53 protein-coding genes, 4 tRNA genes and 1 pseudogene (1 of these 58 running past the window's edge) are annotated in these 54,716 nt (G+C 71.9%); 19 read left to right on the plus strand and 39 right to left on the minus strand.

Going from position 1 to position 54,716, the window contains the following annotated elements:
• Positions 1–123 precede the first annotated feature (123 nt).
• The 3 genes from ACFQRI_RS23510 to ACFQRI_RS23520 all read right to left on the minus strand — a co-directional run bounded on the left by ACFQRI_RS23510 (position 124) and on the right by ACFQRI_RS23520 (position 3,399).
• Entirely contained in the window at positions 124–1,131 is a 1,008-nt protein-coding gene (locus ACFQRI_RS23510) for a LacI family DNA-binding transcriptional regulator (RefSeq protein WP_380672126.1), read from the minus strand.
• Positions 1,132–1,307: 176 nt separating this feature from the next.
• The gene (locus ACFQRI_RS23515; protein WP_380672128.1) at positions 1,308–2,090 is read right to left on the minus strand and encodes an adenylate/guanylate cyclase domain-containing protein; all 783 of its coding nucleotides are present in this window, start codon (positions 2,088–2,090) and stop codon (positions 1,308–1,310) included.
• A 97-nt stretch (positions 2,091–2,187) separates the two neighbouring features.
• Positions 2,188–3,399, minus strand: coding sequence for an MFS transporter (locus ACFQRI_RS23520; RefSeq protein WP_380672130.1), 1,212 nt, complete (start codon positions 3,397–3,399; stop codon positions 2,188–2,190).
• A gap of 72 nt (positions 3,400–3,471) precedes the next feature.
• Here ACFQRI_RS23520 and ACFQRI_RS23525 point away from each other — a divergent pair, with 72 nt between their 5' ends.
• Complete coding sequence (locus ACFQRI_RS23525) at positions 3,472–4,416, plus strand: LysR family transcriptional regulator (protein WP_380672132.1); 945 nt, start codon at positions 3,472–3,474, stop codon at positions 4,414–4,416.
• On the opposite strand, the pseudogene ACFQRI_RS23530 reads toward ACFQRI_RS23525, so the two are convergent.
• Positions 4,383–4,847 (minus strand): annotated as a pseudogene (locus ACFQRI_RS23530) (GNAT family N-acetyltransferase); the annotation flags it as partial. The gene ACFQRI_RS23525 and the pseudogene ACFQRI_RS23530 overlap by 34 nt on opposite strands.
• 306 nt (positions 4,848–5,153) lie before the next feature.
• Entirely contained in the window at positions 5,154–6,596 is a 1,443-nt protein-coding gene (locus ACFQRI_RS23535) for a M28 family metallopeptidase (RefSeq protein ID WP_380672134.1), read from the minus strand.
• Positions 6,597–6,681: 85 nt separating this feature from the next.
• Here ACFQRI_RS23535 and ACFQRI_RS23540 point away from each other — a divergent pair, with 85 nt between their 5' ends.
• Positions 6,682–7,761: a flavin-containing monooxygenase gene (locus ACFQRI_RS23540; protein WP_380672136.1), complete on the plus strand. Its 1,080-nt coding sequence runs from the start codon at positions 6,682–6,684 to the stop codon at positions 7,759–7,761.
• A 172-nt stretch (positions 7,762–7,933) separates the two neighbouring features.
• On the opposite strand, the gene ACFQRI_RS23545 is transcribed toward ACFQRI_RS23540, so the two are convergent.
• Positions 7,934–8,524: a TetR/AcrR family transcriptional regulator gene (locus tag ACFQRI_RS23545; protein ID WP_380672138.1), complete on the minus strand. Its 591-nt coding sequence runs from the start codon at positions 8,522–8,524 to the stop codon at positions 7,934–7,936.
• 150 nt (positions 8,525–8,674) lie between these two features.
• On the opposite strand from ACFQRI_RS23545, the gene ACFQRI_RS23550 reads away from it, so the two are divergent.
• The gene (locus ACFQRI_RS23550; protein ID WP_380672140.1) at positions 8,675–9,562 is read left to right on the plus strand and encodes a poly(ethylene terephthalate) hydrolase family protein; all 888 of its coding nucleotides are present in this window, start codon (positions 8,675–8,677) and stop codon (positions 9,560–9,562) included.
• A 96-nt stretch (positions 9,563–9,658) separates the two neighbouring features.
• Here ACFQRI_RS23550 and ACFQRI_RS23555 read toward each other — a convergent pair whose 3' ends face one another.
• The 4 genes from ACFQRI_RS23555 to ACFQRI_RS23570 form a co-directional block, all read right to left on the minus strand.
• Entirely contained in the window at positions 9,659–11,167 is a 1,509-nt protein-coding gene (locus ACFQRI_RS23555) for a sodium:solute symporter family protein (protein ID WP_380672142.1), read from the minus strand.
• Positions 11,164–11,439, minus strand: coding sequence for a hypothetical protein (locus ACFQRI_RS23560; RefSeq protein ID WP_380672143.1), 276 nt, complete (start codon positions 11,437–11,439; stop codon positions 11,164–11,166). Before ACFQRI_RS23560 ends, ACFQRI_RS23555 begins: the two co-directional genes overlap by 4 nt.
• Positions 11,440–11,542: 103 nt before the next feature.
• Positions 11,543–12,748 carry a CaiB/BaiF CoA transferase family protein gene (locus tag ACFQRI_RS23565; protein ID WP_380672145.1) on the minus strand — a complete coding sequence of 402 codons (1,206 nt, stop codon included), beginning with the start codon at positions 12,746–12,748 and terminating at the stop codon, positions 11,543–11,545.
• The gene (locus ACFQRI_RS23570; RefSeq protein ID WP_380672147.1) at positions 12,745–13,413 is read right to left on the minus strand and encodes a GntR family transcriptional regulator; all 669 of its coding nucleotides are present in this window, start codon (positions 13,411–13,413) and stop codon (positions 12,745–12,747) included. The genes ACFQRI_RS23565 and ACFQRI_RS23570 overlap by 4 nt, the downstream gene beginning before the upstream one ends.
• 130 nt (positions 13,414–13,543) lie before the next feature.
• Between ACFQRI_RS23570 and ACFQRI_RS23575 the strand changes: the two genes are divergently transcribed.
• A complete protein-coding gene (locus ACFQRI_RS23575) occupies positions 13,544–14,449 on the plus strand; it encodes a hydroxymethylglutaryl-CoA lyase (RefSeq protein WP_380672149.1) in 906 nt (301 codons plus the stop codon).
• Positions 14,450–14,524: 75 nt separating this feature from the next.
• On the opposite strand, the gene ACFQRI_RS23580 is transcribed toward ACFQRI_RS23575, so the two are convergent.
• Positions 14,525–15,820 (minus strand): MFS transporter, encoded by a 1,296-nt coding sequence (locus ACFQRI_RS23580; protein WP_380672151.1) that lies wholly within the window; start codon positions 15,818–15,820, stop codon positions 14,525–14,527.
• Positions 15,821–15,822: 2 nt separating this feature from the next.
• The gene (locus ACFQRI_RS23585; RefSeq protein WP_380672152.1) at positions 15,823–17,016 is read right to left on the minus strand and encodes a M20 metallopeptidase family protein; all 1,194 of its coding nucleotides are present in this window, start codon (positions 17,014–17,016) and stop codon (positions 15,823–15,825) included.
• Between the two features lie 125 nt (positions 17,017–17,141).
• Here ACFQRI_RS23585 and ACFQRI_RS23590 point away from each other — a divergent pair, with 125 nt between their 5' ends.
• Positions 17,142–18,164, plus strand: coding sequence for an Lrp/AsnC family transcriptional regulator (locus ACFQRI_RS23590; protein ID WP_380672154.1), 1,023 nt, complete (start codon positions 17,142–17,144; stop codon positions 18,162–18,164).
• 168 nt (positions 18,165–18,332) lie between these two features.
• Here ACFQRI_RS23590 and ACFQRI_RS23595 read toward each other — a convergent pair whose 3' ends face one another.
• Positions 18,333–19,073 (minus strand): VOC family protein, encoded by a 741-nt coding sequence (locus tag ACFQRI_RS23595; RefSeq protein ID WP_380672155.1) that lies wholly within the window; start codon positions 19,071–19,073, stop codon positions 18,333–18,335.
• Positions 19,074–19,227: 154 nt separating this feature from the next.
• Between ACFQRI_RS23595 and ACFQRI_RS23600 the strand changes: the two genes are divergently transcribed.
• Together ACFQRI_RS23600 and ACFQRI_RS23605 are read left to right on the plus strand one after the other, a co-directional pair.
• Positions 19,228–20,016, plus strand: a complete 789-nt coding sequence (locus tag ACFQRI_RS23600) for an ion transporter (protein WP_380672157.1) — start codon at positions 19,228–19,230, stop codon at positions 20,014–20,016.
• 282 nt (positions 20,017–20,298) lie between these two features.
• Positions 20,299–20,727 carry a hypothetical protein gene (locus tag ACFQRI_RS23605; protein WP_380672159.1) on the plus strand — a complete coding sequence of 143 codons (429 nt, stop codon included), beginning with the start codon at positions 20,299–20,301 and terminating at the stop codon, positions 20,725–20,727.
• Between the two features lie 98 nt (positions 20,728–20,825).
• Here the strand turns inward: ACFQRI_RS23605 and ACFQRI_RS23610 are convergent.
• The 4 genes from ACFQRI_RS23610 to ACFQRI_RS23625 form a co-directional block, all read right to left on the minus strand.
• A tRNA-Val gene (locus ACFQRI_RS23610) sits at positions 20,826–20,900 on the minus strand.
• 1 nt (position 20,901) lies between these two features.
• A tRNA-Cys gene (locus ACFQRI_RS23615) sits at positions 20,902–20,973 on the minus strand.
• Between the two features lie 36 nt (positions 20,974–21,009).
• A tRNA-Gly gene (locus tag ACFQRI_RS23620) sits at positions 21,010–21,081 on the minus strand.
• A gap of 135 nt (positions 21,082–21,216) precedes the next feature.
• Complete coding sequence (locus ACFQRI_RS23625) at positions 21,217–21,642, minus strand: SsgA family sporulation/cell division regulator (RefSeq protein ID WP_380672161.1); 426 nt, start codon at positions 21,640–21,642, stop codon at positions 21,217–21,219.
• A 776-nt stretch (positions 21,643–22,418) separates the two neighbouring features.
• Between ACFQRI_RS23625 and ACFQRI_RS23630 the strand changes: the two genes are divergently transcribed.
• From ACFQRI_RS23630 to ACFQRI_RS23640, 3 genes are all read left to right on the plus strand, one after another.
• Positions 22,419–22,934: a TIGR02611 family protein gene (locus tag ACFQRI_RS23630; protein WP_380672163.1), complete on the plus strand. Its 516-nt coding sequence runs from the start codon at positions 22,419–22,421 to the stop codon at positions 22,932–22,934.
• Between the two features lie 60 nt (positions 22,935–22,994).
• Positions 22,995–23,066, plus strand: a tRNA-Val gene (locus tag ACFQRI_RS23635).
• A 262-nt stretch (positions 23,067–23,328) separates the two neighbouring features.
• On the plus strand, positions 23,329–23,991 hold the full coding sequence (locus tag ACFQRI_RS23640; protein ID WP_380672324.1) for a YdcF family protein: 663 nt from the start codon (positions 23,329–23,331) through the stop codon (positions 23,989–23,991).
• A gap of 9 nt (positions 23,992–24,000) precedes the next feature.
• Here ACFQRI_RS23640 and ACFQRI_RS23645 read toward each other — a convergent pair whose 3' ends face one another.
• On the minus strand, positions 24,001–24,381 hold the full coding sequence (locus ACFQRI_RS23645; protein ID WP_380672165.1) for a VOC family protein: 381 nt from the start codon (positions 24,379–24,381) through the stop codon (positions 24,001–24,003).
• A 65-nt stretch (positions 24,382–24,446) separates the two neighbouring features.
• Between ACFQRI_RS23645 and ACFQRI_RS23650 the strand changes: the two genes are divergently transcribed.
• Positions 24,447–25,079 (plus strand): class I SAM-dependent methyltransferase, encoded by a 633-nt coding sequence (locus tag ACFQRI_RS23650; RefSeq protein ID WP_380672167.1) that lies wholly within the window; start codon positions 24,447–24,449, stop codon positions 25,077–25,079.
• A gap of 26 nt (positions 25,080–25,105) precedes the next feature.
• Here ACFQRI_RS23650 and pip read toward each other — a convergent pair whose 3' ends face one another.
• From pip to ACFQRI_RS23685, 7 genes are all read right to left on the minus strand, one after another.
• Positions 25,106–26,059 carry a prolyl aminopeptidase gene (gene pip / locus ACFQRI_RS23655; protein WP_380672169.1) on the minus strand — a complete coding sequence of 318 codons (954 nt, stop codon included), beginning with the start codon at positions 26,057–26,059 and terminating at the stop codon, positions 25,106–25,108.
• A gap of 28 nt (positions 26,060–26,087) precedes the next feature.
• Positions 26,088–26,456 carry a DUF742 domain-containing protein gene (locus ACFQRI_RS23660; protein ID WP_380672171.1) on the minus strand — a complete coding sequence of 123 codons (369 nt, stop codon included), beginning with the start codon at positions 26,454–26,456 and terminating at the stop codon, positions 26,088–26,090.
• A gap of 4 nt (positions 26,457–26,460) precedes the next feature.
• The gene (locus ACFQRI_RS23665; RefSeq protein ID WP_380672173.1) at positions 26,461–26,886 is read right to left on the minus strand and encodes a roadblock/LC7 domain-containing protein; all 426 of its coding nucleotides are present in this window, start codon (positions 26,884–26,886) and stop codon (positions 26,461–26,463) included.
• Positions 26,883–29,099, minus strand: coding sequence for a sensor histidine kinase (locus ACFQRI_RS23670; RefSeq protein ID WP_380672175.1), 2,217 nt, complete (start codon positions 29,097–29,099; stop codon positions 26,883–26,885). The genes ACFQRI_RS23665 and ACFQRI_RS23670 overlap by 4 nt, the downstream gene beginning before the upstream one ends.
• Positions 29,100–29,436: 337 nt before the next feature.
• Positions 29,437–30,135: an ESX secretion-associated protein EspG gene (locus tag ACFQRI_RS23675; RefSeq protein WP_380672177.1), complete on the minus strand. Its 699-nt coding sequence runs from the start codon at positions 30,133–30,135 to the stop codon at positions 29,437–29,439.
• A gap of 74 nt (positions 30,136–30,209) precedes the next feature.
• Positions 30,210–30,593, minus strand: a complete 384-nt coding sequence (locus ACFQRI_RS23680; protein ID WP_380672179.1) for a phage holin family protein — start codon at positions 30,591–30,593, stop codon at positions 30,210–30,212.
• 71 nt (positions 30,594–30,664) lie between these two features.
• A complete protein-coding gene (locus ACFQRI_RS23685; protein WP_380672181.1) occupies positions 30,665–31,630 on the minus strand; it encodes a Ppx/GppA phosphatase family protein in 966 nt (321 codons plus the stop codon).
• A gap of 215 nt (positions 31,631–31,845) precedes the next feature.
• On the opposite strand from ACFQRI_RS23685, the gene ACFQRI_RS23690 reads away from it, so the two are divergent.
• Positions 31,846–32,892: an LLM class F420-dependent oxidoreductase gene (locus tag ACFQRI_RS23690; protein ID WP_380672183.1), complete on the plus strand. Its 1,047-nt coding sequence runs from the start codon at positions 31,846–31,848 to the stop codon at positions 32,890–32,892.
• A gap of 99 nt (positions 32,893–32,991) precedes the next feature.
• Here the strand turns inward: ACFQRI_RS23690 and ACFQRI_RS23695 are convergent, their stop codons facing one another.
• Together ACFQRI_RS23695 and ACFQRI_RS23700 are read right to left on the minus strand one after the other, a co-directional pair.
• Complete coding sequence (locus tag ACFQRI_RS23695; protein ID WP_380672185.1) at positions 32,992–34,281, minus strand: MFS transporter; 1,290 nt, start codon at positions 34,279–34,281, stop codon at positions 32,992–32,994.
• Between the two features lie 153 nt (positions 34,282–34,434).
• Positions 34,435–35,391 (minus strand): D-2-hydroxyacid dehydrogenase family protein, encoded by a 957-nt coding sequence (locus ACFQRI_RS23700; RefSeq protein ID WP_380672186.1) that lies wholly within the window; start codon positions 35,389–35,391, stop codon positions 34,435–34,437.
• Positions 35,392–35,483: 92 nt separating this feature from the next.
• Between ACFQRI_RS23700 and ACFQRI_RS23705 the strand changes: the two genes are divergently transcribed.
• The gene (locus ACFQRI_RS23705; protein WP_380672188.1) at positions 35,484–36,263 is read left to right on the plus strand and encodes a cupin domain-containing protein; all 780 of its coding nucleotides are present in this window, start codon (positions 35,484–35,486) and stop codon (positions 36,261–36,263) included.
• On the opposite strand, the gene ACFQRI_RS23710 is transcribed toward ACFQRI_RS23705, so the two are convergent.
• Positions 36,211–36,546: a hypothetical protein gene (locus ACFQRI_RS23710; RefSeq protein ID WP_380672190.1), complete on the minus strand. Its 336-nt coding sequence runs from the start codon at positions 36,544–36,546 to the stop codon at positions 36,211–36,213. The two genes, ACFQRI_RS23705 and ACFQRI_RS23710, sit on opposite strands and share 53 nt — an antisense overlap.
• A 383-nt stretch (positions 36,547–36,929) precedes the next feature.
• Here ACFQRI_RS23710 and ACFQRI_RS23715 point away from each other — a divergent pair, with 383 nt between their 5' ends.
• Positions 36,930–37,313 carry a hypothetical protein gene (locus tag ACFQRI_RS23715; protein WP_380672192.1) on the plus strand — a complete coding sequence of 128 codons (384 nt, stop codon included), beginning with the start codon at positions 36,930–36,932 and terminating at the stop codon, positions 37,311–37,313.
• A gap of 64 nt (positions 37,314–37,377) precedes the next feature.
• Here the strand turns inward: ACFQRI_RS23715 and ACFQRI_RS23720 are convergent, their stop codons facing one another.
• Entirely contained in the window at positions 37,378–37,650 is a 273-nt protein-coding gene (locus tag ACFQRI_RS23720; protein ID WP_380672194.1) for a UBP-type zinc finger domain-containing protein, read from the minus strand.
• Positions 37,651–37,765: 115 nt separating this feature from the next.
• Between ACFQRI_RS23720 and ACFQRI_RS23725 the strand changes: the two genes are divergently transcribed.
• Positions 37,766–39,331 (plus strand): Na+/H+ antiporter, encoded by a 1,566-nt coding sequence (locus ACFQRI_RS23725; protein WP_380672196.1) that lies wholly within the window; start codon positions 37,766–37,768, stop codon positions 39,329–39,331.
• A gap of 13 nt (positions 39,332–39,344) precedes the next feature.
• Here ACFQRI_RS23725 and ACFQRI_RS23730 read toward each other — a convergent pair whose 3' ends face one another.
• The 5 genes from ACFQRI_RS23730 to ACFQRI_RS23750 all read right to left on the minus strand — a co-directional run bounded on the left by ACFQRI_RS23730 (position 39,345) and on the right by ACFQRI_RS23750 (position 44,955).
• Positions 39,345–40,088 carry an IclR family transcriptional regulator gene (locus ACFQRI_RS23730; protein ID WP_380672198.1) on the minus strand — a complete coding sequence of 248 codons (744 nt, stop codon included), beginning with the start codon at positions 40,086–40,088 and terminating at the stop codon, positions 39,345–39,347.
• Between the two features lie 82 nt (positions 40,089–40,170).
• Positions 40,171–40,785 carry a sarcosine oxidase subunit gamma gene (locus ACFQRI_RS23735; RefSeq protein ID WP_380672200.1) on the minus strand — a complete coding sequence of 205 codons (615 nt, stop codon included), beginning with the start codon at positions 40,783–40,785 and terminating at the stop codon, positions 40,171–40,173.
• Positions 40,769–43,441, minus strand: a complete 2,673-nt coding sequence (locus ACFQRI_RS23740; protein WP_380672202.1) for an FAD-dependent oxidoreductase — start codon at positions 43,439–43,441, stop codon at positions 40,769–40,771. Before ACFQRI_RS23740 ends, ACFQRI_RS23735 begins: the two co-directional genes overlap by 17 nt.
• Positions 43,441–43,689 (minus strand): sarcosine oxidase subunit delta, encoded by a 249-nt coding sequence (locus tag ACFQRI_RS23745; RefSeq protein ID WP_380672204.1) that lies wholly within the window; start codon positions 43,687–43,689, stop codon positions 43,441–43,443. The genes ACFQRI_RS23740 and ACFQRI_RS23745 overlap by 1 nt, the downstream gene beginning before the upstream one ends.
• Before the next feature lie 45 nt (positions 43,690–43,734).
• Positions 43,735–44,955: a sarcosine oxidase subunit beta family protein gene (locus tag ACFQRI_RS23750; RefSeq protein WP_380672206.1), complete on the minus strand. Its 1,221-nt coding sequence runs from the start codon at positions 44,953–44,955 to the stop codon at positions 43,735–43,737.
• A gap of 293 nt (positions 44,956–45,248) precedes the next feature.
• Here ACFQRI_RS23750 and ACFQRI_RS23755 point away from each other — a divergent pair, with 293 nt between their 5' ends.
• The 4 genes from ACFQRI_RS23755 to ACFQRI_RS23770 all read left to right on the plus strand — a co-directional run bounded on the left by ACFQRI_RS23755 (position 45,249) and on the right by ACFQRI_RS23770 (position 51,703).
• Positions 45,249–47,720: a GcvT family protein gene (locus tag ACFQRI_RS23755; RefSeq protein WP_380672208.1), complete on the plus strand. Its 2,472-nt coding sequence runs from the start codon at positions 45,249–45,251 to the stop codon at positions 47,718–47,720.
• A gap of 170 nt (positions 47,721–47,890) precedes the next feature.
• Complete coding sequence (locus tag ACFQRI_RS23760) at positions 47,891–49,084, plus strand: glycine cleavage T C-terminal barrel domain-containing protein (protein WP_380672210.1); 1,194 nt, start codon at positions 47,891–47,893, stop codon at positions 49,082–49,084.
• A 12-nt stretch (positions 49,085–49,096) separates the two neighbouring features.
• Entirely contained in the window at positions 49,097–49,960 is an 864-nt protein-coding gene (locus ACFQRI_RS23765; RefSeq protein ID WP_380672212.1) for a methylenetetrahydrofolate reductase, read from the plus strand.
• A 45-nt stretch (positions 49,961–50,005) separates the two neighbouring features.
• Entirely contained in the window at positions 50,006–51,703 is a 1,698-nt protein-coding gene (locus ACFQRI_RS23770; RefSeq protein WP_380672214.1) for a formate--tetrahydrofolate ligase, read from the plus strand.
• 99 nt (positions 51,704–51,802) lie between these two features.
• Here ACFQRI_RS23770 and ACFQRI_RS23775 read toward each other — a convergent pair whose 3' ends face one another.
• The 5 genes from ACFQRI_RS23775 to ACFQRI_RS23795 all read right to left on the minus strand — a co-directional run.
• Positions 51,803–52,138: a YnfA family protein gene (locus tag ACFQRI_RS23775; RefSeq protein ID WP_380672216.1), complete on the minus strand. Its 336-nt coding sequence runs from the start codon at positions 52,136–52,138 to the stop codon at positions 51,803–51,805.
• Positions 52,139–52,148: 10 nt separating this feature from the next.
• The gene (locus ACFQRI_RS23780) at positions 52,149–53,357 is read right to left on the minus strand and encodes an FAD-dependent oxidoreductase (protein WP_380672218.1); all 1,209 of its coding nucleotides are present in this window, start codon (positions 53,355–53,357) and stop codon (positions 52,149–52,151) included.
• An 11-nt stretch (positions 53,358–53,368) separates the two neighbouring features.
• Positions 53,369–53,971, minus strand: a complete 603-nt coding sequence (locus tag ACFQRI_RS23785) for a TetR/AcrR family transcriptional regulator (protein ID WP_380672220.1) — start codon at positions 53,969–53,971, stop codon at positions 53,369–53,371.
• Positions 53,972–54,113: 142 nt separating this feature from the next.
• A complete protein-coding gene (locus tag ACFQRI_RS23790; protein ID WP_380672222.1) occupies positions 54,114–54,527 on the minus strand; it encodes a universal stress protein in 414 nt (137 codons plus the stop codon).
• A 99-nt stretch (positions 54,528–54,626) separates the two neighbouring features.
• Positions 54,627–54,716: the end of a DinB family protein gene (locus ACFQRI_RS23795; protein WP_380672224.1), read on the minus strand. The gene runs 477 nt beyond the window's last position; 90 of the gene's 567 nt are visible here — the last part of the coding sequence; its start codon lies beyond the right edge, outside the window; it ends in the stop codon at positions 54,627–54,629.

Here is a 54,716-nt window from a genome sequence, read left to right on the forward strand (position 1 = left end):
GAACGCTGCTTCAACCAGCTCAAACAACACCGAGCCATCGCCACCCGCTACGACAAAACCGCCCAGTCCTACCAAGCCATGATCGACCTAGCCACACTCCTCATCTGGCTTTGAGGACACCCCCTAGGCGGAGGAGCGGAGGACGAGTTCGGTGGGGAGGGTGACCGCGGGTTCGATCTGCTCGCCGTCGACGGCCCGCAGCAGCTGACCGGCCATGGTGCGGCCGATCCCGGCGATGGGCTGGCGCACGGTGCTCATCGGCGGGTCGGCGTGGGCGCTGAGGGCGATGTCGTCGAAGCCGATCACCGCGACGTCCTCGGGCACCCGCACGCCCTCGCGCCGCAGCACGCGCAGCGCGCCGTCGGCCATCAGGTCCGAGGCGGCGAAAACCGCGTCCGCTCCCGATTCCTCGGCCAGCAGCCGCTGCATCGCCTCGGCCCCGGAGGTGCGGGTGAACTCCCCCGCGATCTCCACCCGGGGCAGGCCGGCGTCGTCGATCGCGTCCCGGTACCCCTGGAGCCGGTCGATCCCGGCGACCATGTCCGACGGCCCGGCGATGGTGGCGATGCGCCGTCGGCCCGCCGCGACGAGGTGCTCGACCGCGGCCCGCGCCCCGCCGTAGTTGTCCACGTCCACGTGCGGCACCACCACCGACCCCAGCGCCCGCTCGTTGCTGACCACCGGGATCTTCGAGCGCACCAGCGCCGCGGTCAGCGGATTGGCGCCGTGCACCGACGCGAGCATCACGCCGTCGACGTGCCGGGCCTGCGCGGAGCGCTCGATGCGCTGCGTGCTCTCGGCGGACCCGGCCAGCATCAGCACCAGCTGCCGGTCGGCCTCCTCCAGCTCCTGGCTGATGCCCTGGATGAGCTGCGGGAAGAACTGGTCCTCGGAGAACACCCTGGTCGACGATTCGGGCAGCACCAGCGCGATCAGGCCGGTGCGCCGGGTGACCAGGGTGCGCGCGGCCAGGTTCGGCACGTACCCGAGCTCGGCGATCGCCTCCTCGACGGCGCGACGGCTCTCCGGGGTCGAGGGCTGCCCGTTGACCACCCGGGAGACCGTCGCGCGGGACACCCCGGCGCGCTCGGCCACGGTCTCCAGCGTCGGTCGCCGGTGCCCCTGCACCATCGGGTTCCTCCTCGCGGAAGGGCGGATCGATGCGCGCAGGCTACCCGGTCGCGGGCGTTCGTCCGACCGCCTCCGCGAGTTCCGCTGCCGGCGACCGCGGCCTTCCCGCGGCGGAAACCCGTTGCGACGTGGCGAGAAGCGGACACCGGAACCTCCGCCGGCGCGGGGGTGGACGGCTACCGGCCCGCCGCATCCCCCGGTCCCCAGCGGGGTACGACGGCGTGGACCGCGAGGTCCTTGGGCGTGCCCTTGGCGCGGAACCTGCGCGGGCGCGTCGCGTAGCGCTCGCGGTGCGCGGCGGCGAGCACCTGCTCGGACACCAGGACCTCACCGCTGCCGGCGGCGTCGGCGATGCGCGCGGCGATGTTGACGTCCACGCCGAGGTAGTCCCGCCCGACCCGGCGGGGCTTGCCCCGGTGCAGGCCGACGCGCAGCTGCGGGCGGTAGCCGTCGACGTTGACCGCGCTGACCGCCGCACCCACCGCGGACGCTGCGCGGATCGCCTCGTCGGCATCGGTGAAGGCCACCATCACGCCGTCGCCGAGGGACTTCACCACCTTGCCGCCGCAGGAGCGGACCACCTCCTCGGTGACGTCGAAGACCTCGCGCAGCAGCCGGAGCACCTGGTCGTCACCCGCGTGCAGCGCCCAGGTGGAGAAGCCCACCAGGTCGGTGAACATGATCGTCACGGTGCCGTCGCCCGACCGGGAGAGCGCCTGCCACGCCTGCACGGCGGCCAGCCCGAACTCCTGCGCTGCGCTGGGGGCGTCCCCGGAGGCCTGCAGGATCAGCCGGGCCACCCGGTCGGGGCCCTTGGCCGGGAAGGCGGGTTCGACCGCGCCGGGCAGCATCCGGCGCAGACCGCGCGCGGCGCCGACGACTCCCGGGTTCCGGTTGACCCGCCGCACCGCGCTGGCGGCCTTCCCCCAGAACCGCTGCGGCCCCGATTCCCCGATCATGCACCATCCCCGCTGAGCTCCGGACCCGCTCGAACCGGGCGGGTCCGCGCCCAGCATACCCACTTTGCTACTGGGCAGTAGGTAGAGCGGTCGAGGATCACCACCGCAGCCGGAGCGCCTGCGCACCGGGAACTCCCACCTCGCTCGCCCGGCGCTCGACCAGCAGCAGCGCGACCCCCACCGGGATCAGCGCGACGGCCGCGAGCGCCGTCCAGGTCGTCGCGATCGGCAGCGGCCGACTCCAGGTCAGCAGGCCCACGACGATCGCCGGGAAGCCAGCGCCCGCGTAGAACGCCAGGTAGAGCGCTCCGGTGATGCCGCCGCGCTGCCCCTCGGGCGTGCGGTCGACGACCGCCGCCGACGCGCCTCCGTAGACCAACCCGTGCCCGAGGCCGGCGGCCACCGCCATCGGGAAGGTCACCAGCAGCGAGGCTCCCGCGGTCGCGGCCAGCAGGACCAGGCTCAGCAGCAGCGCGCCGAGCCCGAGCAGCTGCGCGCGACGCGCACCGAGGCGGCCCACCAACGGCTGCACCAGCACGGAGAAGATCAGCACGCTGCCGAGCACTCCCCCGGTGATGGCGGGTCCGGCGCCCAGCAGGCTCGGGATCAGCGAGAGGAACAAGCCGACCACGGCCCAGGCCAGGAACCCGTTGACCGCGGCCGCGGCGAACGACCTCCGCATCCCGGCCGGGATGCGGGGCCGAGAAGGCCGCCACCGCCCCGGTGCCTGCGCGGCGGGCAACCCGGAGACCTGGTGCCAAGCGATCCGCAGCAGCACCAGGTGCACCAGGTACGGCAGCAGCACCGGGTCGAACGAGCCGAGCACTCCCCCGGCGATCGGGCCGATCGCGGTGCCCGCGAGGAACGCGGTGCTGGCCACCAGCGACCCGCGCCCCGGTGCGCCGCGACCGATGAGCACCCCGGCGGCCCCGGTCGCCGCCCCCAGCGCGAGCCCCTGCAGCGCGCGTCCGGCCAGCAGCACCGCGGGGCCGGTGGCCAGGGCGAAGCACGCCGAGGCCGCCGCGGCGGCCAGCGTGCTCCAGCGCAGCACCGAGCGCGGCCCCAGCGCGTCGGAGGCCTGCCCGAACAGCACCAGCGCGGGTGCGCTGACCAGCGCGAAGGTCGCGTAGATCAGCGTCGTGGTGAGATCGCTGAACTCGAAGGCCCGCTGGTAGCCGGGGTAGAGCGGGCTGGGCAGGTAGGCCCCGGCGGTGAGCACGACCAGCAGCAGGGCGCCGGTGCGCAGCTCGCGGGAACGCTCGGCGGGGCCGGGGAGCGTGCGCGGGAAGGAGCGAGCGGAAGGAATCACACGTCCATCCTGCGGATCCCGACCCGTGAAGAGAATCAGATGGTTCCGCAGAGAACCGTGTAAAATTTTCGCATGCTCGATCCGAAGCTCAAGGTGCTGCAGCTGGTCGCGCACCACGGCACGGTCACGGCGGCCGCGGCGGCCTCGCACTACACGCCTTCGGCGGTGTCCTACCAGCTCAGGCAGCTGGCCGAGGAGCTCGGCGTGGAGCTGCTGGCGCAGTCCGGCCGGGGCGTGCAGCTGACCGCCGCGGCGCGAACGGTGCTGCGGCACGCCGACGCGCTGCAGGCGCGGGTCGAGCGCGCCTACGCCGAGCTGGCCGCCTCGGTCGACGAGCCGATCGGCTCGTGCACGCTGTGCGGGTTCTCCACCGCGGCCACGCGGCTGCTCCCGTCGACCGCCGCCGCGCTGCGCGAGCGGTTCCCGCAGGTGCAGGTCCGGATGATCGAGGCGGAACCGGCTCGCTGCTTCGACCTGCTGCTGGCGGGCGACGCCGACCTCGCGCTGGTGATCAACACTGCGGACACCCCGCCCGCCGCCGACGAGCGGTTCGCGCAGCGACCGCTGCTGGACGACCCGCTCGACCTGGTCGTGCCCGCCGACCACCCGCTGACCGGGCGGAACCGGGTGACGCTGGCCGATGCCGCCGACGAGCCCTGGATCCTCGGCAGGCCCGGCAGCACCTACCACCACCTGGTGCGCACCGCGTGCCTCACGGCCGGGTTCACCCCGAACATCGCGCACTACGCCGACGAGTGGGACACCGGGACCGCGCTGGTGGCCCACGGTTTCGGCATCATCCTGGTGCCGCGCCTGGCCCGGCTGCACGAGGACTGGCCCGTGGTGCGCATCCCGCTGCACGGCGAACCCGCCCCGGCCCGACGCGTGCTGGCCGCCACGCGCCGCGGCGCCGAGGAGCACCCGGTGACCGCCGCGGCCCTGGAGGCGATCAACCGCGCCGCGGAAGCCCTCGTGCCGGGCAGCTCGATCAGCACCGTGTCCCGCCAGAACCCGTGATGGCAGGCGATGCGCTCGCGCACGCCGACGGTGCGGAACCCGGCCGCGCGGTGCAGCGCGAGGCTCGCGCGGTTCTCCGGGAAGATCGAGGACTGCAGGGTCCACATCCCGTCGGCGTCGGCGGCGGCGACCTGCGCGCGCAGCAGGGCCCTGCCGACCCCGCACCCGCGGAACCCGTCGCCGACGTAGACCGAGGTCTCGCCGACCCCGGCGTAGCACTCGCGCGCGGACACCGGTGCGATCGCGGCCCAACCGGCCACGGATCCGCCGACCTCGGCGACCCAGCGGTGCTGCGGCAACCACTTGGCCTCCAGCACCTCGCGCGCGGGGACCTCGGTCTCGAAGGTGGCGTGACCGGTGGCGATCCCCTCGCCGTAGATGCGCCGCACCGCGGGCCAATCGCTCTCCCGCAGCGCGCGGACCAGCACCTCGCCGGGCCGATCGGCCTTCCGGGGATCGCCGGTCGAGCGCGCTTCAGCACTGTCGCTCATTCCCCACGATGACCACGCCGGACCCGGCGGAGCAATCCGCCCCGGTTCCCGAAACGCGGGTTTTTCCGGCGTTCACCGCGAGGAAAAGGAGGCCGGGAACGCCCTGGGGTCGTCCAGGAATGCGGCGTGGCCGCTGCGCTCCAGGCGGCACCGCGGCGGGTCGTGAGACGTCTTCCGGCGAGCACGCCGCGACTCACGCACCGGGCCCAGAAGGCGCCTCACCACCCGCACCGCGCACGACGGCTCCTACCGCTGCGGGAGGGGGAAGGCGACCGGGCTGCGGTGGCCGTCGGCGTCGACGGCGCGGACGCCGAAGAACACGTTGTCCTTCGACAGGTCGATCAGGGCAGAGGTGGTGTCGCCGACGTCGATGCCGTGGGTCCAGTCCGGCGCGGTGGTCTCCCGCCACACCACCTCGTACCCGGCGATGTCGGGCTCCGGACCGCGCTCCCAGACCAGTTCGGTGTCGTTGGTCAGCTCCTCGGTGCGCACCACCACCCCGGCCGGCGCGCCGGGCCCCTGCGCCAGCGACCACGTGGTGGCCAGGTTGACCCTGGCCACGCGCGCGATGTAGCCGAAGTCGCAGAACTCCGGCAGGTCGCCGTAGCGGGTGCCGTCCTCCTCGCGCACGTCCTGGTGCTGGTGCCGGTAGTCCTCGTGCGGCTCGGTGAACCGCGCCGCCGGGTAACCCCGCTCCAGGAACCTGATGTGGTCGCCACCGCGCAGGAACCGGTCGCGCCGGTAGATCACCCGCACCCGCATCCCGGTGGCGTCGTTGGTCGCCACGTCGGTGACGAACCGGGCCAGCTGGCGCGAGGCGGAGTCGTTCTCGCCGCCCACCGAGCGCCGGATCTCGGCCTGCTCCTCGGTTTCCGAGGTGGGCACGCCCTCGGCGAACAGCCGCACCGTGCGCGGGTCCGAGGTGCCGTCGTCGGCGCGGCTGGCCCCCACGATGTCGTCGGTGAACATCGCGCGCACGTCGGCGCCGGCCGCGGCGAACTGCTCGGCCATGTGACCCGCGCCGTAGAGCCCCTGCTCCTCAGCGGCCACCGCGGCCAGCACCACGGTCGACTCCAGCGGCTCCCGGGACAGCAGCCGGGCGAGTTCGAGCACCACGGCCACGCCGGAGGCGTCGTCGTCGGCACCGGGGGCGTCGCTCTCGGCGTCCATCACGTCCGAGGCGCGCGAGTCGTAGTGACCGCTGACCACGTGCACCCGCTCGGGGTTGGTGGTGCCGCGAATCGTGGCGACCACGTTGGTGATCCGCGTGGTGACCGGGATCCGATCGGCGGGCTCCTGGTCGTAGCCCTGCAGCTCGACGGTCATCCGCCCGCCGGATTCGGCGGCGTAGGACTGCATCTCGGCGTGCAGCCAGTCGCGCGCGGCCCCGATGCCGCGCTCGGGATCGTCCTGACTGGACAGCGTGTGCCGCGTTCCGAAGCCGGCCAGCTCGCGCACCGCGGCCTCGATGCGCCGCTCGTCGACCTGGGCGAGCAGCGCGCGCAGCTGCGCGTCCGGTCGCTGCGGAACGATCGGTTCACCGGGTGGCAGCGAACCACCCGCGGCGGGCCGCAGGTCGGCGGCCCGCGCGGTGCCCGAGAGCACCGCGGCACCGGTGATGCCGGCGGACGCGGACAGGAAGGCGCGCCTGCTGTGGCCTGCGCGCGAGCCAGAAGCTGAAGAACCCATGCACAACTGTCTACGTGTCCGGACGCCGTCGAAGAAGGAACCGATCGGCCCAGCCGGAGCGCCCGGAAAGCGCAATCATCCGGCGATGCCCGAGCTGTGCGCCCAGACTGGACCGGTGGAGCGCTTCGACACCGTGGTCATCGGCGGCGGGCAGGCGGGGCTGGCGATGGGCCACCGGCTCGGGCTGGCCGGCCGCCGCTACCTGGTCGTCGACGCGCACGAGCGCACCGGGGACTCCTGGCGGCACCGGTGGGACTCGCTGGAGCTGTTCACCCCGCGCCCGTTCTCCGGTCTGCCGGGCCTGGCCCTGCCGGAATCGGTCCCGCAGTACCCGCGCAAGGACGACGTGGCCGACTACTTGGAGCGCTACCGGCAGCACCACGAGCTGGCGGTGCGCACCGATTTCCCGGTGCGCCGCCTGAGCCGCGACGGGGACTTCGCGATCACCGGACCGGGTGGGGCGCTGCGAGCCCGCTCCGTGGTGGTGGCCACCGGCCCGTTCCGCACCCCGCGCGTGCCGGAGTGCGCGGCGAACCTCTCCCCCGCGGTCTGGCAGCGCCACTCGCACGACTACCGGCGCCCCTCCGAGGTCCCGCCGGGCGAGGTGCTGGTGGTCGGCGGCGGGAACTCGGCGGCGCAGCTGGCCGAGGAGCTCTCGGCCGGCCGCCACGTGACGCTGGCGTCGAGCGGGCCGCTGGTGATGGCGCCGAAGACGCTGCTCGGCGTGAGCTTGTTCCGCTACCTGGACCTGACCGGCTACCTGCGGCTGGACCGGGACTCCCGGATCGCCCGGCGCGCCCGCCCCTACGCCGACGTGATCATCGGACGGGGCGTCCGCGAACTGCTGCGAACCGGCCGGGTGACCGGGATTCCGCACGCGGTCACCGGTTGCTCCGGCGATCGGTTCACCTTCGCCGACGGCAGCACCCGCCGCTTCCGGAACGTCCTGTGGTGCACCGGGTACCGCTCCGACCACGACTGGATCGACGTCCCGGGCGCTCTCGACGAGCGGGGCCTGCCCCGGCAGGACCGCGGGATCTCACCGGTGCCGGGGCTGTACTGGATCGGCCTGACCTGGCAGATCCGGATCAACTCGGCGCTGCTGTGCGGGGTCGGCGCCGACGCCGCGGAACTGCTGGCCCGGATGCCGGACTGCCACCCCTGAACGACGTCGAGGGGTCGTTCAGGAATGCGGCGCAGCCGCTGCGCTCCAGGTGCGGGGCTCGGCGGGTTGTGAGACGTGCGCCGCGACACCGTTGGCATACGTCAGGAGCGGCGCACGGAGCCCAGGAGGCGTCTCACAACCGCCACCCGCACCGCCACTTCCGCACCAGCCCCTAGCCGCGCCACCTCGCCACGCGGTTCTCCAGCTCGGAGACGGCGTCCTCGAAGGCCGCGTGCACCCGCTGCTCGTCGCCGCAGGTGAGCAGGTCGACGAACAACCCGCGCAGGCAGGCCATCAACGAGGTGGCCACCGGCAGCGCCTCGGACTCCGGGCAGCCGTGCTCGACCAGCCCGGCGGCGATCAGCTCGGTGCGCTGCCGCATCGAGGCCGCCACGGCCTCGCCGATCGCCGCGTCCCCGTACATCGCCTGCCCGGTGATCGCGACGAACAGCCGCACGTGGCGCCGACCCGATTCGCCCGTCGCGCGCCGCCAGATCGCCCGCAGCGGGTCCGGCTCGTCGCGCGGCAGGTCGGGAACCGCCAGGGTCTCGGCCAGCACGCGCTCGACGATCTCGGCCACGAGCCGGTCCCGGGAGGCGAAGTGGTGCACCAGGGTCGCGTGGCTGACCCCGACCGACTGGGCGACCTTGCGCAGCGACAGGCCGTCGAGCCCCTGGTCGAGGGCGTGCTCCGTGGCGGCGGCTAGCACCTCACCGCGGCGGTGCTGGAAGCGCAGCTTCCGGCCGTCCACGCGTTCTTCCATGCGTCCAGATTAGTTCGCCGCCATTTTTGTTGACCGATTGGTAGAGCTACTTTAATCTCGATCACGTCCGGAACCAGGTTCACGCGAAATCCGACTCCACGAGGACACATCCGGCGCGCCCGACCCGGGCGCCTCCCGAAGGGCTTCTTCATGGACTCAACGCGCTCCACGAGACCCTCTTCCCGACTGCGCAGCGCTCTGGTCGTCACCGCATCGGTGCTCGGCCTGATCGCCGGCAGCGGCGCCTCGGCGCAGGCCGTCGAGCCCGCCGACGTGCACGGACCCGACCCCACCGAGGAGACCATCACCGCACCGCGCGGCCCGTTCGAGGTCGAGCAGGAGAGCGTGTCGCGCTACAGCGTCGACGGCTTCGGCGGCGGCACGATCTACTACCCCACCGACACCTCGGAGGGCACCTTCTCAGCGGTGTCCGTCGCCCCCGGCTACACCGGCACCCAGGAGTCCATGTCCTGGTACGGGCCGCGGCTGGCCTCGCACGGCTTCGTGGTGTTCACCATCGACACCAACACCATCTACGACCAGCCCGACCAGCGCGCCCAGCAGCTGCTGGCCTCGCTGGACTACCTCACCCGGGACAGCAGCGTGCGGGACATCATCGACCCGGAACGCCTCGGCGTGATGGGGCACTCGATGGGCGGCGGCGGTTCGCTGCGCGCCGGCCTGGACGACCCGGCCCTGCAGGCGATCATCCCGCTGACGCCCTGGCACACGACCAAGGACTTCTCCGGCGTGCAGACCCCGACGATGATCATCGGCGCGGAGAACGACACGGTCGCCCCGGTCGCCCAGCACTCCGAACCGTTCTACGAGAGCCTGCCCGACGACCCCGGCAAGGCCTACCTGGAGCTGGCCGGTGCGGGCCACCTCGCGCCCAACGAGGAGAACACCACGATCGCCAAGTTCAGCATCGCCTGGCTCAAGCGCTTCCTGGACGACGATCTGCGCTACGACAAGTTCCTGTGCCCGCCGCCGCAGGACCCGGCGTTCTCGGAGTACCGCGCCACCTGCCCGTACTGACCGAATCCGCACCTCAGCACATCTGATGAAAAAAGGAAACGACCGCGGCGCCGGCATGGGGGTCCGGCGCCGCGGTCCCGACGAATCGCGATTCGCTCAGCTTCGGGCTGGTTGGGCTGGGTGGGGTTGGGTGTCCGGGGTTCGTGCGGTCGGGGTGGTGAGCAGGGAGCCGACCACGCAGATGACGACGTTGAGGGCCAGGCCGAGCAGGCCCGCCGGGATGCCGTGGAGCTTGTCGACGTCGAAGACCGTCCAGGCACCCGCCAGCAGGGCGCCGGCCAGCATGCCCCAGAACACCGGTCCGGCGGACAGCCTCCGCCAGTACAGGCCGAGGATGAACGCGGGCGCGATCTGCACGATCAGCTCGAACTTGAGCACGAAGATGTTGAACAGCGTGCTCGGCGGGTTCCAGGCCACCAGCAGCAGGATCGCCACCGCCACCACGCCGACGACCTTGCCGACCAGCACCTGCTTGCGCTCGGAGGCCTGCGGCGCGATGTGCCGGCCGTAGAGGTCGCGCGAGACCACCGACGACAGGCTCAGCAGCGCCGAGTCCGCTGTGGACACGATCGCGGCCACCACGCCGCCGAAGAGCAGGATCATCAGCACGTAGAAGAACAGGTTGATCCCGGCGACCTCGTTGGCGATCAGACCGACCAGCTGCTCGGAGTCGTCCTCGGAGAGCCCCGGGAACAGCTTGATGCCCACGATGCCGACCACGAACACCACGCCGGTGGTCACCAGCGGCATCCAGGCCATGATGGCCAGCGAGCGCTTGAGGGTGCGCTCGCTGCGCGCGGCGTAGATGCGCTGGATGGCGTGCGGGTAGACCGCGGCGCCGATGCCGATCATGATGATCATCGACAGCCAGTTCACCGAGTCCTCGCCGCTGGGCACGCCGGCCTTGACCGGGTCGGTGTCGGCCAGGTGCCGGGTCAGCTCGCCGAGCCCGCCGCCGGACAGGTACAGCGCGCCGATCAGCAGCACGGCCACGCCCACCAGCAGGGCGATGCCCTGCATGACGTCGGTGAGCGCCACCGCGCGCATCCCGCCCGCCCAGGAGTAGACCAGCATCACCACGACGAAGGCGATCACGCCGACCTGGTAGGGCACCGTGTTGCCGGTCAGGCCCGAGATGCCGTGCCCCATCGCGATCAGCTGCTCCAGCAGGTAGTTCGCCAGGCCCCACAGCATCAGGGCCGCGACCAGCAGCGAGACCGGCGTGGAGCGGAACCGGTAGCGCACCCAGTCCGTGGGGGTCACGAACGACTCGCGCTTGGCGATCGCGTACAGCCGGGGCGCGAACAGCAGGTACCCGGCGATCACCGCGATCATGAACGGGACCGACTGCCACCACAGGAACCCGGAGCGGTAGGCCTCCGGGGCGTAGCCGACGATGGAGTTCCCGCTGTACTGCGTGGCGTAGAGGGTGAAGAACAGCGCGACGAACCCGAGCCCGGATCCGCCCAGGTAGTACCCGCGCGCGGTCTTGTGCTCGCCCGAGGGCTGGCCGCGCCCGGCGAAGTAGCCGATGAGCAGCATCGCCGCCGCGTAGGCGACCAGCACGAGGATTCCGCTGAGGCCGCCGAAGCTCAGACCGGTCATGCCGCCTCACCTCTCCCGCGCTCGGCCTGCTCCTCGGGTTCCACGACGTTCCAGCGGCGCAGGCAGATCCAGCTGACGAACGCGGCGAACACCACGGTGAACGCCACCGAGATCGCCACCCAGTAGGGAACTCCCAGGAGCAGCGGGCGCGTGGACCCGGCCGGCAGGTAGAACGGCACGCCGGCCAGCACGATCACCGCCATCGCGATCCACAAGCCGGGGCTGCGGATCGGCTCGCGTCTTGGGCCGTCCTGAGATCGTCGTTGATCCATCGTGGACTCCGAATCAGTCGCTCGGTACGGGTCTTTCGCTGCACTGCGTCTCGTGTGGTGAAACCGAGCTGGTGGCACCGGTTTCCGCGCGCTCGCGAGCGGGTCAGATCACCCGCTCGTCGCGCCAGCGGCGCAACTGCTCGGCGTCCGCGCCGAGGACCGCGCCGTAGATCTCCTCGTTGTGCTGACCGAGCTCGGGACCGACCGTCCGGACCTCGCCGGGGGTTTCGGACAACCGCGGGACCACGTTCTGCATCGGGAACTCGCCCAGCTGCGGGTGCATCAGCCGCACGATGGCCTGCCGCGCCGCGTAGTGCGGATCGGCCACCATGTCCTCGGCGGTGTAGACCCGGCCCGCGGGGACCCCGGCCTCGTGCAGCCGCTCCAGCGCGTCGTCGGCGTCGAACTTGCGCGTCCAGGAGGCGATGATCTCGTCGAGCTCCTCCTGGTCGGCGCCCCGCGCGTCGTGCGTGCCGTAGCGCTCGCCGGTGGCCAGTTCCGGCCGTCCCATGGCCTCGCACAACCGCGCGAACACCGTGTCCCGGTTGGCCCCGATGATGATCTCGGCCCCGTCGGCGGTCGGGTAGGCGTTGCTCGGCGCGATGCGCGGCAGCACCGAACCGGTGCGCTCCCGCCGGTAGCCCGCGATCTCCCACTCGGGCAGCAGCGACTCCATGAACGCCAGCACCGCCTCGTAGATGGCGGTGTCGACGACCTGCCCGCGACCGGTGCGCTGCCGGGCGTGCAGCGCCATCACCGCGCCCAGCGCCGAGAACGTCGCGGCCAGCGAGTCGCCCAGGCTGACCCCGACTCGGCTGGGCGGTCGGCCGGGCTCGCCGGTGACGTGCCGGATGCCGCCCATCGCCTCGCCGATGGAGCCGAAACCGGCGCGCGAGGAGTACGGCCCGTCCTGGCCGTAGCCGGTGACCCGCACCAGCACCAGCCCGGGGTTGATCTCCTGCAGCTCCTCGTAGCCCAGGCCCCAGCGCTCCAGCGTGCCGGGGCGGAAGTTCTCCACCAGCACGTCGGCGGTGGCCACCAGCTCGCGCAGGATCCGCTGGCCCTCGGCGGTGCGCAGGTTGGCGGTCACCGACTTCTTGTTGCGCGCGATGACCGGCCAGGCCAGCGACTGGCCCTCGTGCTTCTGCTGGCCCCACTGCCGCATCGGGTCGCCCGCGTCCGGGTCCTCGACCTTGATCACCTCGGCCCCGAAGTCGGCCAGCAGCTGGCCGCAGAACGGGCCCGCGATGAGCGTTCCCGCCTCGATGACGCGGACGTCCGAAAGCGGCCCGCTCGGCGTTTCCGTCACTGGGTCTCCTCCTCGTCGTGCCCCGGGCGCAGCAAGGTCGCCCGGGCCGCCAGAACGTGCGACTGCATGACCGCGTGCGCCCAGTCCCCGTCGCCGGCGGCGATGGCCTCGGTGAGCTCGCGGTGCTGGATGAAGCTGCGCTGCAGCTCCGCGGTCGTGTACTGGTGGAACGTGCGCCGCACCAGCGGCACCTCGATCACCCGGGACAGCAGTTCGGGCAGCAGCCGTCGCCCGCCCGCGTCGTGGATGGCCCGGTGGAACTCCATGTTCAGCCGGGTGATCTCGTCGTGCGCCCCGTCGGCGTCACCGCCCGCGAGGCGTTCGAGCTGGCGCTCCATCCCCGCGCACAGCTCGCGCAGCCGCGGGACGTCGGCCTGGCCGCGCAGCGCCGCGTTGCGCGCGGCGTAGCCCTCCAGCAGGCTGCGCAGCCCGAAGATCTCCTCGGTGTCCTCGGCGCTGAGCGAGACGACCTCGGCACCCCGGTTGGGCACCACCCGCACCAGCCCGTCGGCCTGCAGCCGCCGGATCGCCTCGCGCACCGGCGTGCGGCTCAGGCCGTGCTCCTCGGCGAGCTGCTCCTCGCGCAGGCGGCTGCCCGCCGAGCGCGTCCCGGTGAGGATGTCCTCGCGCAAGGCCCGGTAGGCCCGCGCGGCGGCTTGTGACACGGCCCACTCCCTCCCGAATATTGTGCACAAAGTAGCAGCGCGATCCGACCCTGAACAGGTCTTGCGCCAGCAAATTCGAAGGTCGATGATGCCCCGGTTCCCGGATTGTGCACAAAAGGAGGCGAGCGCCGTGACCGCAGCACTTCCCGCCGAGATCGGGATCGTGGAGGTCGGCCCGCGCGACGGCCTGCAGAACGAGAGCGCGCTGCTGTCCACGGCGACCAAGGTCGAACTCATCGAGCGCTCCATCGCCGCGGGAGCGCGGCGCGTCGAGGCCGTCTCCTTCGCGCACCCGCGGCTGGTCCCGCAGATGGCCGACGCCGAGGACGTGCTGGCCGCCGCCCCGCAGCGCGACGACGTGGAGTACTCCGGGCTGGTGCTCAACCGCCGCGGCTTCGACCGCGCGCTGGCCGCGGGCGTGCGCGAGGTCAACGTCGTGGTCGTGGCCACCGACGAGTTCAGCCGGCGCAACCAGGGCGTGACCACCGAGGAGGGCCTGCGGGTCTGGGAGGAGATCGCCGCGGCGGCGCACGCCGCCGGGGTGCGCCCGGTGGCCACGATCGCGGTGGCCTTCGGCTGCCCGTTCGAGGGCGCGGTCAGCAGTCGGCACGTCATCGAGCTGGCCCGCCGCATCGCCGACTCCGGCCCGTTCGAGCTCGCGCTCGCCGACACCATCGGGGCGGGCGTGCCCACCCAGGTCCAGGAGCTGATCGGCGGGATCCGCGAGATCACCGACGTGTCGCTGCGCTGCCACTTCCACAACACGCGCAACACCGGCTACGCGAACTCGGTCGCCGCGATCCGAGCCGGGGCGGCCGCTCTGGACGCCAGCGTCGGCGGCATCGGCGGTTGCCCGTTCGCGCCGAACGCCACGGGCAACATCGCCACCGAGGACCTCGAGTACCTGCTGTCCGGCATGGGCGTCGACACCGGCCTGGACCTCGCGGCGCTCTCGGCCACCGGCACCTGGATCGGCGAGCAGCTCGGCAAGGAGGTCCCCGCCCTGCTCGGCAAGGCGGGCCCGTTCCCCGGGTGACCGCACTTCTTCCATCGAAAGTCCCCGAGCGAGGAGCGAAGCGCTCGGGGACTTTCGATGGAAAGGGCTGCGCGGCTACACGGGCGCGGCCTCCGGCTCCGCCGGAACCGGCTTGCGGGAGGTGTCGGCCAGGGTGATCGCCGCGACGACCGAGACCGCCGCCACCACGATCAGGTAGTAGGCCGGGGACATCCGGCTGCCGGTGAACTCGACCAGCGAGGACAGGATCAGCGGCGTGGAACCGCCGAAGATCGACACCGCGGCGCTGTAGGCCAGCGAGAGACCGCTGTAGCGAACCCTGGTCGGGAAGGCTTCGGCGATCGCGGTGGAGATCGCCGCCAGGCTCGGTGCCATCAGCAGGCCCAGCAGCACGTAGGCCAGCACGATCGAGGGGAACGAGCCGGACAGGATCAGCCGGTACATCGGCACGGCCACCACCATCAGCGCCAGCGGCGTGGCCACCAGGAACGGCTTGCGCCGCCCGATCCGGTCGGACAGCACCGCCCAGGCCGGGCAGGTCACCAGCAGCGCCCCGATGCCCACCAGCATCGCGGTGAACATGTCCGACTGCGGGATGCCCAGCTCCTCGACCAGGAAGGCCGGCCAGAACGCCTGCACCATGTAGGTGCAGGTGGTGCCCGAGACGATCAGGCCGATCACCTTCAGCACGCTCGGCCAGTGCTCGCGCAGCGCGACCACCAGCGGCGCGCCGCCGCCGCCCTCGGCCGATTCCGCCTGGAACTCCGGGGTTTCGTCCAGCCGCAGCCGCAGGTAGAGCCCGATCGCGCCGAGCGGCAGGGTGATCAGGAACGGGATCCGCCAGCCCCACTCGTCGAGCGCCGCGGCCGTCATCGACAGCGACAGCCCCGCGCCGATCGCGGTGGCCACGAACGTCGCCAGGAACTGGGTGAACATCTGCCAGCTGCCGTAGAAGGTGCGCTTGCCGCGCGGGGCGTACTCCACCATGAACGCCGTCGCGCCGCCGAACTCGCCACCGGCCGAGAAGCCCTGCACCACCCGCGCGATCACCAGCAGCGCGGGCGCGGCCACGCCGATGGCGTCGTAGGTGGGCAGCAGTCCGATGACGAAGGTGGCCACCGACATCCCGATGATCGAGATGGACAGCGTGGTGCGCCGACCCATCCGGTCGCCGTAGTGCCCGAAGATCAGCGCGCCCAGCGGGCGGAGCACGAAGGACACGCCGAACGCGGCGAACGTGGCGATCAGGCTCTGGCTGCCCGGGAAGAAGTTCGCGGCGATGGCCGCGGCGAAGAACCCGTAGAGCCCGAACTCGAACCACTCGATGAAGTTGCCGATGGCGGCCGCGACGACGGCCTTGCGGCGCACCTGCCCGGGAACGGAAGCAGTCATGATCATCTCCCCACGTGGGTGCGGGCCAGGGCGAGCTCGGCGTAGAGGGTGGCGCCGTCGGCGAGCACCGCGTCGTCGAACAGCGCGGTCGGCGAGTGGTTGTAGTCCGCGGCGTCCGGGTCCATGCCCTCGGGAACCGCGCCGAGGCCGACGAACCCGCCGGGCACCTCGTCGAGCACGCGGCAGAAGTCCTCCGAGCCGGACAGCGGGTTGGCCAGCGTCTCGTGCCGCTCCTGACCGAAGAGCTCGTGGATGGTGCGGTCGACGAACTCCACCTCCTCGGCATCGGTGCGGGTCGGCGGGTAGCCGTGGCGGTAGTCCACCTCGACGTCGACCCGGTGCGCGGCGGCGACCGCGCGCAGCACCTCGGCCGAGCGCTCCCGCACCCGCTCGCGCGCCTCCGGGGAGAAGGTGCGCACGGTGGCGCCGAAGGTGGCGGTTTCCGGGATGACGTTGACCGCGGTTCCCGCGCGCAGCGACCCGACCGAGAGCACCACCGGGTCGAAGATGTCGAACTGCCTGGTCACCATCGTCTGCAGCGAGGTGATCATCTCGCTGATCGCGGCGACCGGGTCCTGCGTGTGGTGCGGTGCCGAGCCGTGCCCGCCCGAGCCGTGCACGCTCACGTGGAGCTCGTCGGAGGCCGAGAGCATCGTGCCGGCGCGCGTGACGAACCGGCCCTGCGGCGCGGTCGAGGAGAACACGTGCAGCCCGTAGGCGGCCTCGACCCGCTGGCCGGACGCCTCCAGCACGCCCTCGTCGACCATGATCCGCGCGCCGTCGTAGCCCTCCTCGCCCGGCTGGAACATCAGCACCACGTCCCCGCCGAGCCGGTCGCGGTGCGCGGAGAGCAGCCGGGCGGCACCGATGAGCATCGTGGTGTGCAGGTCGTGCCCGCAGGCGTGCATGGTGTCGCCGGTGCGCGAGGCGAAATCCAGCCCGGTGCGCTCGCGCACCGGCAACCCGTCCATGTCACCGCGCAGCAGCACCGCCGGGCCGTCCCCGCCGCGCAGCACGGCGGTCACCGAGCTGGTCCCGCGACCGGTGGTGATCTCCAGCGGCAGGTCGTCGAGCGCGGCCAGCACGCGTTCCTGCGTGCGCGGCAGCTGGAGCCCGACCTCGGGTTCCCGGTGGAATTCGTGGCGCAGGGCGATCAGCTCCTCGCGCATCGCCCGCGCGTCCTCGTGCACAGCCAACCCGCCACCTCCGGACGTGACCTGCTTCATAACGGCGTCGTGGCGCGTCAGTGTGCGATGGTCGGGAGGCCTGACGTGTTAAATCGCACGATTCGTGCGGCTGGCGGCAGCTGGGAAGGTGATTCGTGCGTTCGCGAGCACCCGAGCTCTCCGAAGAGGATCTCGCGCTGATCCACACCCTGCAGATCGCCCCGCGGGTGAGCTGGGCGGAGGCCGCGCGCGTGCTGGGCTCCACCCCGACCACGCTGGCCGCCCGCTGGCAGCGGCTGCGCGAAGCGGGCCTGGCGTGGGTGACGGTGCACTCCGGCGAGCGCTCCGGCGACGTGGTCGCCTTCGTCGACCTGCGGGTCGACCCGACCGAGCGCGCCGGGACCATCCAGCGCCTCGCCCTCGACGCCCGGGCGGCCTCGGTCGAGGAGACCGCCGGCGGGCGCGACCTGGTGCTGACGGTGATCGTCCCGGACTACGACGCGCTGGCCACCTTCACCCTCGACGACCTGCCCGCCACCCCGGGCGTGCGCGCGGTCAACACGCACGTCGCGACCAAGGTCCACCGCCAGGGCGCGGACTGGCGCCTGGACGCCCTCGACCGCGACCAGCAGGCGGCGCTGCGCGAAGCAGCCCGGCACGCCGAGAGCCCCGCGGGCGACCGGATTCCGACCTCGCACTGGCCGGTGGTCGAACACCTGGCCCGCGACGGCAGGCGCAACGCCGCCGAGATCGCCCGCGCGATCGGCCGCGACCCCGCGACGGTCCGCAGGCAGGTCGCCCGCCTGCTGGCCTCGGACGCGCTGGCGTTCCGCTGCGAGGTGGCCGGGCTGCGCTCGCGCTGGCCGATCGTGTGCACCTGGTTCGCCCAGGTCCCGATGACCGAGCTGTACCGCACGGTCCGCTCGCTGTCCACGCTCCCCGAGCTGCGCCTGCTGGTCTCGACCGCGGGCCAGTCCAACCTGATGTTCCTGCTGTGGGCGCGGTCCACCGGCGACCTGATGCGCATCGAGCGGCTGGTCAACGAGAAGCTGCCCTGGCTGCGGCTCTCCGAGTCGGTGCTGACGCTGCGAACCCGCAAGCGCATGGGCTGGCTGCTCGACCAGCACGGCCGAGCCACCGGCGACCTCGTCCTGCCCACCTCGCTGCACCCGGCGTGACGCGCGGAGCGGGGAGCTGAGCGCGCGGCTCGGCCGCTCGGCTGACGACCCGGCCGATCACCGCGCGGTGGCCAGGCCGGGGTGCCGCGGCGTCCTCCTCGGCCTCGCGCCCGGCTCCGCGGTTCGGTGGAGGCCTTCCGCTCCGCACCGCGGTGCGGGATGTTCGGGTCAGGCCGGGGCGAGCACGCAGAACTCGTTGCCCTCCGGGTCGGCGAGCACCGTCCACGGCACGTCGTCGGGTTGCCCGACGTCGACGCCGGTGGCGCCGAGGGCCTTGAGCCGGTCGACCTCCGCGGCTCGGTCGCCGCCGCGGTACGGGCGCAGGTCGAGGTGGATGCGGTTCTTCACGGTCTTGGCGTCCGGCGTGCGGCGGAACTCCAGGTACGGCCCGACCTCCGCGGAGGAGCGCAGCACCGCCTGCTCGTCGGTCACCTCGTGCACGGTCCAGTCGATCGCCTCGCCCCAGAAGCCGACCAGGGCTCGCGGGTCCGCGCAGTCCACCACCACCGCGTCGATCGGCCCGGTGTCCTGCCGGTTCGACCGCGGTTCCAGCACGCAGAACTCGTTGCCCTCCGGATCGGCGAGCACCGTCCACCCGACCTCGCCCTGCCCGATGTCGACGGGCTTCGCACCGAGCTCCTGCAGGCGCGCCACGAGATCGGCCCGGTGCGCCGCGGAATCGGTCGCGAGGTGGACGTGCACCCGGTTCTTCGCGGTCTTGGGCTCCGGGACGGCGAGAACGTCGATGACGACCGCGACCGGGTCGGGATAGCTGAAGCCCACCGGTTCCAGGTTGGTCACACCGGGGCCCTCGCTGTCGGTGCCCCACCCGAGCACCTCGGCCCAGAACCGGCCGAGCGCGGAGTCGTCCCGCGCGTTCATCGCGATTTGAACGAGTCGCAGCGTCATGCGGCTGACCCTATGCCGGTGCCGCGGGAGATTCACTCGAATTTCGCGAACCCGGCGTCCGGAGCGCGCCCTCCCTCGAAACCCGGCCGCGCGACGATCTCCGACCCGGCGCGCCTCACCGCCGCCGAACCCGAATCTGATTCAATGCGCGACCATGACCAGCGCAATCACGACGTCGCGGCGCACGAACGCGGTGGACATCGCGATGCTCGTGCTCGCGGTGCTCTCGCTCGGGCTGCTCAGCTTCGTGATGTTCTTCGAGCACACCGCCGCCACCGCGCACGCGATCTTCGTCGTCGACACCGCGATCTGCGGCGTGTTCTTCGTCGAGTTCCTGTGGCGCTGGCGGGCGACCGGGTGGCGCGGCCGGTTCCCGCTGCAGAGCTGGTACGAGATCCTCGGCATGATCCCCGTGGCCCACCCCGCGCTGCGCGGGTTCCGCCTGCTGCGCGTCGTCGTGGTGGTGATGCGCTTGGCCCGCACCGCCGACCGCGCCTTCGGGGAGCGCGTCACGCAGCAGCTCATCGAGCGCTACTCCCGGCCGATCGTGCTGGCCATCAAGAAGCCGATCACCATCGCGGTGCTCGACGAGGTGGTCAAGGTCGTCGAAACCGGCAACTACCCGCAGAACGTCGCGCGCTCGCTCGACGAGAACCGCGAGCAGCTGCGCGAGATCATCACCGAGAAGCTCAAGAACGACGAGCAGGCCGGCAGGCTGAAGCGCCTGCCGTTCCACGACGAGATCGTCAACTCCGTCATGGAGACCTCGATCCGCGTCATCCACGAGGTCCTCGTCGACCCGCGCATCGACGAGTTCTTCACCGAGGTGGTCCGGGAGAACCGCGAGCAGATCCGCCGCGCGGTGCAGCAGGGCCTCCACGAGGTCGAGAAGCAACCTCCCGAAGACCCCAGCGCCTACCGGGCGGCGTACCAGCAGGGCTGAGCCGGGCGCATCGCGTCCTGGGCAACGCGAGATGTGCACGACCCGGTGCGCGAAACCGATCTCGTCGATCCGCGTCCCGATCCGGACGAACGACCTCCGCGATCGTCCAGCGCCCCGCGGAGGCGGATTCGATCTCGTCGAACGCTTCGAGCACCGGAAGCGCTGAGGGTCGGACGGCTGCGGGAGCCGCTCGGGATCGGACGACGATCGGCCTGGTGGGCGGTGGCGCGCGAGCGCACACTGGGGACAGCAGGCCGCGCATCGGAAGACGAGGCCGCGAACATGTCATCTGAGCGTCGTGCGGGACACCCGCCCACCGCGAGCGGCGGGCAGGCGCGCCCCCTGCTGGTCTGGCGAGCGCTGAGCGCGCTCTCGCTGCTGGCCATGGGCGGTATCCACCTGTACCTCGTCTTCGCGGGCACCGGTGGCGTGCTCGGCGTGCTGTTCGTGCTGAACGCGCTCGGTGCGCTCGTGCTGGCCATCGCGATGCTCGCCCTCCGCCGCGGACTGGCGGCCACGGGCGCGCTGAGCCTGCTGTTCGTGGCGGGCACGCTGCTCTCGCTGGTGATCGCGCTGACCCCGGTCGGGCTCTTCGGGATCCGTTCGAGCCTCAGCTACCAGCTGGCGCCGACCGCGCTCGTGGTCGAGTCGATCGGCGTGATCGTCCTGGCGGTGACCACCGCGCTGGCGTTCGGCAAGCGCACCGGATGAAGCGCTCCGCGTTTTCGCGGAGGTCGAAAACAACTCCACCCGCGCGCGAAAAAATCCCGCCGACGGTGATCGTCGGCGGGACAGAATGCTCGAGAATGTGGTGCGCGATACTGGGATTGAACCAGTGACCTCTACCGTGTCAAGGTAGCGCTCTCCCACTGAGCTAATCGCGCGAGGCGGAGGCGGGAATCGAACCCGCGTACAGGGCTTTGCAGGCCCTTGCCTAAGCCACTCGGCCACTCCGCCGGACTCCGCGTCCACACGGAACACCAGAGGATCCAGAGCGGATGACGGGATTCGAACCCGCGACCCTCACCTTGGCAAGGTGATGCGCTACCGCTGCGCTACATCCGCCTGCAGCGGCCTCGGTCCGGTTTCCCGGCCCGTTCGCCGCTTGCAAGGAAAACTTTAGACCACGCCCTGGAAGCCGATCAAAGGGGGGTCCCATCCCGCCCGGCGCGGTGCCGCGCCGAGCCGGATTTCCCCAGTTCAGCCCATGTCGAAGGGCAGCAGCCGGGTCAGCGCGTCGTCCACGTCGACCCACAGGTTCTCGTTGCCGGGGACCACCACGTCGTAAGTGCGGTCCAGGAAGTCCGCGAGCTCCTGGGCCGAGGCCTCGAACACGGCGTGCCCGGACGGCGAGCTCAGCTCGATGGCGACGACCTCGGGGTCGTCCACGGCGGGACGGATCGTCACGTCGCCCTCACCGGCGTGCGCGATCAGGCCGTCGGCCAGCAGATCGCGGGCGAAGACCCACTCGACCCAACCGGCGCGGCCGGTGCGGAACGCGGCCACGACCGCGTAGGGGTCCCGGGTGTCGTAGCGGAGTTCGACCTGGACCGGCACGGCCGGCGCCTGCGGAGCCAGCAGATCGAACACAGCCGTCGAACGGAGTGTCACGTGATCGTTACGCATTGTCCTCCCCTTCCTGCTCCCTCCCGGTCCCTTTATCGACCGAGCAACACAGTTGTGACGCTTCAGCGGGCAGATTTACTCGCGACTCCCGCATAGATCACCCGGTCGGGCCACAACCCAATTCGTAGGGCAATCGCGCGAACGCGCAGCGTGTTTGCTTTCCCTGCCGCGAACTCTTCTGATGTCGAGCGGTCGGCCCCGAGACCGTTGCCCACCCAGCGCCACCACCGATTACCTTGGGTAATCAGGTCAACCGTGCTTGAGCCTGGCCTTCGATCCGTCGCCCAACGCCGCGCGATCTCCGCCTCCGCGTACCCGTTGACCACCGGGTTCACGCTTCACCGCCTCGCTCGGCGCAGGTCCCAGAATAGGCGACGAAAGCCCTTCGCATTTTCTCGTTGCGGGCGCGCGTGAGACGTCCACCACGCAACGTCCCCGTATCGGGCTAATGGTTCTGACCGCCCCGGTTACTCGCCACGCACGGCGCCGAACGGCTGGTCGAGTCGGGCGTCACAGTGTGACCAGGATCGAAGTCCGTCGGCGAGCCGCGCGCCCGCGCCCCACCCTAAAGCCCGCGATGATCCCCGTCACAATTCAGACACGCCGCGAGGCGTGCAGCACCCGAGTGCTCGCTTGACAGACAACCGCTGTTCACCGGCCTCGGGCACACTGGCGGGCCGCCACGCTGCCGCGGACCCCCGGCCGCGGGCGGTGCGCGTCCGTATCCTGAGCCGCACAACGACCGACCCGAGGCCGCGACCGAACAGGTGCTCCCTGTGAACGACCACGCCGAACCGGGATCCCGTCACGCCGGTGCGGACCCGGTCAACGAACAGCCAGCAGCCGAGACGAGCAGCCGGCGCCAGCACCCCGAGCGGCGGCTGCACTCGCTCCGCGGCCGCCTGCACCACCACCGCGAGCGGGTGCGCCGCAAGCCCGCCATGAACCTCACGTACCGGATCGTGCTCGGCACGGTCGGCGGCCTGGTCCTGCTCGCCGGGATTCTGATGATCCCCTACCCCGGCCCGGGCTGGCTCGTGGTCTTCGCCGGCCTCGGCATCCTCGCCACCGAGTTCGCGTGGGCGCACCGGGTCAACATGTTCGCCAAGCGGCACTACCACCGCTGGACCCGCTGGCTCGGCCGCCAGCACGTGGGCACCAAGCTCGCGATCATGACCGCCACCGGCGTGATCGTGCTGGTCACGCTGTGGATGCTCGGCATGTTCAGCACCATCGGCGGCTGGCTCGGCCTGCGGTGGAGCTGGTTGGCCTCCCCCCTGTTCGGCCCCTGAATTCGATCGTGTAAAGTTCTCCACGTCAGCGCGAGAGAGCGGGACGGAACAAGAGAACAAGGGCGATTAGCTCAGCGGGAGAGCGCTTCGTTCACACCGAAGAGGTCACTGGTTCGATCCCAGTATCGCCCACACGAGGAAGATGCCCCCTGACCTGCACGGACAGGGGGCATCTTCGCTTTCTCGGATTCCCTCGAACCCCGTTCCGGGTCGGTGCGCCTAAAGTGGTGCCTAAACGCTCACCGACGAGTCCTTCTCTTGCTGCTCTGCCCGCAACAGATTGAGGTTCCCCCGTAGTAGGTGGGAAATGCTCGCAGGAGGGCGCTGCGCGCGAACGTTCGAACGGGAGTGGTCCCGGGATTGGTAGCGTGCTCGGCCGAACCGTCCGGGGGTGGTGAGCGCAGTGGGGATTCCGGAGGGGATTCGGCGGGACGTCGAGGTCCTGTGGGATTTCCACGATCTGGGGCACGAGCTCCGGCCTTGCGACGTGGGGGTCGGGCTCGGCAGCCACGACCCCGGGGTGGCCGATCACGTCGCGGAACTGCAGCTGCGGGGTTGGTTCCCCCGGATCGTGTTCACCGGTGCGAACGCGCCCACGACCGCGGAGCGCTTTCCCCGGGGCGAGGCCGTGCACTACCGCGAGCGGGCCGTGGAGCTCGGCGTGCCGGAGGCCGCGATCCTCGTCGAGCCGCGGGCCACCAACACCTCCGAGAACATCGAGTTCACCCGCGACCTGCTGTCCCGGGAAGGCGTCGAGGTCCGGTCCCTGCTGCTGGTGTCCCGCCCGTACCAGCAGCGGCGGGCCTTCGCCACGGCCAGGAAGGTCTGGCCCGAGGTGGAGATCGTGTGCAGCGCGCAGCGACTCGCGCTGGACGACTACGTGCGCTCGATCGGCGATGCCGATCGCGTCGTCGACATGCTCGTCGGCGACACCCAGCGGGTGTCGATCTACGCCGACCGCGGCTTCGCCGTCCCCCAAGACGTTCCCGAGCACGTCGTCGCGGCGTACCAACGGCTCGTCGACGCCGGATACACCTCGCGCCTGATCTCCGGTTGAACCGCCGGCTCACGTGCCGCGGGTGACTTCCTCGACCGGTCGGGAGAGCAAGCAGAACTCGTTGCCCTCCGGGTCGGCCAGCACCACCCAGCTCACCTCCGGGCCCTGGCCGACGTCCACCCGCCGAGCGCCCAACGACTCCAGGCGCGCCAGCTCGGCCTCCGTCGACACGCCCTCGGCGCGCAGGTCCAGGTGCAGGCGGTTCTTGATCGTCTTGGCCTCCGGGACGGCCGCGATGTCGATGCGGGGCCAGGAGCCGTCCTGCGGGCCGATGCCGATGAGGTCGGCCTCGCGCTCCACGACCTGCCAGCCCAGCACCGCGCACCAGAACTCCGCCACGAGCTCCGGATCCACCGCGTCGATGACCACCACCACGAGTCGGCTCACCACGCGCACGAGTATCACACGTCGCAGCGCCGGTTGGTCCTGCGCCGAATCCGCAGCACGATGGGGAGATGACCGACCTCGGCGGCCAGCAGCGCGAGCACTGGGAGGGGGTCCACCGCGCCCGTCCCGCGATGTACGGCTGGGAACCTTCGAGCGCCGCGGTGCACGCGGCCCGCGTCTTCGCCGCGGCCGGGGCGCAGGTGGTCCTGGAGCTCGGGGCCGGGCACGGTCGCGATGCCGCGCACTTCGCCCGGCGGGGGTTCCGGGTGCTCGCCGGGGACTTCAGCGCCGAGGGGCTCGTCCAGCTGCGCGCGCGGGTTCCCGGCGTGGGCGCGTTCGTCCACGACGCGCGCGATCCGCTGCCGCTGGCCACCGCCGGGGTCGATGCCGCGTTCGCCCACATGCTGCTGTGCATGGCGCTGTCCACCGACGAGATCCGGCGACTGGTGGGCGAGGTGGCGCGGGTGCTGCGCCCCGGCGGAACCTTCGTCTACACCGCGCGGCACACCGGCGACGCGCACCACGGCACCGGGATCGCGCACGGCGACGACATCTACGAGCAGGACGGGTTCGCCGTGCACTTCTTCCCGCGCGCCCTCGTCGACGGCCTCGCCGAGGGGTGGGTGCTGGCCGAGGTGCACCCGTTCGAGGAAGGCGAGCTCCCGCGCCGCCTGTGGCGGGTCACCCAAGTCCTGCGCTGAAACCGCCCCCCTCCTCCGGGGGAGCATCAGCGGTAGGCGTCGGTGGCCTCCAGCAGGGCGGTGCGGATGCCCGGTTCGTCGTAGGCGTGGCCCGCGTCCGGGATGATGCGCAGCTCGGCCTCCGGCCACGCGCCGGCGAGGTCCCAGGCGGTGGCCGCGGGGGTGATCACGTCGTAGCGGCCCTGCACGATGGTTCCCGGGATGCCGCGCAGCCGGTGCGCGTTGTCGATGAGCTGACCTTCGGCCAGCCAGCCGCGGTGGTGGAAGTAGTGCACCTCGATGCCGGCGAAGGCCTTGGCGAACGCGGGATCGCTGAAGGACTCCACCAGCTCGGGACGCGGCAGCAGGCCGATCAGGCTCGCCTCCCAGCGGCTCCAGGCGATCGCGGCGTTCTCCCGGACCTGCTCGGCCGGATCGCGCAGCAGCCGGTGGTAGGCGGCGACGAGGTCCTGGCGCTCGTCCTCCGGGACCGGGGCGAGCAGCTCCGCCCAGCGCTCCGGGAAGAGGTTCGCCGCGCCCCCGCCGTAGTACCAGTCCAATTCGGACTTCCGCATGGTGAAGATCCCGCGCAGCACCAGCTCGGTGACCCGCTGCGGGTGCGTCTGGGCGTAGGCCAGCGCCAGCGTGCTGCCCCAGGAACCGCCGAAGACCTGCCAGCGGTCGATGCCCAGGTGCTCGCGCAACCGCTCCAGATCGGCCACCAGGTGCCAGGTGGTGTTGGTGCTCAGGTCGGCGCCCGCCGCACCCGCGTCGGGCGTGCTGCGCCCGCAACCCCGCTGGTCGAGCAGCACGATCCGGTAGGCCTCGGGGTCGAACAACCGGCGGTGGTCCGGCGAGCTGCCGCCACCCGGCCCGCCGTGCAGGAACACCGCGGGCTTGCCGCCGGGGTTGCCGCACTCCTCCCAGTGCACCAGGTGGCCGTCGCCCACGTCGAGGTGGCCGGACGCGTTCGGCTCCAGCTCCGGGTACAGCTCGCGCATCGCACTCCTCCGATCGTCGCCGACGATCCTAGAGCCTGCGCATCCCGTCGAGCACCGCTTCGAGCAGTTGCCGGTTGGGCCGCCCCCTGGCCCGGGTCTTCGCGTCGGTGGTGAGCATTCCCTGGTCGATGAGGTCGCTGACCAGGACCTTGACCACCACCATCGGTGTGTCCAAGTAGGACGCGACCTCGGCGATGGACAGCGGGCGCGCGCACAGCCGCAGGATCTCGTCGTGCTCGACCGGGAGGTTCCTGGGATCACCGCGGCGGACGGTGAGCAGCTGGGTCACCACGTCGAGCTCGGGACGAGCCGGGCGGGTGCGGCCCCGCGTCATCGCGTAGGGCCGCACCAGCGGTCCGGAGTCGTCGTCGAGCCAGAGCTGATCATCGCTGGGCATGAGATCAGCGCTGGTGCAGCTGCGCCACCGGATCCTGCCTCGGGGCCGAGCTGAGGTAGTTGCCCACGCGCACGACCATCAGGTTCATCTCGTAGGCGATCAGTCCGACGTCGGCGTTCTCGTCGCCCAGCACGGCCATGCAGGCGCCCTCACCGGCCGCGGTGACGAACAAGAAGGCGCTCTCCAGCTCGATGACGGTCTGGCGCACCGCGCCGCCGCCGAAGTGCTTGCCGGTCTGCTTGGCCAGGCTCTGCATGGCCGAGGCCATCGCGCACAGGTGGTCGGCGTCTGCGGCGGACAAGCCCTCGGACTTGGCCAGCAGCAGCCCGTCGCCGGAGAGCACCACGCCGTCGCGCGCACCCACCACCCGATGGACCAGGTCGTCCAACAACCAGTTGAGGTCGTCGTCGGAGCCGATCTGTTCGCTCATTTGCTGCGCTGCTCCTCGCTTCGTCGGGGGTGGTCGGCCGCGGCGGCATCCCGGCGCGCTTCGACCGTGCCCTTCTGGAACGCGGTCATGTTGCCACGCGTTCGCTCCGGAGTCTGCGGGGCTGTGTCCCCGCTAACCGGAACCTCCTGCGATGTTCGCCCGCCCCCGGGCACGCGGCGCGGAAGTTCGTTCGGATCGTCCGGATCCGCCGACGGGAACTGCGGTTCGGCGACGACCGGAACCGGTCGGGTCACCTCCACCTCGGCGGGCGCGGGCATCCCGGGAACGCTCTCGTCGGCGACGATGTCCGGCGGCAGCAGCACGAACGCGATCGTGCCCTGCTCGTGACCCTTGCGCAGGTCCACCTCGATGCCGCGGCGGGCGGCCAGCCTGGCGACCACGAACAGGCCGAGCCTCGAATCGCCGCGCAGCGTGATGTCCTCGAACTTCGGGGCGCTGGACAGCAGAGCGTTGGCAGCGGCCAGGTCCTCCGGGCGCATGCCCAGGCCCTCGTCGGCGATCTGGACGAGCACGCCGCGCGGGGTGTCGCTGCTGCGCACCTCGACCTGCGAGCGCGGGGTGGAGAACGAGGTGGCGTTGTCCATCAGCTCCGCCAGCAGGTGGATCACGTCGCCGACCGCGGCACCGATCAGCGACACGTCGGGCGTGGGGTGCACGCGGAAGCGGTAGTAGTGCTCGGTTTCGGCCACCGCCGAGCGCACCACGTCGACCAGTCGCACGGGTTTGCGCCACTGCCTGCCGGGCTTCTCGCCGGCCAGGATGATCAGGTTCTCGGCGTTGCGGCGCGCGCGGGTGGCCAGGTGGTCGAGCCGGAACAGCCCGTCGAGGCGCTCCGGGTGCTCCTCGCTGCGCTCCATCTCGTCCAGCACCTTGAGCTGGCGGTGCACCAGGCCCTGGTTGCGGTGCGCGATGCCGAGGAAGACCTTGTTGGCGCCGCTCTTGGCCTGGTTCTGGTTGATCGCCGCGGAGATGGCGGTGTGGTGAGCGGTGTTGAACGCGTCGGCGACCTGCCCGATCTCGTCGGCGCCGTAGTCCAGCGGCGCCAGCTCGGCCTGCGCGTCCACCTCCTCGCCCCGCTCCAGGCGCTCCACGACCCCGGGCAACCGGTGGCTGGCCAGGGCCAGGGTGTCGTCGCGCAGCGACTCCAGGCGGCTGACCAGGTGCTTGTTGACCAGCTGCCGCGCGTTGCGGACCGCCAGCAGGATGCCCAGCAGCATCGCGGCGAGGGCGACCAGGCCGGACACGACGATGCCGGTGAGCCTGCCGTCGGCGTTGTGCACGCCCAGATCCGCGCTCGCGCGCACCTGCGCGAGCGCGATGCCGCTGAGGTCGTCGGCGACCTCGCCGGTGGTCCGCTGCCACTCGCCGCTGTCGACGTCGAAGGAACCGGAGCGCTGCGGCGGGAATTCGACCAGCTGGTCCTCCAGTTCGGACAGCTGCTGCCAGGGGCCTGCGCCGGTCAGCTCCCGACCGAGCTCCTCGGCGCGCCCCTGCGCGGCGGGCAGCTCGGTCTCCAGGGTGTCCCGGTAGGCACCGATCAGGCGGGTGAACTCCAGGTGTTCGTCGCGGGTGAACTCGCCCTCGGCCAGCGCGGCGGCGCCCAGGGCCGCGGCGCCCGACATCTGCTCGGCGGCGCGGAACAGCTCGGTGGCCACGTGCCCGGCGTGCCCGCTGTCGAGGTCGGGCCCGAGGCGGGTCCGGGTCTCGAACAGCTCCATGCCCGAATCCAGCACCCGGCCGTAGTAGTCGAGGGTTTCCGCGCGGTTGGCCTGCCCGGTGTCCACGCGGCGGCGCTGCCTGGGCAGCTGGGTGAGCAGGCTGTCGAGGTCGCGGGCCTCGGCGGCCACCGGGGCCGGGCCGTTCTCGGCCAGTTCGCGCAGGGCTTGGCGCAGACCGGCGATGCGCGGGTCGGCCTCGTCCCGCTCGCGCCGGAGCTCGTCCGCGGCGGCGAGCCCGGACAGCACCTCCACCGAGCGACCTCGCTCGGTGCGCAGCTCGTCCAGCGCGGTCACCGCGGGCACCGCCACGTCGCGCACCTGCGCGGCCGTCGCCCGGGTGTGGATCGCCTGGTAGACCGGCACGGTCGTGAACACCAGCCAGATGGCCAGCAGGATGATCGCGGGCACCAGGCCGACACGAGTCAGGCCCGCCCGGATGGATTGGTGCCCGGTGTCCGGGCTGCTCCGCGTCACAGCGCTCCGCAACTGTCGAACCGCGCCGCGCAAACCCCCCGCGGGGCTTCGCGGCTCAACTCAGCAGGACCTCCGCGACTCGACCTCGGTTGCCGGCGCGGACCGCGACCCGGAAGCGACCGAACGATCGGTGACGACCCTCTGCTCACGCCCGAGTCGATGCCACTGCCACGACGAAAAACGTTCGCCCGACAGGATGAATGAACCCTAGCACAGGGTGATCATGCCCCTTGGAGATCATCACGGGCGTGCGCTGCGGTTCCGGACGAAAACCGTCCACCGCGGCGCAGTTCCCGCGCAGCCGCTGTTCCGGCGCCCCGCCCGTGGGGCGCAGCTCTCAACCGCTGGCGAGGTGCTCCAGGTGCTCCTGCAGCGTCTTGGACAGCAGGTAGGTGTCCGCCGGGGTCACGAGGCTGAACGCGTCGTCCGGCGACTCCGGGATCACCGCCGCCCGACCCGTCGCGGCGTGGTGGACCTCGATCCCCTGCGGCCAGCGGCGCAGCAGCACCCCGTCCGGACGCCAGGCCACCGACAACCGGGCCTGGAAGTCGTCGGCCCGGGTGAGCAGGTCGGCCACCGCGCGGGCGTCGTCCGGCGGCACCGAGCGGCGCCTGAGCTCGTAGGCCAGCCAGTCGGTGTCCCGGTCCCGGGCGTCGGCCTCGGCCCTGGCCTCGGCGAGCTCCGCGGTGGGCACGGTGACCTCGCAGCCCTCGGCCGGTTCGCGCTCCGGCAGGCAGCCGACCAGCGCGGGCCAGGGCGCGTCGGTGCGCATCACGTCGGTCGAGACCTCGTCGCCGCGCACCCGCACCCGGATGCCTCCGCCGTCGCCGATGGCGACCAGCCCGCGCAGCGGCTCGGCCCCCTCGACCGCGGCGAACCCGAGCACCGCCGCGTGCCGCAGGACGCGCAGGACTTCGGTCCAGTCCCCCTCCGGCGGCACGCCCGCCACCGGATCAGCGCCGAGGAACGCGGTGAGCTCCGGCGCCACATCCGCTCCGCCCAGCAGCGCGCGGAACTCGTCCAGGCTGCACCGCATCGCCGACCTCCCCGAAATCCCGAACGAGGATATCCGGTTCGGCCGGCGATGATCAGCCGCGAATCGGGCGGAAGTCAGACCTCTTCCGGTCGGCGACCGCGCTCGACGATGCCTGCCAGCACGCTGCTGACGATCGAGACGATCAGCGCGCCCCAGAACGCCGGCCAGAACCCGTCGACGTGGAAGGGCAGGCCGAGCTCGCCGGCGAGGTAGCTGGTCAGCCAGAACAGCAGACCGTTGACCACCAGGCCGAACAGCCCCAGCGTGAGGATGTAGAGCAGGCAGCCGAGGGTCTTGGCGATCGGCTTGAGCACCAGGTTGACGATGCCGAAGATCACCGAGACCGCCAGCAGCGTGAGCACCTTCGCCGCGGTGTCCTGCCCGGCGAGCGTGATGCCCGGCAGCGCGGTGGTGATCCACACTGCCACCATCGTGATCAGCAGGTGCAGGAAGAGCACCGCGGCACCTCCATCGGCATCCGGTGACGTTCGCCGCCGACGCTACTCCGGTCGTCCGCGCAGGTGCAGGATCAGCTGAACAGATCACCTGCCAGTGCCAGCGCCTCGCGCGGCGTTTCGGTCTCGGCCTCCACGAAGCGGTAGACGAGGCCTTCCCGCAGCCCCCAGGGGCAGATCTCCAGCTCCTCGACGCCCAGCGCCTCCAGCACGCGGTCGGCGGTCATCGCGCCCGCGAGGATCCGGCGACCGCGATTGCGCGAGACGCCGGGGAGCTTGGCGCGCTGCCGCTGGTCGAGCTCGGCCAGCACCGGGATCCACGGGGTCAGCATGCTGCGGCGCAGCCGGTGCGGGTGGCGGGCGGTGCCGCCGGCACCGCTCTCGGCGAGCACCGCGAGTTGCCGCAGCACCTTCGACAGAGCGATCGGGTGGCCCCGCTCGCGCCGGGCGATGCGCTCCAGGGAGCGCGGGATCGTGGCGCGCAGCAGCTCGTCGAGCTCGGCGACCTGCTCCGGCCGCGGCGGGTCGTCAGGCAGGTAGGACCGGGTCAGGCGCGCCGCGCCGAAGGGCAGCGTGACCACCTCGGGCGGCCGCTCGCCGGTTCCGGTGACCACGTCGGTGGTGCCGCCTCCGATGTCCACCGTGGTCAGCGCTCGCCCGCTCCGCCCGCGCCAGCGGCGGGCGGCGTGGTGCGCCACCGCGGCCTCGTCGCTCGGGCTCAGCGCGCGGACTTGCACGCCCGCGGCCGCCCCGAGGCGCTCGCGCAGCTCGGCGGCGTTGGTCGCGTCGCGGACCGCGGCCGTGCCGTAGGCGATCAGGGCGTCCGGAGCGGCTTCCTCGGCGGCGCGCACGCAGTACCGCACCGCGCGCACCGCCTGCTGCGCTCCTTCCTCGGTGACCTCGCCGCTGACCAGGGTGTGCTCGGCCAGCCGGGTGCGCGCCTTGGCGCTCCAGGCCGCGCGGGGCATGCGCGGATCGTCCAGGTCCACGACCTCCAGGCGAGCGGCGGCCGAACCGATGTCGAGCAGACCGAGCTTCATGCCGCCCCCGCGCCGCCCCGGGCGGCGATCTTGGTGACCAGAAGCTGCCTCATGGCTGACCACACAGTCACGGAATCCGGATTAAGTCAAGTTTTCGCGAGATCCAGGTCACAGTCGCGGAGCGAAGTGACCCGCGGGTAACCTCCGAGGCGAACTTCGGCGGTGCTGCCGACTCCCGGCGCACCCTCGCCTCGCGGAAACGGAAGGTAAGGCCGATGCGCATCGGGATGCCGCTGAACTACAGCGGAGGGTTCAAGGAAACCGTCGACGACCTGGCCACCTACGAGAAGGCCGGGCTGGACATCGTCTACGTACCCGAGGCCTACTCCTTCGACGCGGTCAGCCAGATGGGCTTCATCGCGGCCAAGACCGAGCGCCTGGAGATCGCCTCCGGCATCCTGCAGATCTACACCCGCACGCCCACGCTGACCGCGATGACCGCCGCGGGCGTGGACTACGTCTCCGACGGCCGGTTCACGCTGGGCATCGGCGCCTCCGGGCCGCAGGTCATCGAGGGCTTCCACGGCGTGCCCTACCACGCCCCGCTGGGCCGCACCCGCGAGATCGTCGACATCTGCCGCCAGGTGTGGCGCCGGGAGAAGGTGCAGCACAGCGGCAAGCACTACGAGATCCCGCTGCCCGAGGAGCGGGGAACCGGCCTGGGCAAGCCGCTGAAGCTGATCAACCACCCGGTGCGCGAGCGGATCCCGATCATGATCGCCGCGATCGGGCCGAAGAACGTCGAGCTGGTCTCCGAGATCGCCGAGGCCTGGGAACCGATCTTCTTCCTGCCGGAGAAGGCCGGCGACGTGTGGGGCGAGCCGCTGGCCGCGGGCAAGGCCAAGCGCGACCCCTCGCTGCCCGAGCTCGACGTCGTGGCGCAGGCGCCGCTGGCCATCGGCGAGGGCCTGGAGGACCTGGTCGACTTCGTGCGGCCGATGATCGCCCTCTACGTCGGCGGCATGGGCGCCAAGGGCAAGAACTTCTACAACAACCTCGCCCGCCGCTACGGCTACGAGGCCGAGGCCGAGAAGATCCAGGACCTCTACCTGGAGGGCAAGAAGGACGAGGCCGCCGCCGAGGTCCCGCGCGACCTGCTGGAGAAGATGTCGCTCATCGGCCCGGAGGGACACGTCAAGGAGCGCCTCGCGGCGATGAAGGAAGCGGGCGTGACCACCCTCAACGTCACCCCCTTCGCCTCCGACGCCGGAGAGCGAGCCGCCCTCATCGACAAGGTCAAGACCCTCGCCACCGAGGTCTGACCCGCTCGCGACCCCCACCGGGAACCCGGGGGCGAAACTCCCTCGAACTTCGCCCCCGGATCTCCGCGGTTCTTTGAGGTTCAGCTCATCGGGGGTGGGTCAGGCGGTTGCCTTCTCGGCCGGGCTGGCCACTCGGGTCTCCTTGAGGAGGTAGGCCGAGACCAGCGTGCAGGCGGACATGAGGAGCAGGAAGAGCGACACCGACGCCGAGGTCCCGGTCGCCGCCAGGAGCGCGGTCATGATGAAGGGTGTCCCACCGCTGACCAGGATCGCGGCCAGCTGGTAGGCCAGCGAGGCCCCGGAGTAGCGCACCCTGGGCTCGAACAGCTCGCTGAGGTAGGCAGCGATCGGCCCGTAGGTCATGCTCTGGCCCACGCTGCCGATCGCGGTGGCCAGCGCGATCAGCCAGATCGACCCGGTGTCGATCAACCAGAAGAACGGGAACGCCCAGACCGCCAGCAGGCCGGCTCCGCCCAGGATCATCGGTCGCCGGCCGAGGCGGTCGGACAGCAGGCCCGAGTAGAAGATCACCACGATGCCCACCACCGAGGTCAGCAGCGTGACCCCGAGCAGCCACTGCCGCGGCAGGCCGAGCTCGCGGGTGCCGTAGTCCAGCAGCCCCGAGATGCCGATGTAGAAGAACGTGTTGGTGGCGAACAGCAGGCCGGCGCCCAGCAGCACGCTCCGCTTGTGCTCGCGCACGACCTCCAGCAGCGGAGCCTTCACGATCTGCTGCTCCTTCTGCTCCTTGCGCTCCTGCAGCTCCTGGAACACCGGGGTGTCCTCGATGCGGACCTGGATGTAGAGCACCACGGGCGCCAGCACCGCGCTGAACAGGAACGGCAGCCGCCAGCCCCAGGCGAGGAAGGCCTCCTGGCTCATCATGGCGCCGATGCCCAGGAACGCGAGGTTGCCGGAGATCACGCCGAAGGGCACGCCCATCTGCCCGAAGGTGCCCGCCATGCCGCGCTTGCCGCCGGTGGTGCTCTCGGTCAGCAGCAGCACGATGCCGCCCCACTGACCGCCGACCGCGATGCCCTGCAGGAACCGCAGCGTCACCAGCAGCAGCGGAGCCGCGACGCCGATGACGGCCGCACCGGGCAGCACGCCGATCAGGAAGGTCGAGGCGCCCATCAGGATCAGGCAGATCACCACCGCGGGCTTGCGGCCGATCCGGTCGCCCAGGTGCCCGAAGAACAGCCCGCCGATCGGCCGGGCGATGAACCCCGCCCAGAAGGTGGCGAACGAGAGCAGCACGCCGATCAGCGGCGAGGCGTCCGGGAAGAACAGCGAGCCGAACACCAGCGCGGCGGCGGTGGCGTAGATGAAGAAGTCGTACCACTCGATGGAACTGGCGATCAGCGCTGCGGCAAGCAGCTTCCTAGGCACTTTCGGCGGTTGTTCCGCGCTTGCGGTCATCGGAAGGCTCCCTTGACTTCGACGAACTCACGATCACACCGACTAGTCGGTATGACTGTGATGTCAGTCTCGTATCGCGTCAAGGGGGATTTCCCATCCAGCGCGAACCGGACGACCCGCAGGTCAGTTCGCGTTGATCACCCGAATCGGCTCACCGCGCAGGAACGCCGCGATGTTCTCCGCGGTCTCCCGGTAGAACGCCTGGTACGTGCCCTGCACGACGTAGCCGAGGTGCGGGGTGAGCACGGTGCGCGGGGTGTCGCGCCACGGGTCGTCGGCCGGTAGCGGCTCGGTGCCGTAGACGTCGATGCCCGCACCCGCGATGCGTCCCTCGCGCAGCGCGGCCCGCAGCGCGGGCTCGTCCACGATCGGGCCGCGCGAGGTGTTGATCAAGTAGGCGGTGGGCTTCATCAGCGCGAGGTCCTCGGCCGCGACCAGTCCCCTGCTGCGCTTCCCGAGCACCATGTGCACGCTGAGCACGTCGGAGGACTCGAACAGCTCCCGCTTGGACACCCACCGCGCCCCGCCCCCGGCGGCGCGCTCCTGGGTGAGGTTGGGGCTCCAGGCGACCACGTCCATGCCGAACGCCCGGCCGACGCCCGCCATGTGCGAGCCGAGCCTGCCCAGTCCGAGCACGCCCAGCGTCTTGCCCGCGACCTCCGCGCCCACGGTGGTCTGCCACCCTCCCGCGCGGATGGCCCGGTCCTCGGCCGGGATGTTGCGGGCCAGCGCGAACACCAGCCCCCAGGCCAGCTCCACGGTCGCGCCCCATCCCGAGGGCCCGCTCCCGGTGCCGGATACCACGATCCCCAGCTCCCGGGCCGCCGCGGTGTCGATGGCGGCGTTGCGCATGCCGGTGGTCACCAGCAGCTCCAGGTTCGGCAGGCGTTCGAGCACCTCGCGCGGGAAGGCGGTGCGCTCGCGCATCGCCGCGATCACCTCGAAGGGCTCCAGCCTGCGCACCAGCTCGTCGGCGTCGGCTATGTGCTCGGTGAACACCTCGACCTCGGCTGGCAACGAGTCCCAGTCCGCGCACTCCCGCGCGACCTGCTGGTAGTCGTCGAGCACCGCGACCCGCATCGTTGACGAACCCCCTGGAGGACGGGAACCGGGTGGGAGGAATCCTACGCCGGAGATCGCGTTTTCCACCTCCGCCGCGAGAGACTGTCCGGGTGACTGGATCGACCCTGCTGCACCTCCTGCCGCTGAGCACCTTCCACGCCGACAAGCACGCGCCGATCGAGGCCGAGAGCCTGCACAGCCAGGGATTCGTGCACTGCTCCCCGGACGTGCCGACCGCGCTGGCGGTGGCCAACGCGCTGTACTCCGAGGTCACCGACCCGATGGTCGCCGTGGAGCTCAACCCGGAGAAGCTGTCGGCACCGGTTCGCTGGGAGGCCGCCGACCCCGCCCCGCCGCCCGGAGTCGCCAGCGATGTGCTGTTCCCGCACGTCTACGGGCCCATCGAGCGCGAGGCGGTGATCAGCGTCCGCTACGCGCGGCGCGACGTGAAGGGCACCTTCCTGTCGCTGGAGACGCGCAGCCTCACCGCCGAGGAGTTCGACCTGATGCCGCACCCGGAGGGCGGCTGGTACCGGCGGAGCTGGACCAGCCCGCGCCAGGTCGAGCACCCCAACGGCACGCGGCCGACCGCGACCACCATCTACTTCCTGCTGCCGCCCGGGCAGCGCTCGGCCTGGCACCAGGTCGCCTCCGACGAGGTGTGGCTGTGGCACCGCGGCGGACCGCTGACGCTGTGGCTGGGCGGGACCGGCGAGCAGCCGGCCGGTCGGGCCGAGCGGGTCATGCTGGGCGTGGGCGCTGGTCAGTCGCCGCAGGCGGTCGTCCCGGCGGGCACCTGGCAGAGCGCCTCGGCCTCCGCCACGGTGGAAACGCTGGTCACCTGCGTGGTGTCGCCGGGGTTCGACTTCGCCGACTTCCGCGTGCAATAGGCGGGTCGAAGGAGTGCCGCGGCCCCGGGCGGCGCATCGCACCGGGCCCGCCTGCCGAGACCACCGGCCGGGAGCGCCGCATCCCGCCGACCGCGCGCATCGCGGGGATGAAGACCTTGCCGGGGACCGATCGGCGCGCCGCGGCGCGCTGGTCGCGGTGGCGTCCGCGGCGCGGGTCGGGGCCCAGCAGCGCCTGCTCGACCCAGAGCATGACGAACAGGATGCCGAGGATCGTGCCGAGGCCACCGCCCGCAGCCACCGCGAAACCGCTCAACGAGTTCATCACCGGCACCACCCCCGCGACGTCGCAGAGCCACACCCGTCCCCGGTCGGGAGTCGACAGCGCCCCGGGCTACGCACCGCCCGAACGCGCGAAAAGCGCCCGCACCCGCGCTGATCCACTGTGGCCCCTCGTCCTCCACGGTAGGTCCCGGCACCGCCGGACGCCGGGTGCGCCACGACCCCATCGCTCTAACGGGTGAAATCCTCGTTTGCGCTGATCAGGACCCGTGCCCGGGCGATCTCTCGGCCCGGCGGCCAGGCGGCAGCCCGGCTTACCATCGACCGGAGCACCGCGGCGTCGACCTGGGCAACCCGAAACCGAACCGGCGCGTGCGAGCGAAGGAGGGGTCTTCTCGTCGCGGTCGTCGATCGGAGGTGCCGGCCGTGCGCAGCTATGCCGTCCACCTGCTGTTCCACTTCCTGGCCGCGGTCTGCGGAGCCGCGTTCGGCGTGGCCGGGGTGCTGTGGTGGTTCGAGCGGGACGACCACAACGCGCTCTACCTGGCGGTCGGCGCGCTGGTGATGGGCGTGATCGTGCTGCTGATCCAGGCCCTGTACATCGCCGCCGAGCCACCGGAGCGCCGCCCGGCACCGCCGCGCGCGCAGCCGCACCCGCTGTCCCAGCCGCGCGTGGAACCGGTCGCGCGCCGCAACCCGACCCGCCCCGACCTGGAACCGGTCCTGCCACCGGCGGAACCCGAGCAGGTCGATCAGGAGACCAAGACCACCGCGCTGGACGCCCTGGAGGAGCACACCCGTCAGCGCTAGGGCCAGCGGCGGAGCCGCTCCCGCACCGCGCGCAGAACGACCTCGATGTCGCCGGGGACGTTCCCTAGCGACCGAGCTGCTCGTGGGCGTAGCACCACATCCACGACTCGCCGGGTTCGAACGAGCGCACCACCGGATGCCCGGTCCGCTGGTGGTGGGCGCTGGCGTGGCGACGCGGACTGGAATCGCAGCAGCCCACGTGACCGCACTCGGTGCACAGGCGCAGGTGGGCCCAGACCCGCTCGCCCTCGGCCGCGCAGTCCTGGCAGCCCGTCGGGTCGCCCGGGTCGGGGTCGCGGTCTGCCGCAGCGCTCAGGTGCGCGCAGCGCTCGGGCATCGCCGATCCCTCCTCCTGACCGGTCGGGTGGACGTTCCCGCGCGTCATCGGCCGCGGGCCGTCGGCTGTGCACAGAATGTTCCCCCGGAGACGAACGCGCCGCACCGGAGCGAACATGCACGAACTTCCCGCGGTGATCGCCCTGCTGGTCGGTGCGCTGGCGGTCACCGCCCTGGCCCGCAAGGCCGGCGTTTCGGCACCGCTGGCGCTGGTGGTGGTCGGGCTCGGTGTCTCGGCCGTCCCGGGGCTGCCGAGCTACCCGATCGACCCGCAGGTGATCCTGCTGCTGATCCTGCCGCCGCTGCTCTACACGGCTGCGCTGAACAGCTCCTCGATCGGCATCCGGGCGAACCTGCGGCCGATCGGGCTGCTGGCGGTCGGGCTGGTGCTGTTCACCGCGGTCACCGCCGGGCTGACCGCGCGGCTGCTGCTGCCGGAGCTGCCGCTGAGCGTCGCCCTGGTGCTGGGCGCGGTGATCGCGCCGCCGGACGCGGTGGCCGCGACCGCGATCGGGCGCCGCGTCGGCCTGCCGCGCCGGATCATGACGGTGCTCAGCGGGGAGAGCCTGGTCAACGACGCGACCGCGCTGACGGCCTACCGGGTGGCGGTGGCCGCGGCCATCGGCACCGGGAGCTCGCTGCTCGGCGGCGTGGGAACCTTCCTGCTGGCCGCCGTCGGGGGAACCGCCATCGGCTTGGCGATCGGCTGGTCGGTGCACCGGATCCGCGCGCTGCTGCGCGACGACATGCTGGAGAGCGCCGTCGGGCTGATCGTTCCCTTCTTCGCCTATCTGGTCGCCGAGGAGGTGGGGGCCTCCGGTGTGCTGGCGGTGGTGGTCGCCGGGCTCTACCTGGGGCACCGCTCGACCTCGCGCAGCGCGGCGACCCGGCTGCAGGACCGCGCGGTGTGGAGCGCGGCGGACACGCTGCTGGAGGCCGTGGTGTTCGCGCTGATCGGCCTGCAGCTGAGCACGGTGGTCGCGGGCGTGTCGACCGGCTTCGGCCCGCTGCTGCTGGCCGGGGCGCTGCTGACCGCGGCCGTGGTGCTGGCGCGGGTGGTGTGGGTCTTCGGCGCGATGTACCTGCCGGTGAAGCTGCGCGGCGGGCACGCCGACTGGCGGCACTGGGCGGTGGTGTCCTGGGCGGGGATGCGCGGCGTCGTCTCGCTGGCGGCGGCCTCGGCGATCCCGGCGACGACCGGTTCCGGCGAACCGTTCCCGCACCGGGCCGAGGTGCTGTTCCTGACCTTCTTCGTCACCCTGGCGACGCTGCTGCTGCAGGGGACGACGTTGTCGCGGCTGATCCGGCTGCTCGGGGTGCGCGGGGCGGAGGGCTACACCGACGCGCTGGCCGAGGCCGAGGCCCAGCAGGTCGCCGCGCGCGAGGCGCAGCAGCGGCTCGACGAGCTCACCGCGGGCACCGACCGCTACGACGACGTCGCCGCGGTGCTGCGCCAGGCCTCGCAGCAGCGCAGCAACCAGGCGTGGGAACGGCTCGGCCGCTCCGACGCCGAGCTCGGCGAATCGCCGTCGGCGGCCTACCGCAGGCTGCGCGGTGAGATGCTGGCCGCCGAGCGCGCGGTGTTCATCCGATTCCGCGACGACCGCAGGCTCGACGACGAGGTCCTGCGCCGCGTGATGCACCAGCTGGACCTGGAAGAGCTCTGGCTCTCCCGGGACTAGGAGCTGTTCGGACCTACTCGAGGTAGCCGAGCTGGGCCGAGAGCTCCTGGGCCGCTTCGCTCATCCTGCCGACGACCTCGCGCATCCGCTTGCGGGAGAAGCGGTAGGACGGGCCCGAGGCGCTCAGCGCCGCGATGACCATGCCGTCCTGGTCGTGCACCGCGACCGCGGCGGCGTTGAGCCCCAGCTCGAACTCCTCGTAGGAGGTGGCGTAGCCGTCGCGGACGATGAGGTCGAAGTCCTTGCGCAGCTCCCGGGCGCTGGTCACGGTCCGCTCGGTGAACGCCTCCAAGCGCCGCGCCAGCAGCCGGTCGAGGTCGTCCTTGGGCGCGTGGGCGAAGAGCACCTTGCCGCTGGAGGTGGCGTGCAGCGGGGTGCGCTGCCCGACCCAGTTGTGCGCGGTGACCGAGGCGGTCCCGCGCGCCTGGCTGATGTTGATCGCGACGTCGTCGTCGCGGATGGCGATGTTGACCGTCTCGCCCAGTTCCTCGGCCAGCTTGTCGCAGAACGGCGTGCCCAATCGGGAGAGGTCGAGCCGTTCGGTGGCGGCTCCGGCGAGCCGGACCACGCCGAAGCCGATGCAGTACTTGCCGCGCTCCCCGAGCTGTTCGAGCAGTCCTCGCGCTTCCAGGACGCTGACCAACCTGGAGGCCGTGGACTTGTGCACGCCGAGTTCGCCGGCGATTTCGGTGATCCCTACCTCGCCGCTGCGCGCTACCAGCTCCAGGACGGTCACCGCCCGGTCCACGGACTGCACGAGGGCGCCCGGGCTCCGTCCGCGTGATTCATCCGCACCAGTCACCGGTCAACCGTATCCGCTCGGCAAAACCCATCCGCGATCATCCGAACTGTTCCTCATTGTGCAACACATCGGGCCCCGCCGCGAGGTCGTCCGCGGAGGTCGTCCCGGACGGGAACGCGGGGGCGGCCGCTCCGAGGTGGTGGATGGCGTCGAGCAGCGCGGCGGCAAGGTGCTCGGCGAAGGAGTTGCGCACCAGCAGCCGGTAGGTGGGCTCGGCGTCGAGCTGCCAGAGCACGACCTGCGCGCGGGCGATCGAGGTCTGCGCGACCTGCCCCGGGCCGAAGACCCGCGGGTGCAGGTCCAGCGAGCACAGCGCGGCGAGCACCTCGCGGGCGGCCGGACCGCGCAGCCGCAGGGTCGTGCGGGCCGCCGAGACGTCGACGGCGCTGCGGTGTTCGGTGCCTGCGGTGACGCCGATCAGCAGCCACTCGTCCGGCCCGAGCCACAGCGCGGCGCGGTGCTCGTCGCCGGTGACCCGGTTCGGCCCCGGCAGGCGCATCCCACCCGCCTCGGCGGCGTCGGTGCGCAGGTTCTGCTGCGCCAGGAAGGGTTCCTCGACCAGCCGGGCCTGCCCGCGCAGCGCGGCGAGCTCGGCGGCGCGGTGCTCCAGCGGGCTGTGCCGCTGGGCTCGTCGATCAACTCGCACCGTCACGGCGGACTCCTTCCGGGTCGTAGAACACCGGCTCGCCGACGCGCACCGGCACCACCCGCTGCCCCAGCGGTACGTCGAGCACCTGCCCGTGCCGCTCGCGCCCGCGGCTGACCAGCGCCAGGGCGAAGGTGCGGGCGAGGATCGCGCTGCGGTAGCTGGAGGTCACGTGCCCCAGCGGCCGCCGGTCGTCGTCGACCAGGTGCGCGCCTTCGGGCAGGAGCTCGTCGGGGTCCTCGGGCAGCAGGCCGACGAGCTGCTTGCGGTCCGCCCTGGCGGTGTCGGCCCGCTGGAACGAGCGGCGCCCGAGGAAGTCCTTGCGCCGGGAGACCGCCCAGTCCATGCCCAGGTCGAAGGGCGTGACGGTGCCGTCGGTGTCCTGCCCGGCGATCACGAAGCCCTTCTCGGCGCGCAGCACGTGCATGGTCTCGGTGCCGTAGGGCGTGGCGCCGGCGTCCATCACCTCGTCCCACAGCGCCGCGCCGTACCAGGCGGCGACGTTGATCTCGAAGGCCAGCTCGCCGGAGAACGAGATCCGGCAGATCCGCGCGTCGATCCCGTTGCGCAGCACGGTCTCCCGGAGCTGCAGGAAGCCGAATCCCTCGGCCGAGACGTCCAGCCGCGGTGCCAGCCGGGCCACCAGATCGCGCGATCCCGGGCCGGTGACCGCGACCGCCGCCCACTGCTCGGTCACCGAGGTCAGGCGCACGTCCAGGTCGGTCCACTCGGTCTGCAGCCACTCCTCCAGCCAGTCGAGCACCCGGGCGGCGCCGCCGGTGGTGGTCGACACCAGGTAGCGGTCCTCGGCCAGGCGCAGCGCCACGCCGTCGTCGAAGACCATGCCGTCGGTGGTGCACATGATCCCGTAGCGGCCCTTGCCGACGGCGAGCTTGGCGAAACCGCCGGTGTAGACGCGGTTGAGGAACTCCGGCGCGTCCTGGCCGACGACCTCGATGCGGCCCAGCGTGCTGACGTCCTGCGCGGCGACGCCGGTGCGCGCGGCCAGGCACTCGCGGCGCACCGCGGCGGCCATGTCCTCTCCCGCGAGGGGGTAGTGGCGCGGGCGCTTCCACTGCCCGACGTCCTCGAAGACGGCTCCCCTGGCGACGTGCTGGGCGTGCATCGGCGTGGTGCGCACCGGATCGTGCAGCGCGCCGCGCTCGCGCCCGGCCCACAGCGCCACCTGGACCGGGACGTGGGGCGGGCGGAAGGCCGTGGTGCCGACCTCGCCCGGGGTGTTGCCGAGCAGTTCGGCGAGCACGCCGATGGCGTTGACCGAGGAGGCCTTGCCCTGGTCGCTGCCGGTCCCGATGGTGGTGTAGCGCTTGATGTGCTCCACCGAGCGCATCCCCGCCTCGACCGCGCGGCGGATGTCGGCGACGGTGGCGTCGCGCTGCAGGTCGACGAAGTGCTCGCGCCAGTCGCCGTCGTGCACCAGCCACTGCGGCCGGGGCGCTGCGATCGGCTCCGGTGGCAGGTCCGGGGGTTCCGGGGGTTCGGCGGGGAAGCCCGCCTCGCGGGCGGCCTCGGCGCCGGCGGCCAACCCCGCGGCCAGGCAGCCGGGCAGGTCGAAGGTTCCCGCGGCCGCGCCGACGACCTCCGGACCGGTTCCCGGGACCGGCAGGAAAGCCGCTCCGCTCCAGCGGATCTCACCGCCGAAGAGGTGCAGCACCGGGCTCCACCCGCCGCCGACGGCGAGCAGATCGCAGCCGATCTCCTCGCCGGTGGTCAGCCGGACGGATTCCAGGTGCTCACCTCGGGTGGCGGTCACGGCTCCGGGGATCACCCGGGCGCCGAGCTCGCGGGCCCGGTCGGCCAGGTGCCGCGGCGGTTCGTCGCGGGTGTCGACGACCGCGCGCACCGGGCACCCCGCGGCCACGAGGGCTTCCGCGGTCGCGTAGGCGCTGTCCTCGGTGGTGGCCACGACCGCCTCGGTGCCGGGAAGCACGGCGAAGCGGTGCAGGTAGGTGCGCACGGCCGAGGCGAGCATGACGCCGGGCCGGTCGTTGCCGGCGAACACCAGCGGGCGCTCGTGCGCGCCGGTGGCCAGGATCAGCCGCGCGGTGCGCACGTGCCACATCCGGGTGCCCTGGGCGATGAGCAGGTAGCCGTGGTCGTAGTGGCCCACCGCCGTTGCCCGGCGCAGCACGTGCGTCTCCGGGTGCTCGGCGAGCTCGGCCACCGCGGCCGAGATCCACTCCTCGGCGCGGTCACCGCCGAGCTCGTCGCCCTGCTCGACCAGGAGCACCCGCGCACCCCCGCGCCCCGCGGCCAGCGCGGTGGCCACACCGGTCGGCCCGCCGCCGACCACCACGACGTCGAAGTGCGCGTACTTGCGGTCGCAGTCCGGGGGATCGCCCTCGGACAGCCGCCCGACGCCGGCCAGGCTGCGCGCGACGAGGCCGTCATCGAGCTCCAGGGTGGTGGCGGGAACCATCGGGTCACCGCCGACCTGGACGTAGGCGTTCGGCTCGGTGCAGTCGGCGGTGAGCACGCCGCGCGGGCGGTCCCGGTAGATCGAGCGCGCCACCTCCCGCCGCCCGTTGGCCAGCAGCGCCGAGGCGAGCGTGTCGCCGGGGTGCCCGGTGCAGTCGGTGCCGTCGAAGGTGAACCGGACGTGCCGGGTCCGGTCGATCCGCCCGCCGGTGGGCAGTCGCATCAGCGCACCTCCCGCATCTCGTTGGTCACGGTGTCGCGCTCGACGACGAACCACCGGCGGCAACCGGCCGCGTGCACCCAGCGCTCCCGGAACCAGCCGGCCGGGTTGTCCCGCACGAACAGGAACTCGCCCCAGGAGGCGTCGTCGAGCGCGTCCGCATCGACCGGGTGGGTGACGTCGGCCTGCCCGCCGCAGCGGAACTCCCCCTCGTCGCGGTCCCCGCACCAGGGACACCGGATCAGCAGCATCGTCACCTCCCGAGTTCCGGCCCGGACCGCGGCATCGCGCACCCGCTAGTGCGCCACGCCCGCGGCGCCGTGCTCGTCGATCAGCGCTCCCGTGGTGAAGCGGGACAGCGCGTAGGGCTCGGCCAGCGGGTGCGGCCGCCCGTTGGCGATGGTGTCCGCGTAGACCCAGCCGACCCCCGGGGTGGCCTTGAAACCGCCCGTCCCCCAACCGCAGTTGACGAACAGCCCTTCCCAGGGCGCGGGGCCGATGATCGGCGAGGCGTCCGGGGTGACGTCCACGGTCCCCGCCCAGGTCCGGATCACGTGCGCCCGAGCGAAGATCGGGAACAGCTCCAGCGCGGCGGCCAGCTGCCGCTCGACGACGTGCACCGAGCCGCGCTGCCCGTAGCCGTTGTAGCCGTCGATGCCTGCGCCCAGCACCAGCTCGCCCTTGTGCGCCTGGCTGCAGTAGACGTGCACGTGGTTGGACATCACCACGCACGGGTGCACCGGTTCCAGCAGCTCGGAGACCATCGCCTGCAGCGGGTGGCTCTGCAGCGGCAGGCGCAGCCCGAGCTGGTCGGTGAGCGTGCTGGTGCGCCCCGCCGCGGCCAGCGCGACCCGATCGGCACCGATGTCGCCCAGCGAGGTCCGCACGCCCCGCACCCGGTCCCCGTCGGTCAGGAACCCGGTGACCTCGCAGCCCTGCACCAGGTCCACGCCCATCTCGTCGGCGCGCTTGGCGAAGGCCCACGCCACCCGGTCGTGCTTGGCGGTCCCGCCGCGCGGTTGCCAGGTCGCGCCCAGCACGGGGTACCGGACGTCCGGGGAGACGTCGAGGATCGGGCAGATCCTGGCGATCTCGTCGGGCCCGACCCACTCGGCGTCGATGCCGTTGAGCCGGTTGGCGTGCACCCGCCGGTTGGCGTCGCGCGCCTCCTGCTCGCTGTGCGCGAGGTTGAGCACGCCGCATTGGCTGAGCAGCAGCTCGCAGTCGAGCTCGGCGGCCAGGGTCTCCCAGAGCTTCAGCGCGTGCTCGTAGATGCCCGCGCTGGCGTCGAAGAGGTAGTTGGAGCGGATGATGGTGGTGTTGCGGGCCATGTTGCCGCCGGCCAGCCAGCCGCGCTCCAGCACCGCGACGTCGCGGACGCCGTGGTTGCGCGCCAGGTAGTAGGCCGTGGCCAGCCCGTGGCCGCCGGAGCCGACGATCACCACGTCGTAGTGCCGCCGGGGGTCGGGATTGCGCCACAGCCTGGGCGGCGGTTCGGGTAGGACTGCTGCTGCCACCGCGACCTCCCAGAGAGATCCGGGCCTGGCGTCGGTGCGGCGAATCCGGATGAACTTCGCGAAATCCCCGCTGTGCGGTCAGGCTACGAGCGTCGCGCCGACCCGGTCAACGACACGTCCGATTTGGACCGGAGCGGTCCGTATTGACGCCGTTTTTCGTTGATTCCCAACAAGATCCGCTGTCGCGAAGAGCTGGGAAATTACCCCTCCCGTGTCCTTGACGCACCCCTGTGATGAGGCGCACTGTTGCGATTAACGCAGAGAGTTGTCGTAGGCGCAACAAGGTGGCAGCCATGGTCACTAGCGTTGGCACCCTCGTCATCGGCGCGGGCATCGTCGGCACCAGCACCGCCTACCACCTGGCGAAGCTGGGCATCACCGATGTCCTCGTGGTCGACCAGGGACCGCTGCCCGCCACCGGCGGATCGAGCTCGCACGCGCCGGGCCTGGTCTTCCAGACCAACCCGTCGCTGTCGATGAGCCGCCTGGCCGCCGAGACCGTGGCGCTGTACTCCGGCCTGGAGGTCGACGGACTCCCCTGCTTCCACCCGGTCGGCGGCATCGAGGTGGCCACCACCCCGGAACGCTGGGACGAGCTGGCCCGCAGGCACGGGATGGCCACCGCCGCGGGCATCGAGGCCCAGCTGCTCGACCCCGGTCAGGTGCGCGAGCGCTTCCCGCACGTCGACGCCGACCGGCTCCACGGCGGGCTGCACGTGCCCTCCGACGGCGTCGCCAAGCCGGTGCGCGCGGCCGAGGCGATGATGCGCGAGGCCCGCGAGCTGGGCGTGCGCTTCCTCGGCGGCACCGAGGTCACCGGCTTCGACGTGCGCGACGGGCGGGTGCGCGCGGTGCTCACCAGCGCGGGCGAGATCGCCGCGGACACCGTGCTGTGCTGCGCGGGGATCTGGGGTCCGACGGTCGGCAGGCTGGCCGGGGTGAGCATCCCGGTGCTGCCGGTGGGGCACCAGTACGCGGTGACCACGCCGGTGCCGGGGCTCGAATCCGGCGAGGACGAGGTCGCGCTGCCGATCCTGCGCCACCAGGACCACTCCATGTACTTCCGGCAGATCCGCGACCGCGTCGGCATCGGCTCCTACCGGCACCGGGTGATGCCGGTGCACAGCGACGAGATCGCCCCCACCGCCGCGCCGGGCGCGGGGACCGAGGCTCCCCCGGAGGGCGGCGGCTGGAAGGGGATGGCCTCGGTGCAGGCCTTCACCCCGGAGGACTTCACCGGGCCGTGGGAGGAAGCCCGCTCGATGCTGCCCGCGCTGCGCGGCAGCGAGATCGGCGAGGGCATGAACGGCCTGTTCCTGTTCACCGCCGACGGGATGCCGGTGCTCGGCCCCGCACCCGAGCTGGACAACTTCTGGGTCGCCGAGGCCGTGTGGATCACCCACGCGGGCGGTGTCGGGCGCGCCATGGCGCAGTGGATCTCCGGGCAGGTGCCCGACATCGACCTGCGCCAGGCCGATCTGCGCCGGTTCGAGGACTTCGCGCACGCACCGTCCTACGTGGCCGAGCGCAGCGCGCAGACCTTCCGCGAGGTCTACGACATCATTCACCCGCAGCAGCCGCCCGCGCGGCCGCGGGGACTGCGCACCAGCCCGTTCCACGAGCGGCAGCGGGAGCTGGGCGCGGTGTTCCTGGAGGCCAACGGCTGGGAGCGGCCGCACTGGTACGACGCCAACGCCGGGCTGCTGCGCGGCCGGGAGATCACCGCGCCCGGTCCCTGGGCCGACCGGTTCTCCTCCCCGATCGCGGGCGCCGAGCACCAGGCCGCGCGCGAGCGGGTGGCCATGTTCGACATGACCTCGCTGGCCCGCGCCGAGGTCACCGGTCGCGGCGCGCTGAACCTGCTGCAGGGGCTGACCACCAACGAGCTGGACCGCCGACCCGGCTACGTGACCTACACGCTGATGCTCGAACCCACCGGCGGCATCCGCGCCGACATCACCGTGGCGCGGCTGGAGCCGACGCACTTCCAGGTGGGCTGCAACGGGCCGCGGGACATCGCCTGGCTGCGCGCGCACGCCGACGAGACCACGCACGTCCGCGACATCACCGGCGGCACCTGCTGCATCGGCCTGTGGGGCCCGAACGCGCGCGACGTGCTCGCGGCCCTGGCCGACGTCGACGTGTCCAACTCGGCGTTCCGGTTCTTCCGCGCGCGGCGGCTGCACGTCGGCGAGGTGCCGGTGGTGGCGCTGCGGCTGTCCTACGTCGGCGAGCTCGGCTGGGAGCTCTACACCTCGGCGGAGTTCGGCAGGCGGCTGTGGGACCTGCTGGCCGAGGCCGGCGAGCCCCACGGGATCTTCGCCGCCGGCCGCGGCGCGTTCAACGGGATGCGCCTGGAGAAGGGCTACCGCGCCTGGGGCGCGGACATGTGGAGCGAGCACGACCCCGACGAGGCCGGGCTGGCCTTCGCCGTCCGGCCGGACAAGGGCCAGTTCGTCGGCAGGGAAGCGCTGCTGCGCCGCCGCGAGACACCTCCGCGGCGCCGGCTGTGCTGCCTGCGCGTGGACGACGGGACGGTGCTGATGGGCGGCGAGCCGGTGCTCTCCGACGGCGCACCGGTCGGCTTCACCACCAGCGCCGGGTACGGCCACGCCGTCGGAGCCAGCCTCGCCTACGCCTGGCTGCCCGCGGAGCGGTCGGCACCGGGCAGCTCGCTGGAGGTGTCCTACTTCCACCACCGACATCCCGCGACGGTCGTCGAGGACCCGTTCTTCGACCCCGAGATGACCCGCATGCGCGCGTAAGGACGGTCCGCACGGACACATCAGGCGACCTCCGGCCACGGCCCGAGGTCCACTCCCCGCACCCCGAAAACCCCCGCGACAGCGCACAGCCGTCTCGCGGGAACTCACCCACCTCGCTCTTCCCGCGAGACCCGTCAACAGTCACTCGGACGTGACCACTGGAGGGCACGATGACCATCAACCCGAACCCCGGGGTCCTGCTCTACCCGCGACTGCGGAAGTCCCCGTTCTTCTACGCCTCGCGGCGGCACGGCGTGGAGCTCTACAGCGTGTACAACCACACGTACCACGCTCGGCACTACGGCGATCCCGTCGAGGAGTACTGGGCTCTGCTCGAAGGCGTGACGCTGTGGGACGTCGGCGTGGAGCGGCAGGTCGAGATCACCGGCCCCGACGCGTTCGAGTTCACCAACATGCTCGTGCCCCGCGACCTGAACAAGTGCAAGGTCGGGCAGTGCAAGTACGTGTTCGTCACCGGCATCGACGGCGGGATCCTCAACGACCCGGTGCTGCTGCGGCTCGGCGAGAACCACTTCTGGCTGTCGCTGGCCGACAGCGACATCCTGATGTGGGCCAAGGCCCTGGCCCACGGCCTCGGGATGAACGTGGAGATCCGCGAACCCGACGTCGGCCCGGTGCAGGTCCAGGGCCCGCTGTCCGGCGCGGTGATGACCGAGCTGTTCGGCGAATCCATTTTGGATATTCCCTATTACTACGCGGTGGAGCGGGAGATCGACGGCATGCAGGTCGTGGTCTCGCGCACCGGCTACACGGCCGAGCTGGGCTACGAGATCTACCTGCACAACGCCTCCCGCGACGGGGTGCGGCTGTGGGATCGCATCTGGGAGTCGGGCGAGCCGCACGGGCTCAAGGTGATCGGCCCGTGCCACATCCGCCGCATCGAGGCCGGAATCCTGTCCTGGGGTTGCGACATCACCGCCGACACCAACCCCTTCGAGGCGGGCTACGGCTTCGAGAAGACCTGGATGGTCGATCTCGACCAGGAGGCCGACTTCATGGGCAAGGACGCCCTGCGGCGGATCAAGTCCGAGGGCACCACCCGCAAGCTGGTCGGGGTGGAGATCGGCGGGCCGAGCGTGGGGTCGTTCAACGACGGCTCGATGATCGACGTCTTCGACGTGCACGACCCGCACGGGCTGCGCATCGGCGAGGTCACCTCCGCCTGCCGCTCGCCGCGGCTGGAGCGCAACATCGGCTACGCGATGGTCCCGATCGCCTACCACGAACCGGGCACCGAGCTGATCGTGCACACCCAGCACGGACCCCAGCAGGCGGTCGTCGTGGAGAAGCCCTTCCTCGACCCGACCAAGGACATCCCCAAGCGCCTCCTGCGCACGGCCTGAAGGGGGTAGGAGATGACCGAGACGACGACGATGGCCGGAGCGGCGCTGCACCGCTCCCTGGCGGCGATGCGCTACGAGGTGCTGCCGGTCAAGGGCGCGGTCACCCAGGCCGAGCTCTTGGAACCGGGCAGCGCGGTCACCGTGACCGCCTCGGCGGGCAAGGGCATCGAGGCGACGCTGGACACCGCCGCCCGGCTCGCCGCGCTCGGTCTGCACGTGGTCCCGCACCTGGCGGCCCGGTCGGTCGGTGATCGCGCGCACCTGCGGGCGATCACCGACCGCCTGGCCGGCCTCGGCATCACCGAGGTGTTCGTGATCGCGGGCGACAGCCCGCGGCCGGTCGGCGAGTTCCCGGACTCGCTGGCGCTGCTGCGGGAGCTGGCGGAGCTGCCCGACCGGCCGCGGCGGGTCGGCATCGCCGGCTACCCGGAGCGGCACGCGTTCATCTCCGACGCCTCGGCCATTCGGGCGATGACCGATAAAGCTCGCTACGCCGACTACGTGGTCTCGCAGATCTGCTTCGACCCGAAAACGATCTCCGAGTGGGCGCTCGACGTGCGGAATCGCGGCGTGGAGCTGCCGATCTACGTCGGCGCGCCCGGAGTGGTCGACGCGCGGCGGCTGTTGCGCATCGCGCTGAAGATCGGGTTGGGTGAGTCGACGCGCTTCCTCAGGAAGCAGTACGGAACCGTGTCGCGAATGCTGACCCGCTACACCCCCGAGGAGTTGCTCGACGAGCTGTCCCCGCAGCTGATCGACCCGGCTTCCGGGATCGCGGGCTGGCACCTGTTCACCTTCAACGAGATAGCCACGACCGTGCAGTGGCGGGACGAGCTGGAAGCCCGACTCGCGGGCCGCACCGACCAGTCGGCCTAGCCCTGCACCGGCAATCGTCCGGGTGACCACCAGGGAGGTCCCAGCATGTCCATTCCGTCCGATCTGGACATCTCGCGTGCCACGCCGCTGCGTCCGCTGACCGACATCGCGGCGCAGCTGGGCATCGGCGAGCACCTGCTCGAGCCCTACGGGCGCAACGTCGCGAAGATCTCGCTGGACGCCGCCACGGAGCTCGCCGATCGCCCGCGGGCGCGCTACGTGGTGGTCTCGGCCATCACCCCCACCCCGCTCGGCGAGGGCAAGACGACCACGACCGTCGGGCTCGGGCAGGCGCTCAACCACATCGGCAAGCGCTCGGCGGTGGCGGTGCGGCAGCCGTCGATGGGCCCGACCTTCGGCATCAAGGGCGGGGCCGCGGGCGGCGGGTACAGCCAGGTCGTGCCGATGGAAGCGCTCAACCTGCACCTCACCGGTGACATGCACGCGGTCACCGCGGCGCACAACCTGCTCGCCGCGATGGTGGACAACCACCTGCACAAGGGCAACGAGCTGGGCATCGACCCGCACCGGATCACCTGGCGGCGGGTGCTCGACGTCAACGACCGGGACCTGCGCAACATCATCACCGGGCTCGGCGGCAAGCAGGACGGCTCCCCCCGGCAGGCCGGCTTCGACATCACCGCGGCCAGCGAGGTCATGGCGGTGCTGGCGCTGTCCACCTCGCTGGCCGACCTGCGCAGGCGGCTGGGCCGGATCGTCATCGGCTACACCGGCGACGGGGAACCGGTCAGCGCCGAGCAGCTCAGGGCCGCGGGCGCGATGGCGGTGATCATGCGCGATGCGCTCAAGCCGAACCTGATGCAGACGACCGAGAACACCCCGGTCCTGGTGCACGCGGGGCCGTTCGGCAACATCGCGCACGGCAACTCCTCGATCGCGGCCGACCTGGTGGCCAGCCGGTGCACCGACTACCTGATCACCGAGGCCGGTTTCGGCGCCGACATGGGCGCCGAGCGGTTCTTCAACATCAAGTGCCGCACCTCCGGGCTGCGGCCGGACGCCGCGGTGCTGGTGGCCACGGTGCGCGCGCTCAAGGCGCACTCCGGGCGCTACAAGGTCGTGGCGGGCAAGCCGCTGCCCCCGGAGCTGCTGGCCGAGAACCCCGACGACGTGCTGGCGGGCGCGGCCAACCTGCGCAAGCAGATCGACAACATCCGGCTGCACGGGGTCTCGCCGGTGGTGGCGATCAACGCCTTCCCCACCGACCACGCCAGCGAGCACGAGGCGATCCGGCAGGTCGCCGAGGCCGAGGGCGCGCGGGTGGCGGTCAGCAACCACTTCACCGAGGGCGGTCCGGGCGGCACCGAGCTGGCCGAGGCCGTGGTGGAGGCCGCCGAGGAACCCGCCGGGTTCCAGCTGCTCTACCCCGACGAGGCGGACCTGCGCACCAAGATCGAGACGATCGCGACGAAGGTCTACGGCGCCGACGGCGTGTCGTACTCGGCGGCGGCGTCCCGCTCGCTGGACAGCTACGAGGCCAACGGCTACGGCGACCTGCCGGTGTGCATCGCCAAGACGCACCTGTCGTTGAGCTCGGATCCCGCGCTGCTCGGCGCGCCGACGGGCTGGACGCTGCCGGTGCGCGAGGTGCGCGCCTCGGTGGGTGCGGGCTTCGTCTACCCGATCTGCGGGGACATGCGCACCATGCCCGGCCTGGGGTCGCACCCCGCGGCCGAGTCCATCGACCTCGACGAGAACGGCGAGATCACGGGCCTGAGCTGAACCACCCCGACCGAGCGGGGGGCGAAACTCCCTCGAGTTCCGCCCCCCGTCCTTCGCAGTTCTTCGCGGTCTCCGGGGACGCCCGGGCGTGTCGTGGGGTCAGCTCGGGCGCGGCATGTACATGATCACCGCGACGCCGACCAGGCAGATCGCCGCGCCCGTGATGTCCCAGCGGTCCGGGCGGAAGCCGTCCACGACCACGCCCCACAGCAGCGAACCCGCCACGAACACCCCGCCGTAGGCGGCGAGGATCCGGCCGAAGTGCGGATCGGGCTGCAGCGTGGCCGCGAAGCCGTACAGCCCCAGCGCGATCACGCCCGCACCGATCCACAGCAGGCCGCGGTGCTCGCGCACTCCCTGCCAGACCAGCCAGGCCCCGCCGATCTCCGCGACAGCGGCCAGCACGAACAGCACCACGGAGCGCAGCACATCCATGCCCGGCACGCTAGCGGGTCCGGTCCGGGTTCACCTCGATCGGCACCGGGCTCTGCTCGGAGGCGCGCAGGTTGGTGATCAAGGCGGTGGACTTCCCGCCGAGCTGGCCCGCGATGTAGCGGTTCAGCAGCGGCAGCTTGGTCAGCAGCAGCGTGGCGCGGCGGACGAGCAGCTGCAGCCGGGAACCGGGGAGGAACCAGCGGGCGGCGTTGCGCCCGGTCTCCTGCTTCTCCTCGGCCACCGGCCGCCACAGGCGCTCGTAGTCGGCCAGCGCCGCGGGCACCGAATCCGCCCGCGCCAGGCGATCGGCGAGGACGTAGGCGCCCGCGACCGCCAGCGAGGCGCCCTGCCCGGCCAGCAGCGATACCGCGTAGCAGGAGTCGCCGAGCAGCACCACGCGCCCGGAGCTCCAGGTCGGCAGGTGGACCTGGGCGACCTGGTCGTAGTAGACGTCCTCGGCCGGGCACTCCCGCAGCGCCCGCGGCACCACCCAGCCCAGGTCGCGGTAGGCCTCGCGGACCGCGGCCTGCCGGTCGGCGGGCAGCGCCGGATCGGCCGTGCGGTGCACCCCGAAGGCGGCGACCCGGCCGTCGCGCAGCGCGTAGAAGCCCATCTCCCGGTCGTAGGTGTCGGTCAGGCAGAACCGGCCGCCGACCGCGGTGCGGATCTCCGGTGCGTCGAAGACGAACGCGGCGGTGTGCAGGCCCAAGTAGCGCAGGAACTCCTCCTCGGGACCGAACACCAGCTCCCGCACCGCGGAGTGGATGCCGTCGGCGCCGACCAGCAGGTCGGCCTCCACGACCTCGCCGCCGAGGTCGACCCGGACCCGCTCGCCGAGGTCCTCGACCCCGGTCAGCCGGGTGCCGAAGCGCAGGTCGACCGCTTCGGGAAGCGCTTCGCGCAGCACCTCCTCCAGGTCCGGGCGCATCAGGCTGAGCAGCCGCCCGGAGGCCACGGTCGGCGTCGCCAGGCTGGCCCGCTGCCTGCCCCGGTGGTCGACCAGGGCCATCTCCTCGACGGGATAGGCGTGCTCGCGGATCGCGGGCAGCAGCCCCATCGCTTCGGCCGCGTCGTAGCCCGGTCCGAAGAAGTCGATCATGTATCCCTGGGTGCGGGGCCCGGGCGCCTGCTCGACGAGCACCACCTCGTCACCCCGCGCGGACAACCGGTTCGCCAGCGCCAGTCCGGCGATCCCGGCTCCGCAGATCACGACCTTCACGCGAGCCTCCTTCAGGGGTTGTCCGGCAGCGCGCCGCGCGCCGGCGCGCCTGCACGGTCGACGAGCCGCCGCAGGACCTCCACGATCTGCTCGGTGTCCTGGCCCGCGCCCAGACCGCGGTGCAGCAGCAGGCCGTCGAGGGCGCCGCCCAGCACCGCGGCGGTCACCTCCGGCGCGGGGACCCCGTTCCGGGCCAGCAGCGCGCTCAGCCGATGGCTGAAGCCCTCGATCTCGCCGCGGATCCGCTCGCGCAGCTCCTCGTCGCGGGTGGCCGCGAGGTAGGCCTCGACGAACACCAGCGACGTCGGATCGTCGCCGGTGTAGCCCTCGACCGACGCGAACATGGTGCGCACCGCCTCCGCCGGGGGGGCCGTCTCGTCGAAGGCCGACTCGAACTCGGCCATCCCCCGCCGCATCAGCCCGGCGACGGCCTCGTTCATCAGCTCGCGCAGCGACGAGAAGTGGTAGTGCACCACGCTCGGATTCACCCCGGCCCGCTCGGCCAGCACCCGCGTGCTCACCCCGGCCCAGCCGCGCTCCGGGATGAGCTCGACGGCCGCTCCCAGCAGCTTCTGCCGGACCACCCGCCCCCGATCCGCCGCAGCCGACCCCATCACTACCTCCAGGACACTCGACCAGGGCACTCGCCCTGTACGACTGCCCTAATCGTACACGACGCGAGACCAGGTGTCCTCTTTTCATCAGAAGTCCCCGCACGCCCGGCTGGTGCGTGCGGGGACTTCTGATGAAAAAGGGTCAGCGGACTACGACGACCGGGCAGGCCGCGTGGTGCACCAGCTTGAGCGCGACCGAACCCACGAGCATGCCGGTGAACGCGCCGTGGCCCTTCTCGCCCAGCACCATCAGATCGGCCTGCTTGGACAGCGCGACGAACTCGTCGACGGTGTTGCCGCGCACCAGCCGCGAGCGGATGTCCACCCCGGGGTGATCGACCTTCACCGCCGAGACCGCGTTGTCCAGGGTCTTGCGGGCCTGGGACTCCAGATCCGCGTCGGTCGAGGGCAGCCGGTAGCCGAACTGCACCGGCTGGTGCCAGACGGTGATCGCGTGCACGATGCCGCCGACCTGCCCGACGTGGTCGGCCGCCCAGCGCAGGGCGTTCACCGACGCATCGGACCCATCAACTCCAGCGACCACGGTCTGCGGCATTCCCGAACCTCCTACGCCCACGGCACGACGACCGCAGCCTATGAGGCGAGGCGATCACCCGCACCCGACATCACACGACCGGCGGCACCGGGCGGCCGCCTACGCCCGCGAGTGCCAGTGCAGGTCCCGCAGCAGGCAGACCTCGGAGAGGTGGTGGATCAGCTCGCGGTGGATGTGCAGCACCAGGTC

The organism is Saccharopolyspora griseoalba, assembly GCF_042665275.1.
Taxonomy (GTDB): Bacteria; Actinomycetota; Actinomycetes; order Mycobacteriales; family Pseudonocardiaceae; genus Saccharopolyspora; species Saccharopolyspora griseoalba.

What these genes read in the sequence shown, in the direction of transcription:
- ACFQRI_RS23675 (WP_380672177.1), bottom strand. Translation starts at nt 30,135, where the DNA reads ATGCGGTGCAGCCTGGACGAGTTCCGCGCGCTGCTGGGCGGAGCGGAT.
- ACFQRI_RS23790 (WP_380672222.1), bottom strand. Translation starts at nt 54,527, where the DNA reads ATGCCGCAGACCGTGGTCGCTGGAGTTGATGGGTCCGATGCGTCGGTG.
- ACFQRI_RS23725 (WP_380672196.1), top strand. Translation starts at nt 37,766, where the DNA reads ATGCACGAACTTCCCGCGGTGATCGCCCTGCTGGTCGGTGCGCTGGCG.
- ACFQRI_RS23755 (WP_380672208.1), top strand. Translation starts at nt 45,249, where the DNA reads ATGGTCACTAGCGTTGGCACCCTCGTCATCGGCGCGGGCATCGTCGGC.
- ACFQRI_RS23720 (WP_380672194.1), bottom strand. Translation starts at nt 37,650, where the DNA reads ATGCCCGAGCGCTGCGCGCACCTGAGCGCTGCGGCAGACCGCGACCCC.
- ACFQRI_RS23545 (WP_380672138.1), bottom strand. Translation starts at nt 8,524, where the DNA reads ATGGAAGAACGCGTGGACGGCCGGAAGCTGCGCTTCCAGCACCGCCGC.
- ACFQRI_RS23515 (WP_380672128.1), bottom strand. Translation starts at nt 2,090, where the DNA reads ATGATCGGGGAATCGGGGCCGCAGCGGTTCTGGGGGAAGGCCGCCAGC.
- ACFQRI_RS23535 (WP_380672134.1), bottom strand. Translation starts at nt 6,596, where the DNA reads ATGGGTTCTTCAGCTTCTGGCTCGCGCGCAGGCCACAGCAGGCGCGCC.
- ACFQRI_RS23650 (WP_380672167.1), top strand. Translation starts at nt 24,447, where the DNA reads ATGACCGACCTCGGCGGCCAGCAGCGCGAGCACTGGGAGGGGGTCCAC.
- ACFQRI_RS23555 (WP_380672142.1), bottom strand. Translation starts at nt 11,167, where the DNA reads ATGACCGGTCTGAGCTTCGGCGGCCTCAGCGGAATCCTCGTGCTGGTC.
- ACFQRI_RS23665 (WP_380672173.1), bottom strand. Translation starts at nt 26,886, where the DNA reads ATGAGCGAACAGATCGGCTCCGACGACGACCTCAACTGGTTGTTGGAC.
- ACFQRI_RS23745 (WP_380672204.1), bottom strand. Translation starts at nt 43,689, where the DNA reads ATGCTGCTGATCCGGTGTCCCTGGTGCGGGGACCGCGACGAGGGGGAG.
- ACFQRI_RS23700 (WP_380672186.1), bottom strand. Translation starts at nt 35,391, where the DNA reads ATGCGGGTCGCGGTGCTCGACGACTACCAGCAGGTCGCGCGGGAGTGC.
- ACFQRI_RS23710 (WP_380672190.1), bottom strand. Translation starts at nt 36,546, where the DNA reads ATGAACTCGTTGAGCGGTTTCGCGGTGGCTGCGGGCGGTGGCCTCGGC.
- ACFQRI_RS23660 (WP_380672171.1), bottom strand. Translation starts at nt 26,456, where the DNA reads ATGCCCAGCGATGATCAGCTCTGGCTCGACGACGACTCCGGACCGCTG.
- ACFQRI_RS23740 (WP_380672202.1), bottom strand. Translation starts at nt 43,441, where the DNA reads ATGCGACTGCCCACCGGCGGGCGGATCGACCGGACCCGGCACGTCCGG.
- ACFQRI_RS23560 (WP_380672143.1), bottom strand. Translation starts at nt 11,439, where the DNA reads ATGGATCAACGACGATCTCAGGACGGCCCAAGACGCGAGCCGATCCGC.
- ACFQRI_RS23600 (WP_380672157.1), top strand. Translation starts at nt 19,228, where the DNA reads ATGACCAGCGCAATCACGACGTCGCGGCGCACGAACGCGGTGGACATC.
- ACFQRI_RS23510 (WP_380672126.1), bottom strand. Translation starts at nt 1,131, where the DNA reads ATGGTGCAGGGGCACCGGCGACCGACGCTGGAGACCGTGGCCGAGCGC.
- ACFQRI_RS23525 (WP_380672132.1), top strand. Translation starts at nt 3,472, where the DNA reads ATGCTCGATCCGAAGCTCAAGGTGCTGCAGCTGGTCGCGCACCACGGC.
- ACFQRI_RS23685 (WP_380672181.1), bottom strand. Translation starts at nt 31,630, where the DNA reads ATGAAGCTCGGTCTGCTCGACATCGGTTCGGCCGCCGCTCGCCTGGAG.
- ACFQRI_RS23550 (WP_380672140.1), top strand. Translation starts at nt 8,675, where the DNA reads ATGGACTCAACGCGCTCCACGAGACCCTCTTCCCGACTGCGCAGCGCT.
- ACFQRI_RS23775 (WP_380672216.1), bottom strand. Translation starts at nt 52,138, where the DNA reads ATGGATGTGCTGCGCTCCGTGGTGCTGTTCGTGCTGGCCGCTGTCGCG.
- ACFQRI_RS23785 (WP_380672220.1), bottom strand. Translation starts at nt 53,971, where the DNA reads ATGGGGTCGGCTGCGGCGGATCGGGGGCGGGTGGTCCGGCAGAAGCTG.
- ACFQRI_RS23690 (WP_380672183.1), top strand. Translation starts at nt 31,846, where the DNA reads ATGCGCATCGGGATGCCGCTGAACTACAGCGGAGGGTTCAAGGAAACC.
- ACFQRI_RS23770 (WP_380672214.1), top strand. Translation starts at nt 50,006, where the DNA reads ATGTCCATTCCGTCCGATCTGGACATCTCGCGTGCCACGCCGCTGCGT.
- ACFQRI_RS23540 (WP_380672136.1), top strand. Translation starts at nt 6,682, where the DNA reads ATGCCCGAGCTGTGCGCCCAGACTGGACCGGTGGAGCGCTTCGACACC.
- ACFQRI_RS23605 (WP_380672159.1), top strand. Translation starts at nt 20,299, where the DNA reads ATGTCATCTGAGCGTCGTGCGGGACACCCGCCCACCGCGAGCGGCGGG.
- ACFQRI_RS23625 (WP_380672161.1), bottom strand. Translation starts at nt 21,642, where the DNA reads ATGCGTAACGATCACGTGACACTCCGTTCGACGGCTGTGTTCGATCTG.
- pip (WP_380672169.1), bottom strand. Translation starts at nt 26,059, where the DNA reads ATGCGCGAGCTGTACCCGGAGCTGGAGCCGAACGCGTCCGGCCACCTC.
- ACFQRI_RS23595 (WP_380672155.1), bottom strand. Translation starts at nt 19,073, where the DNA reads ATGACGCTGCGACTCGTTCAAATCGCGATGAACGCGCGGGACGACTCC.
- ACFQRI_RS23765 (WP_380672212.1), top strand. Translation starts at nt 49,097, where the DNA reads ATGACCGAGACGACGACGATGGCCGGAGCGGCGCTGCACCGCTCCCTG.
- ACFQRI_RS23580 (WP_380672151.1), bottom strand. Translation starts at nt 15,820, where the DNA reads ATGACTGCTTCCGTTCCCGGGCAGGTGCGCCGCAAGGCCGTCGTCGCG.
- ACFQRI_RS23760 (WP_380672210.1), top strand. Translation starts at nt 47,891, where the DNA reads ATGACCATCAACCCGAACCCCGGGGTCCTGCTCTACCCGCGACTGCGG.